A 56,585-nucleotide genomic window follows, 5' to 3' on the forward strand; every position below is an offset into this window, starting at 1 on the left:
AGCGGATTTTCCGCCGCAAACCGCGCATGAAAAAGGGTTACGCTGTCATTCATGGGCGTCTGGCCCTATCCAACCCAGACGAGTTTCTTAATGATCCGCTGAATATTTTGCGATTGTTTGAAGAGGGCCTGCGTACTGGCATGCTCATTCATCCCGATGCGATGCTCTTGGTGAAAGCCAATCTCGATCTGATCGACGATACAATGCGCAACACCCCAGAAGCGCGACGCATTTTCCTCGACTTGATGCTAAAGCATGGCAATCCCGAACGCGCGCTGCGCCGAATGAACGAACTTGGCGTTCTTGCAGCGTTCCTGCCCGAGTTTGAGCCGATCGTGGCGATGATGCAATTCAATATGTATCATCACTACACAGTGGACGAGCACACGATTCAATGCATCCGAAACCTTGGCGAGATTGAACGCGGCGATCTGGAAGACGAATTGCCGGTCTCTACTGAAATTCTGACGCATGGCATCAACCGCAAAGTGCTCTACGTTGCGATGTTGTTGCATGATATCGGCAAGGGTCGCCCCGAAGATCATTCGATCTTGGGTGCAAAGATTGCGCGAAAAGTTGCCCCACGCCTCGGTCTGAGCAAGGCCGAAAGCGAAACCGTAGAATGGCTCGTGCGCTATCATTTGCTTATGTCTGATATGGCACAAAAACGCGACATTGCTGATCCGCGTACTGTACGCGATTTTGCCAAAGCTGTTCAAAACGTCAAACGTTTGGACTTGCTCACAGTCCTGACCGTCTGTGACATCCGAGGCGTTGGTCCTAACACGTGGAACAATTGGAAAGCGGTCCTTATCCGCGCGCTTTACCGTCAAACCCGACATGCGCTGGAGAACGGACTAGAAGACTTGAACCGCGAACAGCGCGGCACAGATGCAAAGCGCGCCTTGCGTGAAGCGCTTCCGGAGTGGTCGAAAAAGGAACTCAAAGCCGAGACATCAAGACATTACGCGCCCTATTGGCAGGGTTTCCATGTGACCGCGCATGTGATTTTCGCCAATCTGTTGCGAGATATCGAAGAAGACAAGATTGGCTTGGATATTCATCCCGATGAAGATCGCGACGCCACCCGCGTTTGCTTTGCTTTGGCCGATCATCCAGGCATCTTTTCCCGTCTCGCAGGCGCATTAGCCCTCGTTGGCGCGAATGTTGTCGATGCACGAACGTTTACCTCGAACGATGGATACGCGACGGCGGCCTTTTGGATACAAGATGGCGATGACGGCCCTTATGAGGCCTCGCGCATTCCTCGTCTGAAACAGATGATTGAAAAAACCCTGAGCGGGGAAGTTGTCACTGCCGAAGCAATCAAAGGCCGCGACAAGCTTAAAAAGCGCGAAAGAGCGTTCAACGTTCCAACGCATATTACCTTCGATAACGAGGGTTCGGAAATCTATACGATTATCGAAGTGGACACCCGTGACAGACCGGGTTTGCTCAATGATCTAACCCGATGCCTTGCAAGCATGCATGTTTACATTTCCTCTGCAGTTATCGCCACCTATGGCGAGCAAGTAGTTGATACGTTTTATGTAAAAGACATGTTTGGGCTTAAATTCCATTCAGAAGCAAAACAGCGCACGCTTGAAAAGAAATTGCGCGAAGCAATTACGCTAGGCGCAGAACGGGCGAAAAACGCATGAGCGCTGGGCGAATGATTTCAGGCATCTTTACTGTAGGTGTCTGGACCCTACTAAGCCGCGTCCTTGGCTTTATCCGCGACGCCTTGATCCTGTCCTATTTGGGAACAGGGCCCGCGTACCAAGCCTTTGTGGTGGCCTTTCGCCTGCCCAACATGTTCCGACGTTTCTTTGCAGAAGGCGCGTTCAATCTCGCCTTTGTGCCGATGTTTTCGAAACGGTTAGAAGCTGACGATCAGCCTAATGCCTTTGCCAACGAAGCCTTTTCCGGGCTTGCCAGTGTTCTGATTGTTTTCACTTTGATCGCCCAAGCAGCAATGCCGTGGTTCATTTACGCGATCGCAAGCGGCTTTGTAGGCACCGAAACCTTTGATCTGTCTGTGCATTATTCCCGCATCGCGTTCCCTTACATTTTGTTTATTTCGCTCGCAGCACTTGCTTCGGGCGTTCTGAACGCGGCAGGTCGCTTTGCTGCCGCAGCTGCAGCCCCTGTTTTGCTTAACGCACTATTGATCAGCGCCATCCTTTATGCGGCGTATACTGGCCGTGACATCGCGCTTGCACTGGTTTGGATGATCCCGCTCGCAGGACTTGCCCAGTTGGTTTTGGTTTGGGTTGCCGCGCGAAGCGCTGGCATTACGCTGCGCTTGCAACGTCCTCGCTTTACCCCCGATATGAAGCATTTGGTGAAAGTTGCAGTGCCTGCTGCGCTGGCGGGCGGCGTCATGCAGATCAATTTGCTCGTCGGCCAGCAAGTCGCAAGCCATTTTGATCGTGCTGTCGGTTGGCTCTTTGCTGCCGATCGCTTGTACCAACTCCCTCTTGGCGTCGTTGGCATCGCAGTCGGGATCGTCTTGCTGCCCGATCTTTCGCGACGTTTGCAATCAGGCGATGACACAGGCGCACGCGCCGCGTTCTCCCGCGCGACAGAAATTTCTCTCGGCCTGACAATCCCAGCTTCAGTCGCACTTATGGTTATACCATTGCCACTGGTCACAGTTCTCTTCGAGCGCGGGGCGATGACAACCGACGACAGCGCGGCTATCGCTGTTGCTGTTGCGATCTATGGACTTGGCCTTCCTGCTTTCGTTTTGCAGAAAACCCTGCAACCGCTTTTTTATGCACGCGAAGACACAAAGTCCCCGTTTAGATATGCTGTGATTGCAATGATCGTTAACGCGCTCATTGCTTTCGGCCTCGCCCCAATCATAGGCTGGATCGCACCCGCTATTGCGACAACGCTCGCAGGTTGGATCATGGTGCTTTTGTTAGGGATCGGAACCCGCCCGATGGGGGATGTTGCCCGTTTTGACACCCAGCTCAGACGCCGAATTTGGCGTATCTGTGTTGCCTCCGCGGGCATGGGCGGCATCCTTTGGAGCGCAAGCGCTTCTATGTCGACGTTCCTTGGAATGGCAGGCTGGCGCTATTTGGCTCTCGCACTTCTCGTGACGCTTGGCATAGTTTCCTACTTTGCAATCGCACAAGTTATCGGTGCGATCCGCCTGTCTGAGCTAAAAAGCGCAATGCGTAGAAATCGCTAACAGCCTCTTAAGCGGAACCGTCGCCAATTTGCCGGTCTGCACGCCCACTAGTCCCGATGCATTTTCTCGCGAAGTCGCGAAAACCCTCCGGGGCTGACGATAAACGACATCAGGAACCCGGTTGCAAAGCCTGCCACATCCGCGACCCAATCGTTTTGCACGCCAAAAATCAGACCAAAGACGAGCTGAATTCCCATCAAAAACCCGATCAAGGTAAACGCCTGAACTTGCTGTGCACCCAGCTCGCCGAGCTTTAGCCAAAGCAGGTAGGTAAACGCGCCGATCAAGCCGTAGACACCGGGAAACCCGCCCACCAGCGGCGCTTGGTCATCCAGCAATACCGCATAGACAAGTGCGCCAACAGCGCCGGACACAACAAAAACGCTTAGCGTTGCCAATCCCGAAAAAACTTCGCCGACCATTTTGCCCAGCGCCAAGAGCATCACACAGACAAATAGCGCGTGGGTGAAGCTGCCATGCACAAAGAGGTAGCTGACAAAACGGATCAAATGCTCAACAGGCCACAACCCATTATCCCACATCCAATCAAACACCAGACCAGAAAACGCATAGCTTTGGATCGCTTCTAAGCGCCACCCGATGCCACCTGGTCCGCCAATAATACCCCGCCCCGCGAGCGAAAGCGTCGCTTCGACCCCGATTATCATTAGGAAAAGCGCCACGACAACGGGCGGCAGAGGATTAACAGGACTTATTGTTTCAGGGGATTGATACGGATCTTCGGACATAATGCGCGGCCTGCTTTGCTTGACGATGCTCCCCCCCATGGGTAGTGCAGCAAGACCTATAATTCCAGATGGAGATTTACCATGACAGAGGTGGTCCACACACCCCGTGTCTTTTCAGGCATTCAGCCTTCGGGCGGCCTGACCCTTGGCAACTATCTTGGCGCGATCAAGCGCTTTGTCGATATGCAAGAAAGCGGCATCGAAACGCTCTACTGCATGGTCGATCTACACGCCATCACCGTCTGGCAAGACCCGAGCGATCTGCGTCATAACACGCGCGAGCTTGCAGCGGGTTACATCGCCGCTGGTCTTGATCCCGCAAAGTCCATTCTGTTCAACCAGTCCCAAGTCAGCGCCCACGCTGAGCTTGGCTGGATTTTCAATTGCGTCGCCCGCATGGGCTGGATGAAACGCATGACGCAGTTCAAAGACAAGGCAGGCAAGAATGCAGAAAACGCCTCGCTCGGTCTGTTCGGCTATCCTGCGCTTATGGCGGCTGACATTTTGATCTATCACTCCACGCATGTTCCTGTGGGCGAAGACCAGAAACAGCACCTAGAGCTGACCCGCGATGTTGCGGCCAAGTTCAATCACGATTTCGGCGTGGATTTCTTCCCGATGACCGAACCGGTGATTGAGGGCGCTGCGACGCGCGTGATGAGCCTGCGTGATGGCTCCAAGAAGATGTCAAAGTCCGATCCATCTGATGCCTCCCGCATCAACATGACGGATGACGCCGAAGCGATTGCGAAGAAAATTCGCAAAGCGAAGACAGACCCGGATGCGCTTCCCTCCGAAGTGGATGGTCTTGAAGGCCGCCCAGAGGCGCGCAATCTAGTGAACATCTTCGCAGCGCTCAATGATCAAACCGTGGATGCGGTTCTTGCGGATGTGGGCGGCAAGCAATTTTCGGAGTTCAAGCCCATGCTTGTTGATCTGGCGGTTGAGAAACTCTCACCCATCAGCACCGAAATGGCGCGTTTGATGAATGATCCTGCCGAGATTGATCGCATTCTTGGAGACGGCTCTGCCCGCGCACGCAAGATCGCCAATCCGATCCTAGAGAAGACATACGACATCGTCGGTATGATCCGCTCATAAGCTACGCGTGACAGGGCGCGCCTTTTGCGTCCTGTCACAAAACATTTGCATCATTGTCACAAAAGAGAGTCCGCGCGACTATATTTGGGCCACATCGCAAGCTAACCGATGGAGAGCCAGATGGCGCACGACGAAATTTCCTTTGACGATTATGATGAGACAATCAACCCAGCCCCGGAAACAACCGAGTTCGACGCAGTTGTCGAAACCGCGCTAAGCCGCCGTGGCTTTCTTGGCGGCGTGATGAGCTTTGGGGTTGGCACGTTTGTTCTGGGCACGACCGCCCTCAGCACGCCAGCAAGCGCGAGCGCGGATCGTTTTGGCTTCGATCAGGTTGCGGCGAACACGCTTGATACAATCACTGTTCCCGAAGGGTTTGAATGGAAGCCCGTCGCGCTGTGGGGTGATCCACTTTGGTCCGACGTGCCTGCCTTTGACGAAGCGACACGCGGCACAGCCGCAAGTCAGGCGCGCGCCTTTGGTGACAACAACGACGGTATGTCCGTGTTCAATATGCACGGCAAAACGCTGATGGTTGTGAACAACGAATACACGAACCGCAAATTGCTCTGGGGCAACCGCGCGGATGCGAAACCTGAAACGAGCGACGACATCGAAAAAGGCATGATGGCGCATGGTGTGTCCGTGTTCCAAGTCACGCCTGTCGATGGCGACTGGCAAATCATGCAAGACAGCGACCTGAACCGCCGCATCACGCCGCGCACTGAAATGGACCTCACAGGCCCTGCTGCCGGTCATGATCTGCTGAAAACTGCGGCTGATCCAACGGGTACCAAAACGCTCGGCACTTGGAACAACTGCGGCAATGGCGAAACCCCTTGGGGCACGTATTTGGCGTGTGAAGAGAACTTCAACGGGTATTTCTCTGCCGAAGATGAATCGCATGAAGTCAGCGCCGAACTGAAACGCTATGGCGTATCCTCCAAGGATTGGGGCTATGGCTGGGCGCAGGTTGACGAACGTTTCGACGTCTCCAAAAACCCGAACGAGCCGAACCGCGCAGGCTATGTCGTCGAGATTGATCCGTTCGATCCGACTTCCACGCCCAAAAAGCGCACCGCGCTTGGTCGTTTCAAGCATGAGAACGCCGAAGTCGTGATCGCAGCGAATGGCAAAGTCGTTGTTTACATGGGCGATGATGAACGCGGCGAGTTCCTCTACCGCTTTGTGTCCAACGGCATCTACACGGCAACAGGCAGCACCGAGGGCCTGCTCGATGACGGTGTTTTGTCTGTGGCGAAGTTCAACGACGACATGACCGGCGAATGGCTCGAGTTGACACCTGAAACAACAGGTATGACAGAGGCCGAAATCTGCATCCACACGCGTATGGCTGCCTCTAAAGTTGGCGCGACGACAATGGATCGCCCTGAATGGGTCGCGGCGAACCCTGCGAAGGTCGAGGCCTATGTTGCCCTGACGAACAACAAGAACCGTGGCAAGAAACCAAACGCAGGCGGCGATGATACCTCTGCGAATGCGGTTAACCCGCGCGTTGGCAACAACTACGGTCAGATCGCGCGCTGGGTGCCTGATGCTGCGGATCACACGGCCAAGGGCTTCATCTGGGATCTCTATGCGCTTGCGGGCAATCCTGATGTGCACTCCGATGCCTATGCAGGCTCTGAAAACATCAACGCGGGCAATATGTTCAATTCACCCGACGGCCTGATGTTCGACGACAACGGACTGCTTTGGATCCAAACCGATGGCAAATACTCCAACGAGGGTGATTTTGCGGGCATGGGCAACAACCAGATGCTGGTTGGCGATACTGTGACGGGCGAAATTCGCCGCTTTATGGTGGGCCCAAAGGAATGCGAAGTCACAGGCATGTGCTGGTCCCCAGATCGGCGCACCATGTTTGTTGGCATTCAGCATCCGGGCGAGAAATCAGGCAGCCATTTCCCACATGGCGGCGAAACACTGCCACGCTCGGGTGTTTTCGCAATTTCGCGCACAGACGGCGCTGTTATCGGCTAGTCCTTAACGAAAAAGACATAAAACAGGGCTGGAGGTTTCTCTGGCCCTTTTTCTATTTGGATCAATACATACGCCCTGACCTGAAAGAGTTTCAAAATCCGTTGCGCCGCTGGCGAGCATGCGCCATGATCAGCCTTGGCTTGCAAGGAGCGAAGTGATGCGGAAATTTTTGGTTGTTCTGGATGATAGCCGCGAATGCTTGAACGCGATGCGATTTGCGGCAATGCGCGCGGCGCATACGGGGGGCGGCGTCGAGATTCTGTCCGTCATTCCGCCCGATGAATTCAATCACTGGATTGGCGTTGGCGACATTATGCGAGAAGAGGCGCGCGAACGTATCCACGCGCATTTCGAAGTTTTCGCCAAATGGATGCGAGACAAGCAAGGCGTTGATCCGGAACTGGTGATCCGCGAAGGCGACCCAGTCGAGCAAATCCTTGCGCAGTGTAAAGAAGACGGCGAAGTTGGTGTTTTGGTTCTCGGTGCAAGTTCCGACAAAAAGGGCCCCGGTCCTTTGGTGACCCAGCTTACCCGCAATTCTGGCACGCTAGATATTCCAATCACAATTGTACCCGGTGAGTTGAGCAAAGAACGACTTGAGGCGATCACCTAAACGATGAGCCAACATATTTCAGCCTTTGCACTTGTCGTGCCTGACTATGACGCAGCAATCGCGTTCTATGTTGAAAATCTCGGATTCGATCTGGTCGAGGATACAAAGCTCAGCGAGACCAAGCGCTGGGTTTTGGTCAGCCCAAAAGGGGCACAGACACGCATTTTGCTGGCCAAAGCAGATGGCCCAGAGCAAGAGAGCGCAATCGGCAATCAAACAGGTGGACGCGTTGGGTTCTTCCTGCATACGGATGATTTCGAAACAGACTATGCGCGCATGCAAAGCCACGGCGTCGAATTTGAAGAGAACCCGCGCTACGAACCTTATGGGACTGTCGCAGTTTTCCGCGATCCGTTTGGGAACCGCTGGGACTTGCTCCAGCTCAGCCACTAGTTTAGAATTCTTCTAAATATTGACAATGCCCCGCCTGCCCCACATATCAAGCGCACCCAGCCGGAGAAGCACAGATGTTCATTCAAACTGAATCCACCCCAAACCCAGCCACGTTGAAATTCCTGCCGGGTCAAACTGTGCTCGAAGTTGGAACAGCAGATTTCCCAAACGCAGTCGGCGCAGATGTCTCTCCACTCGCTGCGCGAATATTTGATGTCAAAGGCGTAACTGGCGTTTTCTTCGGAAACGACTTTGTCACTGTTACAAAAGAAGACCCAGTTGAGTGGGATCACATCAAGCCTGCTTTGCTTGGCGCGATCATGGAGCACTTTCAGTCGGGCGCCGCTGTCATGGCTGGCGATGGTACGCAGCCTAACTCTGGTCATGCAGAACACACAGGCGAAGACGGTGAAATTGTCGGTCAGATCAAAGAGCTGCTCGATAGCCGCGTGCGCCCCGCTGTTGCGCAAGACGGCGGCGACATCACGTTCCACGGCTTTGATCGCGGCGTTGTGTATCTGCATATGCAGGGCGCATGTGCAGGTTGCCCATCGTCTACATTGACGTTGAAAATGGGAATCGAAAATTTGCTACGCCACTACATTCCTGAAGTGACCGAAGTTCGCCCCGTCGCAGTCTAAATGGCAGAAGCTTTGTTCTCAGGACGCTGTTATTGCGGTCAAGCTACGTTCAAAAGCAATCGGTCACCCGAAACGGTGGCCTTTTGTCATTGTGGTGATTGCAAAAGATGGACAGGTAGCCCTGCCCCCGCTTTTGCGGCGTTTGAAGAAGGCGCTTTGACATTCACGCCTGCTCTGAGCGCAGCGATTTCGATCAATTCAGGCGTGGATCGCTGGAATTGTCCGAAATGCGGCTCCCCTCTCGCCGCAAGGTTCGATTACCTGCCAGATCAAATCTACATTCCGCTTGGCTTGCTTGATCAAGCAGACGCCTTGCCTGCTCGCTTGCATTGTCACGCAGAAAAATCACTCGCATGGCTGCATATTTCGGATGATCTACCCCGCTCAGTTGGAACCGCGCGGGCCGAACTTAATAGTAATTCATCATGATCGTTCTTGGCTTTGACACCAGCGCAACGCATTGCGCCGCAGCGCTGTACCGTGACGGCGAAATCGTTTCTTCGCAATTAGAAGAAATGAAACGCGGGCAAGCGGAACGATTAATGGGCCTATTGGAAGAAGTGCTGCTGGAGAGCGCGCTCACTTGGGCCGATTTGGATAGAGTTGGCGTCGGCGTTGGACCTGGCAATTTCACCGGCATTCGGATCGGCGTCAGTGCTGCGCGCGGATTAGCGCTAGGTCTAAAGATTCCAGCGATAGGTGTGAACCGATTTGAGAGTCTTCAAAACTCCACCGCTCAGACAGGCATCCCTTGTGTGCTGGCCCCCCAAGACAACGTCTATGTGCAACGCCCCAACATGCCGCCTGAATTGTTGAGCAGGGAAGCTGCCGAAGAATTGGAACAATCACTGATCTTTGAGACAACTGGTTTTAACTCCGCGATCGAAGTGGCGAGAATTGCTGCGCACCGTGATCTGGACAATTTGCAACGCCCCGCACCGCTTTACATCAAATCAGCCGACGCGGCTCCTGCTCGTGATGCGCCGCCGCGGATCATTCCATGACCGCCGAACAACTTGCCAAACTCCATGCCCGTGCGAGCGACAGACCGTGGAGTTTAGATAGTTTCCAAAGCCAACTCGCCCAATCCAACACCATTTTGGAATTTGACGCGCATGCATTTGCGATTGGCCTTTTTGCGCTGGACGACGTCGAATTACTACAGATTGCGACCGACCCAGCATTTCAACGGCGCGGTTTAGCCGCGCGCGTTCTGAAAGCCTTCGAAGTCCAAGCCAAAGCAAAGGGCTGCACGCGCGGTTTCCTTGAGGTCGCTGAGAGCAATCTGCCAGCGCAAGGCCTTTATGAAACCTCCGGTTGGCAAGAGGTCGGACGCCGTCCGAATTACTATAAATGCGCAGATGGTGACCGCGAAGATGCGATCTTGATGTCAAAAGATCTTTGACCCCAATCGCTTACTCGTTAGGCGCACTGACGTTAAGTCACTGCCTTAGCACAAGTTCTAACCTCTTGATTCTCGAAGAATCGGTTGACCCCGCACCGTCCCTGCGTCCTAATCCGTTCATGAACGCGCAGGCACACGCGCGGGGCTCGTTTTGCAAATTGCATGCAGCGCGCCGACAAACCGAACCAAATTGGGAGAGACACATGTCTGTAATGAAAAAAATTCTTGGTGGTGCAGCGGCATTGGCGTTGACGGCTAGCGCTGTCGCAGCTGACCCTGCCTTGATCTTTGATCTTGGCGGCAAGTTCGACAAGTCTTTCAACGAAGCGGCATTTACTGGCGCAAAACGTTGGGCAGACGAAACGGGCGGAAAGTTCCTCGAAATCGAATTGCAATCAGAAGCACAGCGCGAGCAAGCGCTACGTCGCTTCGCAGAAGCGGGCGCAAACCCGATCATCACAACAGGTTTTGCCTTTGCGACGCCAGTTGAAGCGGTTGCAGGCGACTACCCTGACACAAAATTCGTCAACATTGATGGTTGGATGCCAGAAATTCCAGCAAACGTGCAGCTTATCGGCTTTCAAGAGCACCAAGGGTCCTACCTTGTTGGTATGATGGCTGCGATGGCATCCAAGTCTGGCACAGTCGGCTTCATCGGCGGCATGGACATCCCGCTGATCCGCCACTTCGGCTGTGGCTTCGCGCAGGGTGTGAAAGCGGTGAACCCGGACGCAACGGTTATTGCCAACATGACAGGCACAACGCCAACAGCGTGGAATGACCCGGTCAAAGGTTCCGAGCTGACTAAAGCACAAATCAGCCAAGGCGCGGATGTTGTTTATGCAGCGGCAGGCGGCACAGGCGTTGGCGTTCTGCAAACAGCGGCGGATGAAGGCATCTTGTCCATCGGCGTAGACAGCAACCAGAACCACCTGCACCCAGGCAAAGTTCTGACATCCATGCTCAAGCGCGTTGATGTTGCGGTATACGATTCCATGAAAGCAGGCGCAGAAATGGAAACTGGCGGTGCAACCACACTCGGCCTTGCAGAAGAAGGTGTTGGTTATGCGCTAGATGACAACAACGCCCCACTTGTAACAGCTGAGATGCAAGCGGCAGTTGATGCAGCAAAAGCAAAGATCATCAGCGGTGAACTGGAAGTCGTTGCTTATTACGCAAACGACAGCTGCCCAGCGCTCGACTTTTAAGTCGATCTGAAATTCGAGACCAAAAACAAGGCCGCGCTACACTTCCGTGGCGCGGCCTTGTTGCCTAACACCATCAACGGGGACTGAATTCATGAGCAGCATCGAGACCTTTTTTAACGCATGGGGAATGAACAGCGACAACGAACGCGCCCAAGCGATTGCCTCGGTCTATGCCAAGAATGGCGGCTATGCCGATCCGCGATCGCAAACGCTGCTACAGGGCCCGGATGCAATCACAGAATACGTTAACATGTTCAGCGCGAATGCCCCCGGTTGGAGCGCGAAGGTCATAAAAACGGACGTGATAGAAGGAAGCGTGCGCGCAACCGTCGCTTTTGGTGGTATCGGCCCAGACGGAAACGAAATGGTCCAACATGGCCAATATTTCGTTGATATGGACGGTGAATTGATCACCCGCATGATCGGCTTTGTTGGGACTGGAGCACCGGAATGAACGCCGCTCCCGCGATTGAGCTGAAAGGCATTTCAAAAGCTTTTGGCCCCGTACAAGCCAACAAAGACATTTCCATTCGTGTTATGCCCGGTACGATCCATGGGATCATCGGGGAAAATGGCGCTGGAAAATCGACGCTGATGTCCATCCTTTATGGTTTTTATAAAGCCGACAAAGGTGAAATTTTCATCGGTGGCAAAAAGACTCTTATACCCGACAGCCAAGCGGCGATTGCTGCGGGTATCGGAATGGTATTTCAGCATTTCAAGCTGGTTGAGAATTTCAGCGTTCTGGAGAATATCATCCTCGGCGCAGAAGATGGTGCGATGCTGCGCCCTTCACTTGCCAAAGCGCGGCGCTCACTGACAGAGCTTGCCGCCGAATACGGATTGGACGTAGATCCAGACGCAATCGTCGAAAATTTGAGCGTTGGGCATCAGCAGCGCGTCGAAATCCTAAAGGCGCTCTATCGCCAAGCGGATATTTTGATCCTTGATGAGCCGACTGGTGTGCTAACCCCAGCCGAAGCGGACCAATTGTTTCGCATTCTCAATCGTTTACGCGAAGAGGGTAAGACGATCATCCTGATCACGCACAAACTGCGCGAAATAATGGATACCACTGATACGGTCAGCGTTATGCGTCGCGGGGAAATGACCGCAACCGTCAAAACATCAGAAACCTCGCCAGCAGGCTTGGCCGAGTTGATGGTGGGTCGCAAAGTCCTGCTTCAAGTCGACAAGGTGCCGGCAAAACCAGGTGAAACTGTTCTCGACATCGAAAATCTACGCGTGATTGACAGCAAAGGCGTTGAGCGTGTGAAGGGCATTTCACTGGATGTAAAAGCTGGTGAAATCTTGGGCATTGCAGGCGTTGCAGGGAACGGGCAATCCGAACTTTTAGAAGTCTTAGGAGGCATCACCTCTGGCAGCGGCGTTATTCGCATGAACGGTCAGGAAATTGATGTGTCCGGTAAGTTCTCTGACGGGCAATCCCGCCGGGCGCGTGGCATCGCGCATGTGCCAGAAGATCGTCAGCGCGAAGGTCTGATCATGGACTACATGGCGTGGGAGAACACGGCCTTTGGCTATCATCGTGATCCCGCCTATAAGTCCGGTTTTTTGATGAACAACGCGGCCATTCGCGAAGACACGGCAGGCAAAATGATGCGCTTTGATGTGCGCCCTCCTAATCCCAATCTCAGCGCCAAGAATTTTTCTGGCGGCAACCAGCAAAAGGTTGTTCTGGCCCGAGAAATTGAACGCAATCCGGATTTGTTGCTCATCGGTCAACCGACCCGTGGCGTGGACATCGGTGCGATTGAATTCATCCATCAACAAATCGTCGCGCTGCGCGATCAAGGTAAAGCGATCTTGCTCGTTTCAGTCGAGCTTGATGAGATTTTTGCGCTTTCAGATCGGATAGCAGTGATGTTTGACGGTCAGATCATGGGCTTTCGCGATCCTGCGAAGACAGATGAAAAGGAACTTGGTCTGATGATGGCCGGGATAGTCGAAGAGGACGCCGCATAATGGAAAAGATGCCAGCATGGGCCGATGCAATCCTCGTCCCACTCATTTCTTTACTACTTGCAGCAATACTGTCTGCTTTGGTGATTGTCGGGATAGGTGAAGACCCTATCGCTGCGGTCAAGCTCATGGTTACGGGCGCTTTGGGCAGCACCTATGGCTGGGGCTATACGCTCTATTACGCGACGAACTTTATGTTCACAGGGCTCGCTGTCGCCGTCGCGTTTCATGCGCGTATGTTCAACATTGGCGGCGAGGGTCAGGCGATGCTTGGCGGGCTTGGCGTAGCTGTCGTTTGCCTTTACATGCCTTGGCCCCATTGGACGATTGCGCTGTTCGCGGCAACGATTTCATCGGCGGCATTTGGTGCTGCATGGGCGTTCTTGCCTGCGTATTTGCAAGCAAAACGCGGCAGCCACATCGTCATCACGACGATCATGTTCAATTTCATCGCCTCAGCCTTGCTGAACTACTTGCTGGTCAATGTCATGCGGCCGAAAGGCGCGATGGACCCCGCATCAGCCAAGTTCCCAGAGACGACGCATTTGCCAACACTGCACGATATTCTTGCGCCATTTGGCATTTCGTTTTCGAAAGCGGCGCCTGCAAATATTTCTTTGATCGTCGCAATGATCGCCTGTGTGGCTGTCTACGTCCTGATTTGGCGCACACGTTTGGGATATGAAATTCGCGCATTTGGTCATTCAGAGTCTGGTGCGAAATACGCAGGGATCAGCCCCATAAAGATCACCATCGTTGCGATGCTTATTTCTGGCGGGCTTGCAGGCATGATGGCGATCAACAACGTCATGGGCGAAAGCGAGCGATTGATTATGAACCCTACAGAGGGTGCTGGTTTTATCGGGATTGCCGTTGCGCTGATGGGGCGTTCGCATCCATTGGGGGTTTTCCTTGCGGCGATCTTGTTCGGCTTTCTTTATCAAGGCGGCGCAGAGCTGGCACTCTGGACCAAAATCCCACGTGAATTGATTGTGGTCATTCAGGCGCTAGTCATCCTGTTCACTGGCGCGCTCGATAACATGGTTCGTATGCCACTTGAAAAGCTCTTCCTCGCATTCCGTAAGGGAGACGCATAATGGACTTTCTCTCAATCATCCAAGTTTTAGACAGCACTGTGCGTCTGGCGACGCCTCTCCTGCTCGCATGCCTCGCCGGGCTCTACTCTGAACGCGCAGGCATTTTCGATATTGGTCTTGAAGGCAAGATGCTTGCCGCAGCCTTCTTTTCTGCTGCGATTGCTGCACTTACAGGGTCGGTTTGGCTTGGTTTGCTTGCTGGCATCGCCGCATCGCTGGTCTTGTCAGGGATTCATGGCCTTGCGTCGATAACGTTTCGCGGAAACCAGCTTATCTCGGGTGTTGCGATCAACTTTCTCGCGGCGGGAATGACTGTACTCATTGCCCAGAGCTGGTTTGCACAAGGTGGACGCACGCCCTCCTTGACTGGAGACGCTCGGTTTAATCCTATTGAACTTCCTTTTGCAGAGGCTCTGAGCGGCGTACCTGTGTTAGGCCCAATCTACTCAGAACTAATCTCTGGGCATTCGTTCCTTGTGTATTTAGCAATGGCCACGGTTCCCGCGACATGGTGGCTTCTCTATCGGACCCGTTTTGGCTTGCGACTCCGCGCCGTGGGCGAAAACCCTGCTGCGGTTGATACAGCAGGTGTTTCTGTTGTCGGTTTGCGGTTTGCCGCTGTCGCGATCTGCGGTGTGCTGTGCGGTATCGCAGGTGCATACCTCGCGACAGGATTGCAGGCGGGTTTCGTAAAAGAAATGACGGCGGGGCGTGGCTTTATTGCGCTTGCGGCACTCATTTTTGCGAAGTGGCGTCCTTGGCATGCGCTCTATGCGTGCTTGTTGTTCGGCCTGCTCCAAGCCATTGCGCTACGTTATCAAAATATTGATCTCGGTGCCTTCGTTGTTCCTGTTCAGGTCATGGATGCCCTTCCATACATTTTGACCGTCGTAATCCTCGCAGGGTTTGTTGGAAAAGCTATTCCTCCGCGCGCAGGCGGCGAGCCCTATGTCAAAGAAAGATAGAGCCAATATAGCCAGTTTGAGCAGATTTCCAAAACCAGTTCAGCAATCTTAGGCGCAACGCCTTGCGCTTTCAGGCAATTGAGGTCTAGGAAAGGCGATGCAAATCTATCTGCCAATCGCCGAAGTATCGGTCAACGCGTTCCTTTTGTTAGGATTAGGCGGGATTGTGGGCATCTTGTCAGGCATGTTTGGCGTCGGCGGTGGTTTCTTGATGACGCCGCTGTTGTTCTTCATCGGCATTCCGCCCGCTGTCGCCGTTGCGACGGAAGCAAACCAGATCGTTGCGTCGTCCTTTTCTGGCGTATTAGCCCATGTCAAACGCAAATCCGTCGATTTCAAGATGGGAACCGTCCTGCTCATAGGCGGTTTGGTCGGCGCAGCGTTGGGGGTATTGGTGTTCAACTACCTCAAAAGCGCGGGCCAAGTCGATTTACTGGTCAAGCTTTGCTACGTTGTTTTCTTAGGCGTCATCGGTGCGTTGATGTTTATGGAAAGCCTGAACGCTATTCGTAAATCCAAGCGGTCAGGCGGAGTTCCAGTTCGCAAACAGCGCGGTTGGATTCACGCCCTGCCGTTCAAGATGCGGTTTCGCACATCTGGTCTTTATATCTCGGTAATCCCACCTCTCGTGGTGGGCGTTGCGGTTGGTATTCTCGCTGCAATCATGGGTGTTGGCGGCGGGTTTATTATGGTTCCCGCGATGATCTATCTGCTCGGCATGCCAACAAAAGTGGTTGTTGGAACGTCTCTATTTCAGATCATTTTTGTCACCGCATTCACGACGCTATTACACGCCACGACGAACTTTACGGTTGATATCGTTCTTGCAGTTTTGCTGTTGGTTGGAGGCGTAATCGGTGCGCAGATCGGCACGCGGATCGGAACCAAGCTTAAAGCTGAACAACTGCGCATTCTGCTTGCGATTATGGTTCTCGTCGTCTGCGGCAAACTTGCGCTGGACTTGCTCTTGATGCCGTCAGAGGTCTTCTCTCTCGGCGCAGCAGGAGGGCATTGAGTGCTACGCATTTTCGCCCTTTTGATTGCCATGACAAACATGGCGTTTGCGGAAGAAGTTGTTCTCGGGCTGTCGCACAACAAAGTTTCCATCACGACCAATTTTGATGGTTCAGAGATTTTGATCTTTGGTGCCGTAAAGCGCGAAACATCAATTCCAACGGGTGATCCGTTGCAGGTTATTGTCGCAATCCAAGGACCAAGCGAGCCGATCACTGTGCGCCGCAAAGAAAAGCGGTACGGCATCTGGATCAACACCGAGGCGGTTGAGGTCGATGCCGCGCCGAGCTTTTACGCGGTTGCTACAAGCGCGCCGATGGAGGACGTGCTGACGGCAACGGAAGATTTGCGCTACAAGATCACTATTCCCAGAGCAATCCGTTCTGTTGGCGCACCGATGACGGTCACAGATTCGCAAAGCTTTACCGACGCTGTCATTCGTATCCGCCAGGCCAGCGATCTGTTTCAACTGCGCGAAAACAGCGTCGAATTGACGGAAGATACGCTTTTTAAAACATCCATTGCGATGCCTGCCAATTTGACCGAAGGCGATTACGCTGCTCGCATATTCCTCACGCGCGGTGGGAAAGTTGTCTCGCAATATGAAACAACGATCGACGTTCGAAAAGTCGGGCTAGAACGTTGGCTCTATTCGCTCGCACACGAACGCCCGCTTTGGTACGGGCTCATGTCTTTGGCCATCGCAATCTTTGCGGGCTGGGGTGCCTCTGCGGTCTTTTCCGCACTGAGACGCAACTAGAGAATTTCTTCGCTCTGCAAAGTTAATGTCGGCGCTGGCGCTGCACGTAGATCATCGACCCGCAACTCTCCGCTAGGCCGTGACAAGCGATTGCGCGTCACCCAAATGAGCCGCTCTTGCGCTCGGGTTATTGCGACATAAGCCAAACGCTTCCATAGAGGTTGCCCCGCCTCGACACGCCCCATACGCGCGGCCACGTAGAGATCAGGTGCAAAGACTTGCACCGTGTCCCATTGGCTTCCCTGTGCTTTGTGGATCGTCACGGCCGCTCCATGAAGAAATGTTGCGCCCATGCGCGCCGCAAAAGGAATGAAGGGTTCTTCTTCATCTGGCTTTTCAATCTTGACGATCGAAGCTGCTGACACTTGTGGATCTTCCGCCCCCATCACGTGGAGTCGCGAAAATCCCGGTTTTCGGCCATGTCCGAGGTAGATTACCTGTGCGCCTTTGATGAGGCCGCGCGCTTCGAGGTCCAGACGCTTTTTGCGGTGTTTTAACGGCAGCTCAATACCATCGCAGATCAATGGCTCGCCTTCTAAAAGCGCGTCCTCAGGTGCGCCATGCACATTTCGAAACGCGTTGATTAACCGAATGCGCGTTGCATTGCGCCAGACCAAAACGGGCGAGCGCGCCATCAAGTCAACTTCTACTCGTTGCCCCCAAACCACGCGGTCATCCTTGCGTGCAACGTCCTCGATCATTTTCTCGAAGGACTGAAAATCAAGCTGTGGATCGGCCAAAGCATGCGCCAAATCAAGGATCGGATTGTCCGCATCTTGGCGGTGAATGCGGCTTAGTTCTAGCTTTCGCGGACCAGTGAGTTTGTCGAAAACCATCGCGCCAGATTGATTGACCGGCGCAAGTTGCGCAGGATCGCCAAACAAAACAAGCGTTGGAAAAATCTCTTTTAGATCATTGAATTGCTTATCGTCCAGCATCGAGCTTTCATCAACAAATCCAATATCAAGCGGATCTTCGCGGCGCTTCCACCCCGTTATGAAATCAGAGCCGCGCAGGCCAGCCGTTGCCAAGGCACCGGGTATGGATTTGTTGAGTTGAAAGAACTCATAGGCCCGATCAAGCGCCTCATCAGTTAAGCCTTCGATCGTGGGCCTCTCGCCATTTCCGGCAAGCCACTCAGCGACTTTCTCATATTCAGGGTCGTAAACAGGTGTGTATAGAATGCGATGGATCGTTGTCGCTGGCACGCCGCGCATACGCAAAACGAAGGCCGCTTTGTTCGTAGGGGCAAGGATCGCCAGCGTGCGTTTGTCTTTGTTTTTCTTGCTTTCATAGTCACCCGAAACGATGCCAACGCCAGCAGCTTCTAGAGCTTTATAAAGCTCGGCCAAAAGAAGCGTTTTGCCCGAACCGGCTTTTCCGATGAGCGCCATTACGCTCTCCTCGCTACTGCGTGGAGGCATAAGCAATGCATCGTCCAAATCGATACCCGCTTGACGTAGCATTTCAGTCACCGCATCAAATGCAGCGGCTTGATCGTCGGAAAGGGTAACGGAAGGAAGTGACATGAGGCGCAGAGTATCCGCGCCTCGAAAGGAGTGCCAGCGCTGCTTTAGGCTTTCACGCTGATTGGGCCAGTTTTTGAGGCTCGCTTCCAAAAGCACGTTCAAACCAGAGCCGCGAAAGAGTTGGCGTAATCCCCGCTTTGCGTGATACTTTCTCTCGCGAACTTTCAGTGAAAGACCATAAACCAACGCTGATTTCGTCTTTGCCGCTACCCGAACGGCCAAGGACTTCAGGGCTGGCGCCAATCATTCGATATATCCGCACCATGCGCGCGTCAAAAACGCCAACGAAATGTTTAACACCGAAATTCTCCATGACCTCGCCCCCAGCCAACATTAATGCAGCAGCGGTGCGAGGTTCAGCGTCACGAGACAAACAAAAGCGTGTGCATTCCCAAATCGCCGGACTTCTTACTTCGCCGCCACCGAGAATATCTAGGAAATAATCATTGACCATTGTTCGCCCCGTTGTCGGAAGCAAACGCATAGACCCACCGTGAGAGCCATCGGGTTTTTGGTAGATAACATAAAGCGGATTTTGCCCGTCGTATTGATCTCGTTCATATCCGAATTTGTCTACACTCACATCCCAGCCAAGCCGTGTTTTGAACTGATCCGCCCGGTCCAAGAACATAGAATGTTGAAGCTGCGGCTCGCTGCGAAGTTCATCTGCGTAAAGATACCGGATCATCGTTTTCTCCCCTGTTGGTGATCAAGGAAGTTGAACGGTGATGTTAAACTATAGGTAAATTCAGCGTTCGCTGATGTGTGAAAAGGTTAAACAACAATTAAGCCGCGGCTCATCGCCCGCGCGACTGCATGCGTGGTATTGATTGCACCGAGCTTGAAACGCGCAGATTCGATGTAAACACGCAAAGTATGCTCTGAAATATCCATCGTATTGGCGGTTTGCGCTCGGTTAAAGCCCATGGCCAAATAGGTCATCGCATCTGTTTCGCGCGGCGATAGCGCTCTTGAAGCTTCGGGCAGCTTGTCTGGCTCAAACTCCAAAGCTTTTTGATTGAAATAGTGACCGAGAAGAATGAGTTGTCTGCGATGTTCATTAACGAATTCTTTCCATTCCTCGTCTGAACAATTGTGTGATGCGGTGAATAGCGCGTACTGCCCATTTGGCCCGCGAATTGGTATCGAAAAGCCTTGATTGCCTACGCCGAACTCAATTGCTTCGCGCTGAAAGCTTCGGGCAGCTTTGGAAGACCAATCCAAACGTTTCCAATCAACGGGATGAAACCGCTGATAACACCCAAGAACAACAGGATCGACGCGCAGGTAGTCTTGCTCAATATAGCGATCGACCCACGCAGGAGCATAAGTTCCGCATCCATATTGTTCACCCTGGCTGTTCACCCAGTGATAGACCATGTGGTCTATCCGAAACGCGTCTCTTAGACCAACGATCGCAACCTGAAGCTCATCAAGTTCTGTAGCGCGCTCCAGAGCGGCCAGCGTGCGGTCCACGTCCGCGAGGTGCAATATTCGAGCCAATGAGTGGCCTTTCGATCAATTGCTCGATCTCTACGGTCGCCATGCGATGAGTATCATCAAGATGCGCAGCGAGGTCAGGTAAACCGTTGATTGCCGCGAAATTTTTCAGATCCGTTAGAACGTCGAGTATCCAGTTGTGCTTCATACTAACTCTCCCCGTCAGTAGTTAATGAAAGGTTAATACAACTATAACACGAGCTGGTTAATTTCAGGTATTCACGAAAAACAACTCCCCAGAAATAGCGAGGAGGGTTTTCACAAGCTATTGGAACCTAAGAACTTAGGGGCTCCAACGTAAAACGCCCGCGATCACTATTGTGATTCGCGAGCGCTTTGTTTCTAGATTGGAAACAGTTAAGGCTTAACCAGCTGAAAGGGCGTCCTCAAATGTTCGCAGACCCGTTTTCGGAGCCTGAACAAGAACCGACATATTGCCTGGCTTATGCTCGTTGCGCAGCATCTTCATGTGCGCAGCAGGAAGATCATTCCAGTCGAACACTTCAGACATGCACGGATCAAGACGGCGCTGAACCATCAGCTTGTTCGCCGCTGCCGCCTGCTTTAGGTGCGCAAAGTGGCTACCTTGCAAACGCTTCTGGTGCATCCACATGTAACGCACGTCGAAGGTCAGGTTGAAGCCGGATGTACCCGCGCAGATCACAACCATACCGCCCTTTTTCACAACGAATGTAGACACAGGGAAAGTTGCCTCGCCCGGGTGTTCAAACACCATGTCGACGTTGTTGCCTTTGCCGGTGATATCCCAGATCGCTTTACCGAACTTACGCGCTTCTTTGAACCAAGCTGCATATTCTGGTGTGTTAACCGTAGGCAGCTGACCCCAGCAGTTGAAGTCTTTGCGGTTCAGAACGCCTTTGGCACCAAGGCCCATGACGAAATCACGCTTGTCCTCGTCTGAGATCACGCCAATCGCGTTTGCGCCAGCGGTGTTGATCAACTGGATCGCATAAGAACCAAGGCCACCAGATGCACCCCAAACCAGAACGTTTTGACCCGGCTTCAAATCGTGTGGCTCATGGCCAAACAACATGCGGTATGCAGTTGCGAGAGTAAGCGTGTAGCACGCGCTCTCTTCCCACGTCAGGTGCTTCGGGCGTGGCATAAGCTGCTGCGCCTGAACGTTTGTGAACTGAGCGAAAGAGCCATCTGGTGTCTCGTAGCCCCAGATACGCTGGCTGTCAGAATACATCGGATCGCCGCCGTTGCACTCTTCATCGTCACCGTCATCTTGGTTGCAGTGGATCACAACTTCGTCGCCAACTTTCCAGCGCTTAACCTTGTCACCAACGGCCCAAACGATGCCAGAGGCATCGGAACCTGCGATGTGGAATGGCTGGCCGTGTCCGTCGAATGGGGAAATCGGCTTGCCGAGAGATGCCCAAACACCGTTGTAGTTCACGCCTGCCGCCATAACGAGGACCAGCACTTCGTGGCTGTCCAGCACTGGCACGTCGAGAACTTCTACTTCCATCGCCGTATCAGGCTCACCATGACGCTCGCGGCGGATCGCCCAAGCATACATTTTCTTAGGTACATAGCCCATTGGAGGCATTTCGCCTATTTCGTAGAGGTCTTTTTCAGGCGCGTCATACGCCACAATTCCGGTTTCTGTATCCAGAGCCATGATGGCCTCCTGCAATTAATGTCGCCGCAACGCAGAATCGTTGCTGTGGCACAGGAAGTAGACAGCCTCGCGCAACAATGCAACATCGGAAAGTCAAATTTGGTAATTTTATAACCCAGCAGACGCAGCAATTATGCTGCACGCGCATCATTAGCGCGAAAGATGTCGAATGGAATTAGCATAATACTCAAGAGCAGCGCGTTGATCATCATCGACAATCACCAGACCGTCCTCGACTCGCAAAATCTTGCGCTCCGTAAGGTGTTTCAACGCAATTTCCGCGGCATACTCGATACTATCGCGCGGCATATGCACATGAGCACTGCGCATAGTCTCTAAGCGCGCATTCATCAAATTGGGCAATTCCGCCTTAAGAGCGGAAGATTGATCCACTAAGGCAGAGGCGAGCAGCGGAACAGGCACAATGGGAACAACATCAGCGATACGTGCCATTAGTTCTTGGGCGAGTTGCTCAGCATCCGCCCCGCCGTGCTGTTTTGAATGCGCGCGCAGGGAAACCGCAGGGCCGAAACTCACTGCAGCATATCCAAATCGATGAAAGCGGCCGCGCAGCCGCAACCATAGCTGTTTCACGAAAAAGCCAGCAACCACGCTGATGCGCGCGCGGAAACGGCGCGTGCCTGCGGCGTCGGCAGCCATTAGAATGCGATCTTCAAGAACCCGATCATAATTCAATGCAACGGGTACAAAGAGAACGTCGCGCCCATCTTCCTCGTACCCATCCGCAATGTACTTCAGAAGGCCCAATTTTGCAGGTGCCAGCTTTCCATCCAAAGACAATCCACCTTCAGGAAACATCGCTTGGGTCACACCCGCTTGCGTCGCTAGATAAACATAACGGGCCAGCACGCGGCGATAGAGATCACCGCGTGATTTTCGACGAATGAAATAGGCGCCCATCGCTTTGATCAAACGGCTTAGCGGCCATACGCGTGCCCATTCGCCAACTGCGTAGGCTAGAGCAGATCGCTCGGATGCAAGGTATGTCACCAAGACATAGTCCATGTTCGAGCGATGGTTCATCACAAAGACAACAGTTGCATCTTTATCCAGAGAACTGAGGCCCTCTTCGTCGTGATACCCCAAACGCACACGGTAGAGCGCGTTGCTCAAGCCTCGCGCGATACGAATGGCAATTCCGAAATAAGCCGTCGCACTAAAGGACGGAACGATTTCGCGCGCGTATTTGCGCGCTTGTTCAAACGCGACGTTCTCTGGCACACTATTGCGCCGCGCGTGATCGGCAATCGCTTGGCTCACCTCGGGATCATAGATAAGGCGTTGGATCATGTCGTAACGTCGCGCCAACTTGAAAGGTTCAATTGGGCGCTCAAGTCTTTCGTTCACTCGCTTGACCACACGCTCCATCCTTCTGCGAAAGAACCAGCGCACAGAAGGAAAAAGAAAGTGCGACGCAAAGGTGATCACTGCGAAAAGCAGGATCAATATAAAGAGCCAAATTGGAAGTTCTACAGTTTGCGTCATCGCGCGACCCTTGCAGTAAGGCAAGCGAGGGTAAATATAATTCTTAGGCTTGCCGTTAGGAATATATCAAAATGTCGACCATCCGCATCACCAAAGGGTTTCATGATGACGAACGAAATCAGGTTGCCGCCCTTTATTGGGAAGCATTTGGTGAAAAGCTGTCCATAGGGCTGGGCCCAGATAACAAGGCTCTGAATTTTCTTGCACGTGTCGCAGATCCCGATTTCGCCCTTTGCGCACGCGACGAAAGCGGGACGCTGCTAGGGGTCGCAGGCTTCAAAACAAACGAGGGTGCCCTGATAAACGGCGGGTTGGGGGACCTCCGTGCAACCTATGGATTTCTAAGTGCGCTTTGGCGCGCAGCTTTGTTAACTATAGTTGAGCGCAAGCTTGAACAGAACTCACTCCTTATGGACGGGATTTTTGTCACGAAAAGCGCGCGTGGCTTAGGGCTCGGCACAGCGCTGCTCAATGCGATCAAACAAGAAGCCGAAACGCGCAATTGCAGCGACGTTCGCCTCGATGTGATCGACACCAATCCTCGCGCGCGATCGCTATACGAACGCGAGGGCTTTGTTGCAGGGGGTATTCAATCGCTTGGGCCACTAAAGCACATCTTTGGCTTTTCCAGCGCAACCGAAATGCGATTTACGCTGCGCCCGCATTCGCGATAATGCCGCAACGCGGCGAATTGACAGTTGCGCAAAATTCCACATATACAGTGTGAAACGTAATTAAATTACCCAGACTGATTCAAGAGGCGCGCTATGTCCGACACCCAAACTGCCGTGAAAAAAGATCGTCCTTGGCTCATTCGGACCTACGCAGGTCACTCTACAGCCAAGGCCTCAAACGCTTTGTATCGTGGCAACTTGGCCAAGGGTCAGACTGGCCTTTCCGTGGCTTTCGATCTTCCTACCCAGACAGGCTATGATAGCGACCACGTTCTCGCGCGCGGCGAAGTGGGCAAGGTTGGCGTGCCTGTGTGTCACCTTGGCGATATGCGCACCCTGTTCGATCAGATTCCGCTTGAGGAAATGAACACGTCCATGACGATCAACGCGACGGCCCCTTGGCTCCTCGCGCTTTATGTCGCCGCCGCTGAAGAGCAAGGCGCGGATGTGTCCAAACTGCAAGGCACGGTTCAGAACGATCTGATCAAAGAGTATCTCTCGCGCGGGACATATATTTGCCCCCCTGCCCCGAGCCTCAAGATGATCGCGGATGTGGCGGAGTATTGCTACACGAACATCCCCAAATGGAACCCGATGAATGTGTGTTCCTACCACCTGCAAGAGGCGGGCGCGACGCCGGAGCAGGAACTCGCCTTCGCTTTGGCAACAGCAACGGCCGTTCTCGATGAACTGCGCCCACGCGTTCCTGCCGAGGATTTCCCGACGCTCGTTGGTCGTATCTCCTTCTTCGTGAACGCGGGCATTCGTTTCGTCACCGAGATGTGCAAAATGCGCGCCTTTGTCGANNTGTGCAAAATGCGCGCCTTTGTGGACCTTTGGGATGAGATTTGTCTCGAGCGTTACGGCGTCGAAGACCCCAAAATGCGTCGTTTCCGCTATGGTGTTCAGGTCAACTCACTTGGCCTGACCGAGCAGCAGCCGGAGAATAACGTCTACCGTATCTTGATCGAAATGCTGGCTGTGACCCTGTCCAAAAATGCCCGCGCGCGTGCTGTTCAGCTGCCCGCATGGAACGAAGCCCTTGGCCTGCCGCGCCCGTGGGATCAGCAATGGTCCATGCGTATGCAGCAAATTCTGGCTTATGAGACCGACCTTCTGGAATTTGACGATCTCTTCGATCAAAACCCTGCGGTAGATCGCAAGGTTGAAGAGCTGAAAACAGGTGCACGCGCGGAGCTTGCGAACCTGGATTCAATGGGCGGCGCGATTGACGCGATTGATTACATGAAGTCCCGTTTGGTCGATAGCAACGCGGATCGCCTCAACAAGATCGAGCGCAACGAGACCATCGTTGTAGGCGTGAACAAATGGCAACAGGGCGAACAATCGCCGCTACAGACCGAAGATGGCGGCATCATGGTTGTTGATCCAGCGGTTGAGGGCGAGCAGATCGAGCGTTTGAACGCGTGGAAAGCGGAACGCGACGACGCTGCGGTCCAAGCCGCGCTCGCGGCGCTGCGAGAAGCATCCTCCAAGGGCGAAAACGTTATGCCTGCGTCCATTGCCGCCGCAAAGGCTGGCGTCACGACCGGCGAATGGGCCGCGCAAATGCGCACGATCCATGGTGAATATCGCGGCCCAACAGGTGTTTCCGCGTCTGTGTCGAACAAGACCGAAGGTCTGGACGATCTGCGCGAGGCCGTGAACGTGGTCAGCGACAAGCTGGGCCGTCGTCTCAAGTTCCTTGTGGGCAAACCAGGTCTTGATGGTCACTCCAACGGCTCCGAGCAGATTGCCTTCCGCGCGCGCGATTGCGGCATGGACATAGAATACGACGGCATCCGCATGACACCCGAAGAACTGGTTGCCTCTGCGCTGGACACACAGGCGCATGTTGTTGGCCTTTCGATCCTCTCAGGCTCGCACATCCCGCTTGTCGAAGACTTGATGAAACGCATGCGCGAAGCTGGTTTGGGCGATACACCTGTCATCGTTGGTGGCATCATCCCTGACGACGATGCGGAGCGCTTGCTCGCGATGGGGGTTGCGCGTGTCTACACGCCAAAGGATTTCGAGCTGAATGCCATCATGAAAGACATCGTTACACTCGCCGACCCAACGGCACTTGCAGCTGAGTGATTGACCTAAAAGCGGGGCGGTCCTACCGTCTCGCTTATGAGCAATACCCTTTCAATCCGCCCGCTTGAGCGCAGCGATGAAGCCGAATGGCGCCGTCTTTGGACCGCCTATTTGGACTACTATGAAACCTCTGTTGCAGAAGAGGTCTATGCCACCACGTTTGCGCGCTTGATCGATCCCTCGCATAGGCAGCAGTGCGCGGCATTGGCCGTTAAAGACGGAACGCCTGTTGGATTGGTCCATTGGATATCCCACCCGCATAATTGGAAAATTGAAGACGTTATCTATCTGCAAGACCTCTACGCTGATCCCTCTGTGCGCGGATCAGGTATCGGTCGCGCATTGATCGAGCATGTTTATGAGATTGCAGACCAAGGGAACACGCCAACGGTCTATTGGATGACGCAAGAATTCAACGCCACAGCGCGCCTTCTTTATGATCGAATTGCAACTCTTTCACCCTTCATCAAATACGGACGATAGCTTCAAAAGAAGATGCATCCGAAATGCATTTTTCTTTTTTATTTCAAATAGTTGCTACGTCTCGTCGCAGGTCTCGACTGGCATCTTGTTTACCCTCAATTCGCCCATACCTCAATTGTGTGAGAAGGCAAAATGGAGGGTAAACAATGGCTACGATTACTTATGGAAATGGAAACCAAGGGATCTGGTTGCTCGAAGATTTGTATTCGTTTGCGTTGGTATCGCAATCAGAGACTGAACTCGTTCTTCAGTACAATGAAACTGAACTAGGCCCGCATGATCCAACGGTTCACCCGTGGCAGTACAAGCTGACCTTGGTTGACGCTGTCGCGCTACCACCGCAGGATCCTGAGGCACCGTTCGGCGAGCTTGATTTCGTGGCAGGAACGCTGTCGAGCATTACGGCATTTGATCAATCTGGAGCGCAAATCGCGCAAATCGGCGATTTGGATTTAAGGTTGGATTTGCTGAGCGTGTATTCCAACATTCAAGAAGGCATCGCCGCTCAGAAATACGTCTACTCTGGCGATCATACGATCACAGGTGCGTCCGATAGCAGTAACCCAATGGTCGGATGGGACGATGACAATATACGCACTGGCACCGGCGACGACTCTGTCAGCGCGGGCAGAGGTATGGATACAATCACCGACGCTGGGGGCTCTGATTACTACCAAGGCGGTAAGGGCGTAGATATCCTTTCCTACCAGAACTGGATTTATGAACCCCAATTGGCAACGCAAGGAATTGTTGCCGACATAAATGACGGCACGGTTGTCGGCCCCGATGGCTTCACCGATACGATTGTCGGCATCGAAGGGTTTGTTGGCTCTTTCCTGGACGATATTCTTCGCGGGAGTATCGAAGACAATGCGTTCATCGGCTTGCAAGGTGACGACACGATCAATGGGCGTGGAGGCTTTGACATCGTGGATTACAGCCATGACATCGAACAAGGTGGCCGCTTTGGTATTCAAGCCAACTTGAAAAAAGGAACCGTTCAGGATGGATTTCACAACGACGATACCCTGAAGAATGTCGAAGGAATTATCGGTACGCGGTCGGATGATGTGTTGCGCGACAACAAGCAAGATAACTACCTAGCAGGTGGCGAAGGCTGGGACGTGCTTAAGTCTGCAATGGGCAACGACACACTATCTGGTGGTGCGCACGACGACATGTTTGTCTTTATCGGCAATTCATTTGGCCATGATGTCATTACCGATTGGGATCAATTCGATTTCATTCTGGTCGAGAACATTTCCTCCTTCGAAGATCTGACGATCTCTCAAAATGGCTCGTCTGCCATGATCGACTGGAATGGCAATACAATTGAATTGTTGAATACGGACTCAACAACGCTCGATGAGTTTAACGACTTCGTATATGCTTAACTTCTAGTATCAAGCCGCCATTCTGGCGGCTTGATCTATCTTCGAAGCCCGACTCCATCCGTACAACCTCAGAATGAATCCATACGACTTCGGCTTGCTTGAATGTGACTCCTCCATATACCCTTGATCATCACAATTTGATTTGGAGGGAATTTCTTATGGCTAATATTACCTATTATAATGGCAACGAGGGCGTTTACTTTTTACGCGATGTGTTTTCTTACGAGATCACCAGCGTCTCATCGACCGAAATTGTCATGCAATACAACGCGTCAGAATTGGGCACATTCGACTCTGGGCGCCATGCTTGGGAATACAGGCTAACGGTCGTTAATCCAGAAACTGACACGCCAGATGATCCAAATGCACCGCCTATGGCCGTCGACTTTACGGGCGGAACTCTAACCCAAATTCAAGCGTTCAACATGGCCGGAGATTTGGTTTGGGACATGAGTGGACTAAACTCCTCTTTGTCCCTCCTCAGCAACTTTGCCAATGACAACCAAGGATTCAACGCCAGCAGCTACATATACGCTGGTACGCATACAATTACCGGAGCCTCCGATAGCGCCGCTCCCTACGATTGGAATGGCGATGCGATCCGCACAGGTTGGGGCGATGATCTCGTGGAAGCAGGGCGCGGCGATGACTTCATCGAAGATCGCGGCGGCAGTGACACCTATAAAGGCGGTAAGGGCTCGGATACGGTTTCATATTCATCCGCGTACTATGACCCAGCCTTCGCGTTTCAAGGTGTTGTTGCGGACTTAGCGGCAGGAACCGCGACAGGCGCTGACGGTGAAGTCGATACCTTAATTTCAATCGAACGGTTACGTGGTTCTTTTCTTGCGGATACCTTACTGGGCGATGAAGATAATAACACTTTCAATGGCATGCAGGGCGATGACACGATAAATGGCCGCGATGGTTTTGACGTTCTTGATTATCGCAGAGACGCGGATCAAGGTGGGCGCTTTGGGGTACGTGCTGACTTGAGCGAAGATCGTGTGCGCGACGGATTTCACGATGATGACACCGTTACCAATGTCGAAGGCATTCGCGGCACGGAATTCCGCGACAAGATGCGCGACAACAAGCAAGACAACTATTTCGAAGGACGCGGAGGCAACGACCTTTTGCGTGTAGCCAAGGGCAACGACACGCTTGATGGCGGTGCTGGAGAGGATCGCTTTGTCTTCCTTGGGAACAAATTTGCCCATGACATCGTCCTCGACTTTGAAGATGGTATTGACGAGATTAAAATCGACAACGCCGCAAGCTTCGCTGAATTAACAATCGTTGACGACGGCCCAAACACCTTGATCCAGTGGAACGGCAACTCGGTGAACCTTCTCAACACCGAGCATACTGACATCACAGCGGATGATTTCGTTTTCTGATCCTGTTGATGTTTGACATACTGCGCTGGCGGGGATTCCTCGCCAGCGTTTTTATTTTGAAGGAACCTCCCTATGACAATCCACATCGGTGCTGAAAAAGGACAGATTGCAGAAACTGTGCTGATGCCGGGCGATCCGTATCGGGCGAAGTGGGCCGCCGAGACCTTTCTGGACGATGCGACTCTTGTAAATGAAGTGCGCGGCATGTTGGGGTTTACCGGCACGTGGAAGGGTAATCGGGTCACGATCCAAGGCAGCGGCATGGGCATGCCATCCTTATCGATTTATGCCAACGAGTTGCTCAAAGATTATGGGGCCAAGACGCTTATTCGAATTGGGTCCTGCGGAGGCATGCAACCTCATGTCGCAATTCGCGATGTTATTATCGCGATGACAGCAACGACGCTTTCAACGCCATCACGTGGCTTCTTTAAAGAAGTGAATTTCGCACCCTGCGCTGACTACCAGCTTTTACAAGCTGCCGCGCGCGCCGCAGAGGCAAAGGGTACAAAAACGCATGTTGGCGGCATCTATTCATCTGACGTATTTTATGACGAACGCCCTGACCTGAACGAGCAAATGGTGCGTCACGGAATTCTCGGCGTCGAAATGGAAGCCGCGGAACTATACACCTTAGCAGCGCGCTATGGTGCCCGTGCGTTGGCAGTTCTTACGGTGTCTGATCACCTACAAACTGGCGAAGCCTTGCCCGCGTCCGATCGCGAAAGCAGCTTTGGAGAGATGGTCGAAATCGCTTTGGAATCAGCCTTTTCCTAGCGACCATGCGAGCCGTCATAAGCATTAGGCTCTGGCGGCTCCCAACCTTTCAGCGTTCCCTCTTCAGGTTCAAACACTTCGATCAAAAGCGGAAAACACTGCGCCGCATCACTAGAATGGCTCGTTGAGCAATCTCCTCCGGGACAAGCGCTCAGAGCGCCAAGTATGTCAATTTCCGCAAAAAATTCAAAGTAGTCACTTTCCCGAACGGGGCTGGATTTCATGAAATACTGCCCCGTATCCCGCGTGAACCCTGTGCACATAAAGACATTCAGAACATCATGCACATGCGGCTCTGCCTCTTGTGTTGAACAGCCAAGATGGTTCGCTAACGCACGCGTAAGATTAGAGTGACAACAATGATGGTAGTGCGAGCCAGATAGTAAATGCCCAGTATAGGGATCACAGCGCGTTCCGATCACATCATGAACCGAGCCACCAAATTCGTCTATTCCATACCAATCAAGCGTATCTGCCGTTATAGTCACCATGGGACGCAAATTTGGGAAGGTAGACCAAAGGCTTTCGCCAGTGGTCACGTGCGTGCCGTGAAGTGCGCGGGTTTTGCCAGAATAAAAACGCTCGGTTAAGTCATTCGCATTCCACAGGTTCAAATCGCCCACTTGCGGGCCAGACGGTGCTGAAATGCGAACAAATTGGCCTGCTCTAGCAGTGAAACTTGCCGCATCACGCGGCGGCGCAATCACCTCGCCAACCTTCTTAGCTGTTGCACGCGCCCTTTGATAGAGAGCCAAATCCCGTTTTGGCAGGGTCTCAACAGGATAACAAACAACAGGTGGAATAGCGCGCCTTGCGTCTGCATCAGTTGGAATATTACTCATACTTCGCTCCAAATGCGATCAAGTTGCCCGACCTGCGGCGCGGCCTGAGAAAATGCAGCCTCCGAGAAACGTACCTTCTAGCGCATTATATCCGTGATAGCCGCCACCTCCAAAGCCCGCGACTTCGCCTGCAGCGAATAATCCGTCAAAGACAGTTCCGTCGGGACGCAGGACTTGGCTAGACAAATTGGTATGCAATCCGCCAAGCGATTTACGCGTCAGGATGTTAAGGCGAACCGCGATAAGTGGCCCGTTTTCCTGCTCAAGAATGCGATGCGGCTTAGCTGTGCGAATAAGGCGATCACCCTTATACGCACGGGCACCGCGAATGGCGGTGATTTGCGCGTCTTTGGAGAATTCATTTTCGATTTGCATATCACGCGCTTCTATCTGCTCGCGAATTCGAACAGGATCGAGCGGTGTATCCGGCGTCAGTTTATTCATCCCGACAATGAGCTGATCTAATGTATCGGCCACCACAAAATCTTCGCCATGTTTCTTAAACGCTTCGACGGGCGCTGGCGCGCCTTTACCCATCAAACGTGCCTTTAGAACGCTGGACCACTTGCCCGAAGTCAGGTCAGGGTTTTGCTCAGATCCTGAAAGCGCGAACTCTTTCTCGATGATTTTCTGCGTCAGGATAAACCAGCTATGTTCATGCCCCGTTGAAAGAATGCGTTTGAGCGTGCCGAGCGTATCAAATCCGGGCAGAAATGGCGCTTCCATGCGTTGGCCCAAGGCGTCGAACCACATAGAAGACGGACCCGGCAAAATACGGATACCGTGATTGGGCCAAATCGAATTCCAGTTGGCGAGCCCTTCCGTGTAATGCCACATGCGATCCCCGTTGATCGCGTCGGCCCCAGCCTCAATCGCAACGCGCTGCATTTGGCCATCCACGTAATCAGGCACACCCGCCACCATGCGTTTGGGCGCTGGGCCAAGCCGATCAGTGGGCCAATGCGCACGCACCATGTCATGATCGCCGCCAATGCCGCCCGTCGTCACGATCACAGACTGGGCCGAATACTCAAAACTATCGCTCACATCGCGATTAGAGCTGCGCCCGCGCTCGGCGGGATCAGTGCTCAAGACGTCACCGCTTACACCGCATGCAGCACCATTAGTGACGATCAGATTTGTAACGCGATGACGGAAGGCAAAGGTAATTTGCCCCGCCTCATGCGCTGCGCGCACCAGACGCTCAAACGGGGCGACTGTGCCTGGACCTGTACCCCATGTGATATGAAAGCGCGGCACGGAGTTGCCATGCCCGTTAGCAAGCGCTCCGCCACGTTCAGCCCATCCAACAACGGGAAACCAGCGATAGCCAATAGAGTGCAACCAAGGACGCATTTCACCCGCGGAGAAATCCAAAAACGCCTCTGCAGTCTTGCGCGGGTTTTCGTCTTCTGGGCGATCAAATTGCGCCGAACCCATCCAATCACTGAGGGCGAGCGCATGGCTGTCGCGAATACCCATACGCCTTTGCTCGGGCGTGTCGATCATGAACAAGCCACCCAGCGACCAATGCGCCTGCCCGCCCAGAGATTGCTCGCCCTCTTGGTCAAGCAACAGGACTTTGCGGCCCCGCGACGCGGCCTCGCTCGCTGCGACCAATCCAGCCAAGCCTGCGCCAACGACTATTACATCTGCCGATTGTTTGAGCGTCATCTCATCCCCTCCCAAGGTTTGAGGCCACTTTAACAGCGCAAGCACATCGCGCTAGACGTGTTTCGCGAAACGCCACGTCGCCCGATTTCGGGCGTTCAAACAAAAAGCCCCGCCAGCTTGCACTGGCAGGGCTTTGAGAATTTGAACTTTGAGCGCCTTATACTGAGCGTTCAACCATCATCTTTTTGATTTCTGCGATTGCCTTGGCTGGGTTCAGACCCTTCGGGCAAGTCTTCGCGCAGTTCATAATCGTATGGCAACGATAGAGTTTGAATGGATCTTCAAGTTCATCCAAACGCTCGCCTGTTGCTTCATCGCGGCTGTCGATCAACCAACGATACGCATGAAGCAGGGCTGCTGGCCCAAGGTAGCGATCGCCATTCCACCAATAGGATGGGCAAGACGTAGAGCATGACGCGCACATAACGCACTCATAAAGACCATCAAGCTTTTTGCGATCTTCTATGGACTGCTTCCATTCTTTCGCAGGGCGGTTTGTCTTTGTTTCAAGCCACGGCATGATAGAGGCGTGCTGGGCATAGAAGTGCGTCAGATCAGGGATCAAGTCCTTGACCACAGGCATGTGTGGAAGCGGGTAGATTTTCACGTCGCCTTTGATTTCGTCTATGCCGTAGATGCAGGCCAGCGTGTTGATCCCGTCGATGTTCATCGCGCAAGAGCCACAGATGCCTTCACGGCAAGACCGGCGGAACGTGAGCGTCGGATCAATCTCGTTCTTGATCTTGATCAGCGCGTCCAAAATCATCGGGCCGCAGTTGTCCATATCCACCCAATAGGTGTCCAAAGACGGGTTCTTACCATCGTCAGGGTTCCAGCGATAAATCTGGAATTTACGAAGGTTATTCGCACCCGATGGTTTCGGCCATGTTTTGCCGGACGTCATGCGGGAATTCTTGGGGAGGGTCAGTTCTACCATCGTCTCACTCCTTTAGAGAAACAGGCCTAGGCCGTTTTTTGAAATGCATTGAACCGTATCGGGACGCGAAGCGATGCCCGTCACAGTTTCAACCGTTGCAGGCGTTACGCCCGTTGCCCCAGCTTTCGCGATGTCGAAGATCTCAAAACGTGTCGCATTATCGATCACACAATCGGTAATCGGTGCAGCATTCACGCCCGGAAACTTCTGTGCCACGACGCCATTCACGACGCCCTTGGCAGTTTCGCGTGCCACCGTATCAGCAGTATCGTTGGCGACCTGACAGGCCCCCAATGCAAATGCTGCACATATGGACAAAGCCAAGCGCATTAGAATGTGCGCTCTTTCGGTGCGATTTTCTTGAGGCTGATACCGCCATCCGCTTCTGTAGTGAGCGGATCAACAACAACAGGGCGCTGCGTCAGCGTCACTTTGGTATCATCCACACGGGAAATCGTGTGAACACGCCAATTTTCATCGTCACGCGTTGCGTAATCCTCATGCGCATGTGCGCCGCGGGATTCTTTACGCGCCTCAGCGCCAACGATTGTCGCCAATGCGTTTGGCATCAGGTTCGTCAGCTCCAACGTTTCCATCAGATCAGAGTTCCACACGAGGCTGCGATCGGTGACTTTCAGATCACCCATCTTGCCAGCAACTGCAGTCATCTTGTCGACGCCTTCTTTCAGCGTTTTGTCGGTGCGGAAGACAGCCGCGTCAGCCTGCATGGTTTTCTGCATCTCAAGACGCAGCTCTGCCGTAGGCGTGCCGCCGCTTGCATTGCGCAGACCATCGAAACGATCAAAGGCCCAATCCACGGAAGCTTGGTTCAGCACTGGGTTAGGCGCTTCTGCATCGACAACTTTGCCAGCGCGGATCGCAGCGGCGCGGCCGAACACTACGAGGTCGATCAAGGAGTTTGAACCAAGACGGTTCGCGCCGTGAACAGAGGCACAGCCCGCTTCACCAACAGCCATAAGGCCCGGCACAACAGCGTTTGGATCTTTTGCAGTCGGGTTCAGCACTTCACCAAAGTAGTTCGTTGGAATGCCGCCCATATTGTAGTGAACTGTTGGCAGAACTGGGATCGGCTCTTTGTTCACGTCAACACCTGCGAAGATTTTCGCGCTTTCGGAAATACCCGGAAGACGCTCTGCAAGTGCTTCAGGTGGCAGGTGCGAGAGGTTCAGGTGGATGTGATCCCCGCCTGCGCCAACACCGCGGCCTTCGCGAATTTCCATCGTCATGCAGCGAGACACGTAGTCACGCGGCGCGAGGTCTTTGTAATTCGGCGCGTAACGCTCCATGAAACGCTCGCCCTCGGAGTTGGTGAGATAACCACCTTCGCCGCGTGCACCTTCAGTGATCAAGCAGCCAGAGCCGTNNTCGGAGTTGGTCAGATACCCGCCCTCGCCGCGCGCGCCCTCGGTAATCAGGCAGCCGGCGCCGTAGATGCCGGTCGGGTGGAACTGGACGAACTCCATATCCTGCAGCGGCAGGTTCTGGCGTGCGACCATGCCGCCGCCGTCGCCTGTGCAGGTGTGCGCGGACGTCGCAGAGAAATAGGCACGGCCATAACCACCTGTCGCCAAAACGACCATCTTTGCGTTAAAGACATGCATCGTACCGTCGTCGAGCTTCCAGCAAACCACGCCTTGGCACTGGCCGTCTTCGGACATGATGAGATCAATCGCGAAGTATTCAACGTAGAACTCCGCATTGTTCTTCAAGGACTGACCGTAAAGCGTATGCAGGATCGCGTGACCCGTGCGGTCCGCCGCGGCGCATGTGCGCTGCACGGGAGGGCCTTCGCCAAATTCCGTTGTGTGACCGCCAAAGGGACGCTGATAAATCTTGCCCTCTTCGGTGCGCGAGAATGGCACACCGTAGTGTTCCAGCTCGTAAACCGCTTTGGGCGCTTCACGGGCGAGGTATTCCATCGCGTCTGTATCGCCGAGCCAGTCAGAACCCTTGACCGTGTCATACATATGCCACTGCCAGTTGTCTGGACCCATGTTGGATAGGGACGCCGCGATGCCGCCCTGCGCCGCAACTGTGTGCGAGCGTGTTGGGAAAACTTTGGTTACGCAAGCCGTGCGCAGGCCTTGTTCGGCCATGCCAAGCGTCGCGCGCAGACCCGCGCCACCAGCGCCGACCACCACAACATCATAGTCGTGGGTTTCATATTCATAAGCTGCCATTTTGGTTGCTCCGAAACTTAAAGGGCGATTTTTGCGAGGGCGATCAGGCCGACTGCAATAATTGTATATGTGAAGCCTTGGGTCGCAATGATCAGCAGCTTTTCAGCGGGTCCATGCACATAGTCTTCAATGGCTTCATGCACTTCGCGCATCAAATGCACCATACCAACGATCAAAGTTAACACCGTAATGATCAACGGGAGAGGCTTTGCAAAGTAGACCAGCACGTCTTCGTAAGAGCCACCAAGCCCCAGAGCGAAGGTGATAACAAAAAGTGGGATCAGGGCTTGCAGCAGAATTGAGCTGACTAGGTGTTGCCAGTGATGCGCTGTGCCATCTCGTGCAGAGCCAGTTCCGATTGCTCGCTTGCGATCAGTAAGAAATCTCATGTCTCGCTCCTTAAAAGACGATTGCGACGATGACGGCAAAGGCCGTTGCCGCAATGAACATTACGATGCCCATATTCTCGGACGTGCGCACATCAAGGAAGTAGCCGAAATCCCAGATCACGTGACGAAGGCGCCCAAACATGTGGTAGAACATTGCCCAAGTCGCGCCGAACAGAACCAAATCACCGAGCCAGCTGCGCATCAATCCATCGATAAACGCAAAAGAGTCCTGCGACGTTGCTGCCGCCATCAGCCACCAAACCGGAAACACCGCGAGCACAAACAGTGCAATCGCTGTGATCCGCACCATAATAGATGACATAGAGGTCATTTGCGGGCGGTAAATCGTTAGATGGGGCGAGAGCGGGCGATTGCCCCTATTCACGTCAGCCATGTGCGTTTCCTTTCGGTTCTCTTGACCTCTGTTTTAAAGAAAAAAATTCTACTGTCACCTAACCTAGCGCTATCTGGGCGCGGTTTTTTGGCGCAATTTGCACTTTTTGTGTAATTTCGTGATCACAGCGCTTGGGCGTGTGATCACAAGCTTCCAGATTCCAAAATTTTAAGAGAATCCCTTGCTTCACTTCAAGCATCCTCCGAAATTGGAGAGGTCTAAAAGAAGAACCAAGCTCGGCTGAGCATCAAAATCACTCAAAGCCTTGTGATCACAAATTTAGTTAGCGCTCAATTTACTATCCAAACCAGTGAGCCAATCGGCCAATTCGCTGCACATTGTGATGCTTTGATCTTCCAAATCGTAAAACGCATTCGCTTCCCCGCAAGATTTAATATGCACGGTCATCTTCTGAGGCCAGTTGAATTCTTGGTTCAATGCTTCAATTTCGCTTTGGATGATCGGGAGCGGCGCTTTCGCACTTAACGAAAGCTCTTGGCTATACGCAGAGTTTTCCATCATCTCATCTAACACGCCGTTCCAGCTGTCAGATGCTAGGAGAAATTCGTCTTCGCAGCTTTCCGCGCGCTCGTCAGGCAGACCTAACTCCTGTGCAAAATCCTCACGCGCGTCTGGGTCTGCGCCGTAAAACAAGCAAACCGTGTTATAAAACCGTTGCTCATCTGGGCCGTGAACGTCCCAAAATGCAGGCTCTTGCTCGGCTTCCACCCAAAACAGCGCGGCTGCATCATAGGCGATCGCCTCTGCGCTTTCGCTGTCATAGAGCGCGTCAATCAAAAGAATAGACAACGCGTCAGCCGCGTCTTCCTCTTGACCAAAAATCGGTACTTGCATCTGGTCAATCACTGCATGGCCAAGTTCATGATAGAATATGGCCAGCAGATTGTTTTCTACAAAGTCAGCAAAAACAGGTGTCGGCAAAAGGGCCAATGCTGTTAGTGCCGCCCGTCTCATTTCGGCATAACTGCCCAATAATCGAGGTCGAGCAGAACCTGCGGCATGTATTTGCCGTTCTCGCCCTTCAATTCAAACGCCGCGTCGCCCTTGTACGCCACGAGGCGCAAACGGATCGCGCCAACGCCGGGTGCATCAGTATCTGCTTTGTCCAGAACTTCTGACCACGCGCGCACCGTATCACCACTAAAACAAGGGTTGGCATGTGCGCCGCCATTGAGGCCAACAATCATCTGTGCATTCGCAAGACCGTTAAAGGAAAGTGCACGCGCCATGGAAATCACGTGACCGCCATAGATCAAACGCTGCCCGTCATCACGGTTGGTCGCATCGAAATGCACCTTCGCGGTGTTTTGCCAAAGGCGTGTTGCGATCATATGCTCGGCTTCTTCAATCGTCACACCGTCAACGTGATCAATCGTTTCGCCAACAGCATAGTCACCCCAGCGATGCGGCTCGCCTGCAAGTGTCGTATCGTAGTTACTGAAATCGAGACCCGCAGGAATGCTCAAATCACTCGCTTCGAGCGTCTTTTTCAGCTCAGGAACAACCGTTTCGGGCGCAGGCGCATCAACATCGCGCTTGCGCACCATGACCCAGCGCACGAATTCCATTACGACCTCATCGCGCTGGTTGCGACCAGAGGTACGCACATACACCACGCCCGTTTTACCGTTTGAGTTCTGCTTAAGGCCGATCACCTCTGAGCTAGAGCGCAGTGTGTCGCCCTCGTACACTGGCAGCAACCAACGTCCCTCGGCATAGCCGAGGTTCGCAACCGCGTTCAGCGAAATATCAGGAACCGATTTACCAAAAACAACGTGGAAAGCAGCCAAATCGTCGATCGGAGAACCGTTCAAACCGCTGGAACGCGCGAATTCATCTGAGGAATACAAAGCGTGACGCGCTGGATAAAGCGCATGATAGAGCGCGCGCTCGCCGCCCGAAATGGTGCGCGGCACCGCATGGTCGATCACATCGCCAATAGAATAGTCTTCGAAAAAGCGGCCGGCATTGGTTTTGAGCATTACTGCGCTCCTAATTTCATGTCTGGTGTGTAATCCGCGTCGACATCCTTGGTGACGGCTTGGCCGCACCGCATAATGCCTTTGACTGGATCAAATGTTTGCGTGGGAGAGCCATAAAGCTCCCAGCCTTTTGCCAAAGCGTCAGAGACTTTGTGGCAAAAGGCGGAGGTGTCGTCTTCACTGAGGAATCGGTAGATTTTGCTCATTGAGTTAGCCTCCGAAGGGCGAAACGCCCAACCACAGGTGAATCAGTGCGGTGATCGTGAAAGTCACAAGCGTGATGATAATCAACAGCTTGTCTTTCTTGGCATCACCCGGCTCAGGACGATCCCAAGGACCAGCGCGGTTGATCAAAATGACTGAACCGACTGCCCAAGCCATCATGCCACCGAAGAGGATGATCGAGGCAAGATCCCCGTTCACCATCAAGTGCGCGAGCGCCCAAACCTTGACGCTTACCAGCATGGGGTGGCGCATTTTACCGCGCAAACGCCCTGTTGTTGCGCTCATCCCGAAGAGGAAGAATGCAAAGAGCATCAACAGGTTGTTGATATGAGTAAAGAAGCTCGGCGGCGTCCAGACGGGAATGAATTCCGCCCAGCGATAGCCAAAGATCATCAGCAAAAGACTAACGCCAATCGCCACTGCGACCAATCCCTTGCCCTTTTCACCCATTGCTGCGCGTTGCTCAGGCATCAAGCGTTTAAAATAATGGGCGAGTGTCCAAAGGATCACTCCGAGGATTAGAAGGGTCATGGCTGGCTTACTCCGCTGCTAGCGCTTCAATTGCCTTTGCTTTTGCCAGAGTTTCTTGTGCGGTTGCAACGTGAAGGTTTTCAACGATACGCCCATCAACAACAGCAACGCCCTGCCCGCTTGCTTCGACTTCTTCAAACGCCGCGATTTGACGTTTGGCCAACTCGATCTCAGCTTCGCTTGGTGCGAATGCCGCGTTGGTCACTTCGACCTGTGCAGGATGGATGAGCGTCTTGCCATCAAAACCCATGTCGCGGCCCTGATCGCATTCTACTTTCAGCCCTTCATCATCTTTGAACGCGTTATATACACCATCGACAATGATCAGCCCCTCAGCTTTCGCCGCAAGCAGGCACAATTGCAGCGACGTCAGCATTGGCAAACGGTCTGCGCGGAAACGGCTTTGTAGCTCTTTCGCAAGATCGTTGGTGCCCATCACCATGCCGTCCAATTTCGGATGCGCCGCAATTTCAACCGCATTGAGCATACCACGAGGGCTTTCCATCATCGCCCAAATTGGCAGATCGCCCGTGATCTCAGCAAGTGCGTCCAAGTCCGCAGGGCTTGCGACCTTTGGCAGCAAAACAGCATCAGCGTCCATTTCTGTTACCGCTTTTGCGTCGTCACGCCCCCACTTGGTGTCAAAGCCGTTGATGCGCACAATCTTAAATCGTGCGCCATATCCACCCTCAGCAAGCGCGGCTTTCAGAGTATCACGAGCGCTCTCCTTTTCTTCCAAGGACACTGCGTCCTCAAGATCAAAGATAATCGCATCCACAGGCAGGTTACGGGCCTTGTCCAAGGCTCGCGGCTTAGAACCGGGGATATATAGAACCGAACGGTAGGGGCGTTGACGCATGTCCATGGGAATCTTCCTCGCAATAAAGTTGCGCATTACTGGCCCATTTTTTGCATTTCATTCAAGCGTTAAATGCCGCGATGCAGCAAAAACCCATAAAATGCGAGACAACGCACGCACCTTTAACCTTATTTATACGGCTCGCCCTGCATGTTTGCTCTCATCGGACACCAAGGGAGGGCTGACCAGCAGGCCGCTGGAACATCTCAGCGAAGCACCGTCCGTAAAAAATGAACCTGTGCGCATCCTTTCGGCAAGGCCGAAGCGGCCAGAAATGCGCCTCCTATTTGAAGGAATGACGCTATGAAACAGCGGATGATGATCGGTGCACTTGGGTTTGGCATTTTGGCCCTCGCTGCGACCTCGGGTTTTGCCCAGAATGCCCGCAATTGCGCTCCGCGCGACGTGGTGGTTGAGCGATTGGCCAATAAATACAGTGAAGCACGCCAATCAGTTGGCCTAGGTGCCAATAATTCTATGGTCGAGGTTTTCGCAGCCGATGACACTGGCACATGGACAATCACTGTGACAATGGCGAACGGTCTAACTTGCCTTGTCGCGTCGGGCCAAAACTTTGAAACCTTGGCCGAGGCCCTGCCAGCAAAAGGGAATGACGCTTAGGTTAGAGCGTCAAAAATAAGTTTGGTGCCCGTTATCGTGAGCAACACGTAAGTTAGTGCAAAAAATAGCCGTTCGGGCACCAGAAAATGCGCCTTAACCCCTATCCACGCCCCGATCAGTGCGAAAGGCGCTAGCGCCAGATCAACCAACAATAGATCAAGGGTAAAAATACCGAGGAAGCCATAGGCGACGGCTTTTAACGCATTGATTACCCAAAAAACGATCACCGAATTGGCTTGGTACTCAGTCTTGGTCAAATCCAGCGAAAGCATATAGATCGCAGAGGGCGGGCCTCCGGCATGAGATACAAAGCTGGTAAACCCAGCCACCGCGCCCGCAGTATAACCAACGCTATCTGGCTGGTCTTTCTTTTCAATTGAAATCCAGCCACGCGCACGCGCAATCTGCCAAAACACGAACAGCAATGACATCGCCCCGATTAGAAAGCGGATCACATCATCATTCGTGATGCGATAAAGCGCTGTTCCCAAAAGAACCCCAGGGATCGAACCGATGATCAGCAATCGCGCAGAGGGCCAATTCCATTTTCCCCAATAGGGTTTAAGCGCCGCAATATCCATCAACATCAAAAGCGGCAGCATCAATCCAAGCGCTTGGCCTGGGGTCAAAACCAACGCAAGAATCGAAGCAGACGCAAAAGATGCGCCAGAGCCGAAACCTGCTTTGGAGATGCCTGCAAACAGCACAGCTGGCACCGCGAGTGCAAAAAATGAAATGTCCCAAAGCACGGCGCGGTCTCTCTATTTGCTTGATCTCATATGATTTTAACTGGCTCGCCCTAGGATTGCCAGCCTACCGCGCCTCTGCGCCGCAGCGCAGCACCCTTGCACAGGGGCGCAAAGCGCACTAGCCATGCGGCGAATTTAACGGACCGGAGAGAGATCCATGGCCAGACCTAAGATAGCACTTATTGGTGCAGGACAGATTGGTGGCACGCTTGCACACCTCGCAGCATTGAAAGAATTGGGCGATGTTGTCCTATTCGATATTTCCGAAGGCACGCCTGAAGGCAAAGCCCTCGACATCGCGGAATCTGGTCCGTCTGAAGGATTTGATGCGGCAATGTCCGGCACGCAATCCTATGAGGATATCGCTGGCGCAGACGTTTGCATCGTAACTGCTGGTGTTCCACGTAAGCCCGGCATGAGCCGCGACGACCTGCTCGGCATCAACCTCAAGGTGATGAAATCTGTTGGCGAAGGCATTCGCGATCACGCGCCAGATGCGTTTGTTATCTGCATCACCAACCCGCTTGATGCGATGGTTTGGGCGCTGCGCGAATTCTCTGGCCTGCCACACAACAAAGTATGTGGCATGGCGGGTGTTCTTGACTCTGCACGCTTCCGTCACTTCCTTTCAGTAGAATTCAATGTCTCCATGCGCGACGTGACAGCCTTCGTTCTGGGCGGCCACGGCGACACAATGGTTCCGCTTGAGCGTTACTCAACAGTTGCAGGCATTCCATTGCCTGATCTGGTCGAAATGGGTTGGACAACACAGGACAAACTGGACGCAATCGTTCAGCGTACCCGTGATGGCGGCGCAGAAATCGTTGGCCTGTTGAAAACTGGCTCCGCTTTCTATGCACCTGCGACATCCGCGATCGAGATGGCCGAAGCCTTCCTCAAAGACCAAAAACGCGTTCTGCCATGTGCGGCATACGTTGACGGCGCATACGGCCTTGATGGTTTCTACGTTGGCGTTCCGACAGTGATCGGTGCTGGCGGCGTTGAGCGTGTGGTCAACATCAACATGAACAAAGACGAGCAAGCGATGTTCGACAAATCAGTTGATGCGGTTAAAGGCCTCGTCTCTGCTTGCAAAGAAATCGATCCTTCCCTCGCTTGATCACAAGCTTAGACTGTGATTCCAATGAACGCGCAGGCATCAACGCCTGCGCGTTTTTTTTGGATAAACATATGTTACTTAGATTGACCACCGCACTGGCCTTCGCCGCAAGCTTCGCCACAGCGCAAACCAATTTACCAAGCCTAGAACATCAAGGGATCGCACCGCGTATTGAGGCGTTGGACGCAGCCGCCCCTGATACGCAAATGGAATTGGCGTTTCTCAAATCACTGCGCGCACTTGAAAAAGCAGCCCAGACCCAAACACGGCAAGGCCTGGGTAACGGTTTATCAAACATACCATTCTTGAATTTTGCACCTCGCAACCCGTATGCGCCCTTTTCGCCTCGGCCAACGCCCGACGCTATTCGCAGCATATCCCAAACGCTTATCGCTGACCTAGACAGTGCTCGCAGCGCATTAGATGCAATTTCCGATCCCTCTGCTGCCGAGTTCGTTCTCAACGCAGAGCATCTTTGGTTCGATTTCGATCAAAATGGCGGACGCGGCAAAGATGAAACAGTGACAACAGCGATGCGCCCAATACTTGGCCGCAGAGCGATGCAAATCGCGAAAGAGCAAGCCAAAGCCAACGGCGCGCCGATCATTATCCGGTTTGACGAAGCCGATATTTATTGGCTGACGGCCTATACGCACATCCTATCGGCAATGGCGCACATGGTTTTAGCGTTTGACCCGACGCCAATCATTGAAGACCTAGAGAAAAGCCGTGCAACACTAGCCGATGCGCCAACGATTTTACCATTCGAAGATCTCACATCTGTTCGTCGAGACATTGCCAAACTAAAAGAAGCGCAAACAAAGCTGAAGGCAAAGGCCAAAGAGCTTAGCGCTGAAGTGAAACCTCTGCAAAGCGTAAGTCAGCAGATTTACAAAGACATCAGGGCAAGCCAAGATCCCGCGCGAATTGCGACGCTCAAGGCTGAACAAGCAGAAATCAAATCGAAGATCGAGACCCTAACAAGCGCTCAACGTAAACAGCGGGCGGAACAACGCTGGAACCGCGCGGAAATTAGCAGCCTAGAGGCCAAACTTCCTGCCGATCCCAAAAAACGAAATCGCAATTCGATGCGATCTTACGAGCCAATCATAGACTCGATCTACATTCTCTTTGAGGTGCTGCGCCAAGATCCTGATAAATTCCACCTTGACCGCGCGCGCGTGCATTGGGCTGAAATGATCCAATCGAACCAGAAATTTTGGCAGGTGGTAGCGCTTGAGACGGACAATAATCGCGAATGGGTGCCGAATGCTCAACAAACGTCTGCACTCGGCATAACACTCCCCACAGAAACGATGCAAACATGGCAGAACATCCTCAAAGAAGCCGATGCAGTTGTCCAAGGTAAACTGCTCATCCCGCATCCACTGCTACCTGACGGTATGGGTATAAGTTTGAAAGATTACTTCGAAACCCCTGCGCCGCTGGATATTTTGGGGTGGTTTCAAGGCCGATCTGCCTACCCCTATGCGCGTCATGGTCAACGGATGAGTTCCACCAGTTGGCAGCGCTTGCAACGCCTTTCGAATGGCAGCGCATCGCTTTTTGCAATTTTCCTCAACTAGAAGACGATTCGTAATTTCGTCGCGAAACCTCATGGCATCATTATTTGTGATCACATGATTTTTACGTGTGATCACAAATGTACGAATTATCGACCCTGCGGCATTTTGGCGTTTAATTCGCTCTTAAGACCCCCACTATAGAGGCTAGCAATCGAAGCAAGACGGGACCGTTTCTAATGAACATCCACGAATACCAAGCCAAAGCGCTGCTCAAGAGCTACGGCGCACCGGTTTCAGACGGCCGTGCCGTTCTGAAGGCGGAAGATGCCAAAACAGCTGCTGGCGAAATGGACGGCCCGCTTTGGGTTGTTAAGGCGCAGATCCACGCAGGTGGTCGCGGCAAAGGCACATTCAAAGAAGCCGACGCAGGCGAAAAGGGCGGCGTTCGCCTTGCCTTCTCTGCCTCCGAGGCGGCTGAAGAAGCCAAGAAAATGCTTGGCCGCACATTGGTGACGCACCAGACTGGCCCAGCGGGCAAGCAAGTCAACCGCATCTACATCGAAGACGGTTCTGACATCGAAGAGGAACTCTACCTCGCGCTGCTCGTTGATCGTCAAACATCACGCATCTCTTTCGTCTGCTCCACAGAGGGCGGCATGGACATCGAAGAGGTTGCAGCAGCGACCCCTGAGAAAATCGTAAGCTTCTCTGTTGATCCAGCGACTGGCTACCAGCCATTCCACGGCCGCCGCGTTGCATTCTCGCTCGGCCTTAAAGGCGCGCAGGTCAAGCAGTGCGTTACGCTGATGGGCAACCTCTACCGTGCTTTCGTTGAAAAGGACATGGAGCAGCTGGAAATCAACCCGCTGATCGTTCTTGAAGGCTCAGGTGATCTCAAAGTTCTCGACGCAAAAGTTGGCTTTGACGGCAACGCGGTCTACCGCCACGCCGACGTTGCTGCACTGCGCGACGAAACAGAAGAAGACCCAAAAGAGCTTGAGGCGTCCAAGTACGACCTCAACTACATCGCGCTCGACGGCGAAATTGGCTGCATGGTCAACGGTGCTGGCCTCGCGATGGCGACAATGGACATCATCAAACTCTACGGTGCTGAGCCTGCTAACTTCCTCGACGTAGGTGGCGGCGCGACCAAAGAGAAGGTGACAGAAGCGTTCAAAATCATCACCTCCGACCCGCAGGTCAAAGGCATCCTCGTGAACATCTTCGGCGGCATCATGCGCTGTGATGTGATCGCGGAAGGCGTTGTCGCTGCGGTGAAGGAAGTCGGCCTGAAAGTTCCACTCGTTGTGCGCCTTGAAGGCACAAACGTGGAAGAAGGCAAAGCAATCATCAACAACTCCGACGTTGACGTGATCGCAGCGGACGACCTGAAAGACGGTGCACAGAAAATCGTCAAAGCGGTGAAAGGATAATCCCATGGCTGTTCTCGTAGACGAAAACACAAAAGTAATTTGCCAAGGCCTCACAGGCTCGCAAGGTACATTCCACTCCGAGCAAGCGATTGCATACGGCACGAAAATGGTTGGCGGTGTAACACCCGGCAAAGGTGGCACTACTCACCTTGACCTGCCTGTCTTCAACTCCGTGCATGAAGCGCGCCACGTCACAGAAGCGAACGCTTCCGTGATCTACGTGCCTCCTCCCTTCGCGGCGGATTCCATTCTTGAGGCGATCGACGCCGAGATGGAACTGATCGTTTGCATCACCGAGGGCATTCCAGTTCTTGACATGATGCGCGTTCAGCGCGCGCTTGAAGGCAGCAAAAGCCGCCTTGTTGGCCCGAACTGCCCAGGTGTGATCACGCCTGACGCGTGCAAAATCGGCATTATGCCCGGTCACATCCACAAGCGCGGTTCCTGCGGCGTTGTTTCCCGCTCCGGTACACTGACGTATGAAGCTGTAAAGCAGACTACAGACCTTGGCCTTGGCCAGTCTTCTGCGGTTGGCATCGGCGGCGATCCCATCAAAGGCACCGAGCATATCGACGTGCTAGAGATGTTCCTCGCGGACCCAGAGACGCAAAGCATCATCATGATCGGCGAAATCGGTGGCTCTGCTGAAGAAGAAGCAGCGCAGTTCCTCGCGGATGAGAAGAAAAAAGGCCGTTGGAAGCCAACAGCCGGTTTCATCGCTGGTCGCACGGCTCCTCCCGGACGCCGCATGGGCCACGCTGGCGCGATTGTTGCGGGCGGCAAAGGCGATGCGGAAAGCAAGATCGAAGCGATGCGCGAAGCGGGTATTGTTGTGGCAGATAGCCCAGCAACACTTGGCGAAGCTGTGATCGAAGCGATCGGCTAAACCCAAAGAACCAAACGCTTGGGCCTTCTTGGCCCAAGCCATCCAACGTTTGGCCCTGACAAGGGCCGCATTCAGGAAACGGCCCCTTGCAGGGAGAGCAAGAATGACAGACCAAAGCCCCAACGACGTGTTCCACGCCTCTTCTTTTATGCAAGGCCATAACGCCGAGTATTTAGAGCAGCTTTATGCGCAATATGCGAGCGATCCCAATGCGGTTGACGCGGCATGGCAGGATTTCTTTTCCCAGCTTGGCGATGCTGATCTGGACGTAAAGGCCGAGGCCGCGGGCCCCTCTTGGGCGCGCAATGATTGGCCGCCTGTTCCGAATGATGATCTGACCGCTGCGCTTGATGGCCAGTGGCCAGCGCAGCCTGAAACAAAGGCCGCGGGCGACAAGATCAAAGCCAAAGCCGCCTCCAAAGGCGTTGAAGTCAGCGACGAGGCGATCAAACGCGCCGTGCTGGATTCCATCCGCGCGCTGATGATCATCCGGGCATACCGTATTCGTGGCCACCTTGCAGCGGACCTTGATCCGCTCGGTATGCGCGAAGCGTCCAATCACCCAGAGCTTGACCCAAAGTCCTACGGTTTCACAGACGCCGACATGGATCGCCCGATCTTTATCGACAACGTTTTGGGTCTGCAGATCGCATCCATGCGCCAGATCATCGAGATCGTGAAGCGCACCTATTGCGGTACATTCGCACTACAATACATGCATATTTCCAATCCCGAAGAAGCGAGCTGGCTCAAAGAGCGCATCGAGGGTTTAGGCAAAGAAATCCAATTTTCTCGTGAAGGGCGCAAAGCGATCCTGAACAAGATGGTTGAAGCCGAGGGTTTTGAGAAATTCCTGCATGTGAAATACATGGGCACCAAACGTTTTGGCCTAGATGGCGGCGAAAGCCTGATCCCAGCGATGGAACAGATCATCAAACGCGGCGGCGCGCTTGGCGTTCAGGACATCGTGATTGGTATGCCTCACCGTGGGCGCCTATCGGTTCTTGCCAACGTGATGAGCAAACCCTACCGCGCGATTTTCAACGAATTTCAGGGCGGTAGCTTCAAGCCAGAAGACGTTGATGGCTCTGGCGATGTGAAATACCACCTCGGTGCCAGCTCCGACCGTGCTTTTGACGGCAACTCTGTTCACCTCTCTTTGACGGCGAACCCGTCTCACCTTGAGGCTGTGAACCCTGTCGTTATCGGCAAGGTCCGCGCCAAGCAGGATCAACTGAACGACGTCGACCGCACCAAGGTCATGCCGATCCTGTTGCACGGTGACGCGGCCTTTGCCGGTCAAGGTGTCGTGGCGGAGTGTTTCGCGCTGTCTGGCCTGCGTGGTCACAAAACCGGCGGCACAATGCATATCGTTGTGAACAACCAGATCGGTTTCACCACTGCGCCGCATTTCTCGCGCTCGTCCCCTTATCCAACAGACAATGCGCTCGTTGTTGAATCGCCTATCTTCCATGTGAACGGCGACGATCCTGAAGCTGTTGTTCACGCGGCTAAAGTTGCGACAGAATTCCGCCAGAAGTTCCACAAAGATGTTGTGATCGATCTGATCTGCTATCGCCGCTTTGGTCACAATGAGGGCGACGAGCCCATGTTCACCAACCCGGTGATGTACAAAAAGATCAAAACACATAAAACCACGCTCAGCCTTTATACCGAGCGCCTTGTGAAAGACGGCCTCATCCCCGAGGGCGAGATCGAAGACATGAAAGCCGCCTTCCAAGCACATCTCAATGATGAGTTTGAGGCAGGCAAAGACTACAAACCCAACAAGGCCGATTGGCTGGACGGAAAATGGTCTCATCTTGATCGCAACAAGGACGATTATCAGCGTGGCGAAACAGCGATTGCGCCCGAAACCATGGCCGAGGTCGGCACCGCCTTGACGCGTGTACCTGACGGTTTCCCACTTCATAAAACCGTTGGTCGTCTTCTTGATGCGAAAAAGAAGATGTTTGAGACGGGCGAAAACTTTGATTGGGCAACTGGTGAAGCACTCGCATTTGGCTCGCTTCTGACCGAAAACATGGCCGTGCGCCTTTCGGGTCAGGACTCGACACGCGGGACTTTCTCTCAACGTCATTCAGGCTTGGTTAACCAAGAAACCGAAGAGCGTTACTACCCACTCAACAATATCCGCGAAGGTCAGGCGCGTTACGAGGTTATCGACTCGATGCTCTCGGAATACGCGGTGCTTGGGTTCGAGTATGGCTACTCCATGGCGGAACCAAATGCGCTGACCCTGTGGGAAGCCCAGTTCGGCGATTTCTCAAACGGCGCGCAGATCATGTTCGATCAGTTCATCAGCTCTGGTGAAAGCAAATGGCTCCGGATGTCTGGTCTCGTGGTTCTTCTGCCGCACGGTTTTGAGGGCCAAGGCCCAGAACACTCCTCTGCCCGCCTCGAGCGGTTCTTGCAGATGTGTGGTCAGGACAACTGGATCGTTGCGAACTGTACGACGCCCGCGAACTACTTCCACCTGCTGCGTCGCCAGCTGCACCGTAGCTTCCGTAAGCCGCTCATCTTGATGACGCCGAAATCTTTGCTGCGTCACAAACTGGCAGTCAGTAAAGCGGATGAATTCACGACAGGTTCCAGCTTCCACCGTGTTCTCTGGGACGATGCACAATACGGCAATTCGGACACCACACTGGTGGCAGATGACAAAATAAAACGTGTCGTAATGTGTTCAGGCAAGGTCTATTATGACCTGCTTGAAGAGCGCGACGCGCGCGGCATCGACGACATCTACATCCTACGCTTTGAACAGTTTTACCCTTTCCCTGCGAACTCCGCGGTGAAAGAGCTAGAGCGCTTCAAAAATGCGGAAATGGTTTGGTGTCAGGAAGAGCCTAAGAACCAAGGTGGTTGGACCTTTATGGAGCCAAACATCGAATGGGCTCTCGGAAAGGCCGAAACGAAACATCAGCGTCCTGTTTATGCAGGTCGCACGGCGTCAGCGTCACCTGCCACAGGTCTCGCCAGCCAGCACAAAGCACAACAAACAGCGTTGATCGACGACGCGCTGACATTGAAAGGGAAATAACCCATGAGCACTGAAATTCGCGTCCCAACATTGGGCGAGTCGGTCACAGAGGCCACCGTTGCAACATGGTTCAAAAAGCCCGGCGATGCCGTCGCGGTTGATGAAATGCTCTGCGAGCTGGAAACGGACAAGGTTACTGTCGAAGTGCCTGCAACAGCCGCTGGCACCATGGGCGAAATCATCGCTGCAGAAGGTGACACAGTAGGTGTTGACGCACTTCTTGCAACTATCGTTGAAGGTGAAGGTGCTGCAAGTGCACCTGCTGCAGCGCCAGCCGCCGCAGCCCCTGCAAGCGCTGAAAGCGTTGACGTTATGGTCCCGACATTGGGCGAGTCTGTGACAGAAGCCACAGTCAGCACATGGTTCAAAAAGGTTGGCGACACAGTCGCTCAGGACGAAATGCTCTGCGAACTTGAGACAGACAAAGTCTCCGTAGAAGTGCCTGCACCTGCCGCTGGCGTTCTTTCAGAGATCACAGCGCCTGAAGGCGCAACAGTTGATGCATCTGCCAAATTGGCGGTCATCGGTGGTGCGTCCGCAACCGCTAGTGCAGCCCCAGCTGCTGCGGCTCCAGCCGCCGCGCCTGCGGGCGGCAAAGACATCGAAAACGCGCCGTCAGCTAAAAAGGCAATGGCGGAAGCTGGCATCAGCGCCGACGCTGTGACCGGCTCTGGCCGCGATGGCCGCGTGATGAAAGACGACGTCGCAAAAGCATTGGCAGCAGCACCTGCTCCTGCCGCTGTGGCACCTGCACCGCGTGCACCTGTACCTGCGGATGATGCCTCACGCGAAGAACGTGTTAAGATGACCCGCCTTCGTCAAACCATTGCGAAGCGCCTGAAGGAAAGCCAGAACACAGCGGCCATGCTCACCACTTACAACGAAGTGGACATGACCGAAACAATGGCGCTGCGTAAAGAGTACAAAGAACTCTTCGAGAAGAAGCACGGCGCGCGACTTGGCTTTATGTCTTTCTTCACCAAAGCATGCTGCCATGCGTTGAAAGAAGTGCCTGAAGTAAACGCCGAAATCGACGGAACGGACGTTGTTTACAAAAACTTCGTTCACATGGGCATTGCCGCAGGCACGCCAACAGGTCTTGTTGTTCCGGTCATTCGCGACGCTGACAAAATGTCCTTTGCAGACATCGAAAAAGCGATTGCTGAAAAAGGTAAACGCGCGCGCGATGGTAAATTGTCTATGGCAGAAATGCAGGGCGGTACGTTCACCATCTCTAACGGCGGTGTTTATGGCTCGCTCATGTCATCTCCGATCCTGAACCCACCACAGTCAGGCATCCTAGGCATGCATAAAATCCAAGATCGTCCAATGGCGATCAACGGCCAAGTTGTGATCCGCCCGATGATGTATCTGGCACTGTCCTACGATCACCGTATCGTTGACGGCAAAGGCGCTGTGACCTTCCTTGTCCGCGTTAAAGAAGCGCTCGAAGATCCACGTCGCCTTCTTATGGATTTGTGATCTACCGCGATGGCCTATTTGAAACCTCAAACGCTGACCTGCCCAGATTGCGGCCTCAGCGCAGAGGTCAAATGGGTGATCGGTGTTGGTCCAACTAGCAAACCCGGTCAGACGCCTTCCCGGCGTCTGCACCACATCAAACCGTTCATTCGTGATGCTGATCACGCGAACACTTTGATCTGCCCAGATTGTGGAGCGATCGTAACATGACCCTTCGCGAAACTTCAGCCGTCGTAGCCTGCATGCGCAATGAAGGTCCGTTCATTCTGGAGTGGGTCGCGTATCATCGAGTGATAGGTTTTGATAAGATCGTGATCTGCTCGAATGATTGCACCGACGGGTCGGCGCAATTGCTTGATGCTCTGCAAGAGGCAGACGCGATCGTCCACCTCCCGCACACAGTTCCAGCAAATTCAACGCCCCAAGATAGCGGCATTCAAACGGCCTTTGCTTACTTGAGCGAAACCGATACTGAATGGCTCGCGCATATCGATGCTGATGAATTCATCAACATCGGCCTTGGCGACGGAACCGTTTCTGCCCTGCTCGCAAGCGCGGGCGAAGGCGACGTCATTGCCCTGCCCTGGTGGGCTTTTGGGGATAGCGGGCACATCCAATACCCTGGCAACATTCTTGAGGCATTCACCTTAGCAGAAGACAAGCCAACGCCAGAGCGTTCCAAGTTCAAATCTATGTTCCGCTTTCGTAAATTTGCTCATGCAAATGACCATATGCCGAAAGATCCGAAAGTCGCAGATCCTGACGTGCGCGCCGCCAACGGTGCGCGCCTCAAAGACGAGGGGCTATACGACAAAAAGCGCGCTAAATACCACCCGCTTGAGCTGGCGCTGCGCCCAGAGGCGGCTTGTATCAACCATTATGCAGTGCCCTCTCGTGATGCATTTTTGCTGAAAAATGATCGCGGTGATGGGCAAGGCAAAGCAACTGACAAATATTACCTCGGTTCGCGCTGGCACGATATTGCAAACCAAAACCAAAAGCCGAATCTGACAATCCAGCGGCACCTTGCGGCGACCAAAACTGAACGCGCGCGCTTGCGTGGTATTCCCGGGATCGCGGCTAAGGAAGCGCATTGTATCGATTGGTTTAACGCGCGTTGCCAAGACTTGCTTACCCAAGATCAAATCGACACGTGGAGCAAACCTCATGCAAGGAGCAAACGCGCATGACCCCTGAACTCACAGCCCTTACGCTCGCTGCTCTGCTGCAAGTGTTACAATTTAGCGCGTATTCACTAAGCTCGATTATGCAGGTCGGCGTGCGCAAAGCCGCTGGACCACGCGACACACAGATCGAGCTGACAGGCACCGCAGGTCGCCTTCAACGCGCGATGAACAATCACTTTGAGGGGCTCATTCTATTTACCATTGCGGTGGTTGTCGTAACATACACAGATCAGTCCAATGCGATAACAATGCTCTGCTCTTTCGCCTACCTCGCAGCGCGCATTCTCTACATTCCCGCCTATGTGTTTGGCCTCGCGCCATGGCGGTCTCTCATCTGGTTCATCGGACTAATTGCGATTGTTGTCATGCTGCTCTCCGCACTCTTTTAACCCTTCATCTTGCCCAATAAACTCAGGGGAAGGCTCGGCCTAGCCAAGACGCGGCAACGTTCCTTCCCCGCCCTCTAAACTAAGGAAACATCATGTCTGACTATGACGTTATCATCATCGGTTCTGGTCCTGGCGGCTATGTCTGCGCTATTCGCTGCGCACAGCTTGGCCTCAAAACAGCCTGCGTCGAAGGTCGCGATACGCTCGGCGGCACGTGCTTGAATGTCGGTTGTATCCCCTCCAAAGCCTTGCTGCACGCCTCCCACCAGCTCCATGAAGCAGAGCACAACTTCGCTAAAATGGGTCTCAAAGGCAAAAGCCCTTCTGTCGATTGGAAGCAAATGCTGGCCTACAAAGACGAAGTGATCGAAGGCAACACCAAAGGCATCGAGTTTTTGTTCAAAAAGAACAAAATTGATTGGCTCAAGGGTTGGGGCTCGATCCCAGCTGCGGGTCAGGTCAAAGTCGGTGACGAGGTACACACGGCCAAAAACATTATCGTCGCGACAGGATCAGAAGCATCAGCGCTACCCGGTATCGAGGTTGACGAAAAGACCGTCGTGACATCGACAGGCGCGCTTGAGCTTGGCAAGATTCCGAAGAAAATGGTCGTGATTGGCGCAGGTGTGATCGGCCTAGAGCTCGGATCTGTTTATGCTCGCCTTGGCGCGGAAGTGACCGTTGTTGAATTTCTCGATGCGATTACTCCGGGCATGGACGCCGAAATCCAGAAAACCTTCCAACGTACATTGACCAAGCAAGGTTTGAACTTTGTCATGGGCGCAGCGGTTCAAGGCGTTGAAACGAGCAAGACCAAAGCAAAAGTCACCTACAAACTGCGCAAAGACGACAGCGAGCACGTGATCGACGCGGATACCGTTCTCGTCGCAACAGGGCGTCGCCCTTACACCGACGGGCTCGGCTTGGAAGAATTGGGCGTTGAGATGTCCGAGCGCGGGCAGATCAAGACCGGTAGCGATTGGCAAACAAACGTTAAAGGCATCTACGCGATTGGCGATGCTATCGCAGGTCCGATGCTGGCACATAAAGCCGAAGACGAAGGTATGGCAGCAGCTGAGCAAGTCGCCGGCAAGCATGGCCATGTTAATTACGGTGTCATTCCGGGAGTGATTTATACAAGCCCTGAGGTGTCTAGCGTTGGCGCAACCGAGCAAGATCTGAAAGACGCGGGACGCAACTACAAAGTCGGCAAGTTCTCTTTCATGGGCAATGGCCGTGCAAAGGCGAACTTCGCCGGCGAAGGCTTTGTGAAAATCCTGGCGGATAAGGACACGGACCGCATTTTGGGTGCGCATATCATTGGCCCTGCTGCCGGCGAATTGATCCACGAGATTTGCGTTGCGATGGAATTCGGCGCATCGGCAGAGGATCTGGCCATGACGTGCCATGCACACCCCACCTATTCAGAAGCCGTACGCGAGGCGGCACTGGCATGTGGAGACGGCCCCATCCACTCTTAATAAAAAGGTCCAGATCCTTCTGCGAAGGATCTGGACGCACTTCAATTTTGACGACATTGATAAAAGATCCTTCGCAGAAGGATCTCAAATAGAAAGTCTTCGCAGAAGACTTTCCTAGCTCTCAAACCCAGCTTCACGCATCAACTCGTTCGAGCGCGCTTCAACCCGCTCTTCTAGAATCTGCATGAAATCGTTTCTCTCAAGCCCCGCCTCTATCGGCTCCAGAAACTCAACCACAGCGACACCGGGTTTCCGATAGATGCCAGTGCGAGGCCAAAACACACCAACGTTGGTGGCCACCGGATAACAAGTCTGCCCGAGCTGCTCATAAAGAACGCCAGTTCCCACTTTGTAGGGTTTCTTTGCCCCCGGCGCGACGCGTGTTCCTTGACTATATATGATCAACTGACCCGGCTCTATCTGACCTGCTTTTACATCGCTCACCATTTTCTCAATCGCCGCTCCGCGTTTACCGCGATCTACCGCAATACAGTTAAGCAATTTGGCGTATTGCCCTATAACCGGCGTCCACAGAATTTGCTTTTTCATAATGAATTTGCCAGCTGGAATAGCCGTAAAGATCATCATGATATCTAGAAAACTCTGATGCTTCGCTGCGATCAGACCTTCATCAGTTGGAGGTGTTCCCCGCACTTCGACCTTCAATCCGACCATCCATCGCGCAGTCCAAAACACCCAGCGGCTATAGGTCTTGCAACAGGTTCGTGCACCGCGCCGCGAAAACATCGCCCAAGGCGCAAACGCCAGCCCAATAACTGGCATCATAAAATAGATTTGCCCGACAAAAAGCAGCGATCGCAGCCATTGAATAGGGTTTTTCTTATCGTTCATGTGAGACTCCGTAGCGTCGTTCGAGCGGCCATACGCGTTGCGAAAAAGGCGACAACCCCTGCCAGCAAAGGCACGAAAAGCAAAAGTAGCCATTGAACGCCCTGCAATCCAAGCCCTGTCAAGAATCCACCTTCACTCGATGCCGAGGGCAGCAGCATAAGCGCAAGCGCTCCAATGAATGTACCTGTTGCAGACCCGATCAAGGCCCTCAAGGTAAATCGGCGCACAAATGCGCGCGCGATGTAACTGTCGCGCGCACCTACCAATCGCATTACCGCAATGACTTGCGCATTCGCAGCAAGAGCCGCATTGGCAGCAAGTGTGATCATCGCTCCCGTTGCGAGCGCGATAAGCAAGATTGACAACCAACCGAGCAAACGCAATGACCCTGCCGCGGATACCAATGGCGCGCGCCAACGCGCGTGGTTATCCAAAACAGCTCCTGGCACCTCGCCTGCCAGACGCAGACGCAATCCGTTGCTGTCAAAGCCATCTGAGGTTTCAACAATTTCAATGATCTGTGGCAAAGGAAGTGTCTCAAGGGGAAGCTCTGGGCCAAACCAAGGAGCAAGCAACTCGCGTTGTTGTTCAAGCGTCAACGCCCGTGCACTTTGCACGCCTTCGGTTGTCCGAAGCACATTCAATGCAGCTTCGGTCTGGGCGACCATTTGTTCCAAAGGGGCCGAAATGCGCACCGTCGCGCTGCGCGCAAGCTCATCGCTCCAACGACTGGCCAATCGACCTGACGCGAGCGAAAGCGCCAGCGCAAAGACGACCAAGAAGGCCATAGCGCCTGATGTGAAAACGGTTAAACGAACCGTAAACCCCGTTGGCGGCACAGCGCGATCCGCTTGGGCGTCACCAATTGCAAAGTCCAGGATTGATTTAAAAGCGCTCACAGATCCGCCCCCGCAAGCTGTAGTCTTCGCCCTGAAATTCGCAAAACACGCGCCTGAACTTGGTTTTTTGCCGCTCGGATCAATCCTAGGTCATGGGTCGCTATCATGATCGTCTTCCCCATGCGATTCAGCTCAATCAACAAGGTCAGCAAACGCTGAGACATTTCCCAATCCACATTGCCTGTTGGCTCGTCAGCCAAAATAACATCAGGCGACATGATGATCGCACGGGCAAGAGCGGCGCGCTGGCGTTCTCCTCCAGATAGCTCAGGCGGAAGGGCATCAGCGCGCGACGTTAAACCGACCCAACCCATCAATTCCTTTAGGTTCGCATCATCATCCAGCGCTTCTTGTCCGCTTACAACTAAGGGCAGCCCCAAATTCTCACGCAGACTCAGATGATCCAAAAACTGACAATCCTGATGAACGACGCCAACGCGCCGTCGCGCCAGCGCGATGTCATCGCGGCTCATGCCCCGAACGTCTTCTCCAAAAATGCGCACAGTCCCAGAAGTGGGCACCAAGGCTCCGTAGCACAATTTCATGAATGTTGTTTTGCCAGAACCCGATGGCCCCGTGAGGAAATGAAAAGAACCCGGCGCAAGACGCAAGGAAACTTCATTGAATAGCTCGCCACCACTGTAGCTATGGGCAACTGAATCAAACTCGATCAAACGACATCACTCCTCGCACTG

The 56,585-nt window shown here is 53.5% G+C and carries 58 protein-coding genes and 2 pseudogenes; 36 read left to right on the plus strand and 24 right to left on the minus strand.

The window, feature by feature from the left end:
• The coding region (gene glnD / locus ACRBCU_RS08485) for a [protein-PII] uridylyltransferase (protein WP_431364948.1) at positions 1-1,661 on the plus strand (1,661 nt) is incomplete at its 5' end.
• Positions 1,658-3,202 (plus strand): murein biosynthesis integral membrane protein MurJ, encoded by a 1,545-nt coding sequence (murJ, locus tag ACRBCU_RS08490; protein ID WP_431364949.1) that lies wholly within the window; start codon positions 1,658-1,660, stop codon positions 3,200-3,202. The genes glnD and murJ, both read left to right, overlap by 4 nt.
• Before the next feature lie 47 nt (positions 3,203-3,249).
• Here the strand turns inward: murJ and ACRBCU_RS08495 are convergent, their stop codons facing one another.
• Positions 3,250-3,951 (minus strand): rhomboid family intramembrane serine protease, encoded by a 702-nt coding sequence (locus ACRBCU_RS08495; RefSeq protein ID WP_431364950.1) that lies wholly within the window; start codon positions 3,949-3,951, stop codon positions 3,250-3,252.
• A gap of 81 nt (positions 3,952-4,032) precedes the next feature.
• Between ACRBCU_RS08495 and trpS the strand changes: the two genes are divergently transcribed.
• The 15 genes from trpS (at position 4,033) to ACRBCU_RS08570 (ending at position 17,135) form a co-directional block, all read left to right on the plus strand.
• Entirely contained in the window at positions 4,033-5,052 is a 1,020-nt protein-coding gene (gene trpS, locus ACRBCU_RS08500; protein WP_431364951.1) for a tryptophan--tRNA ligase, read from the plus strand.
• 120 nt (positions 5,053-5,172) lie between these two features.
• Positions 5,173-7,056 carry a PhoX family protein gene (locus ACRBCU_RS08505; protein WP_431364952.1) on the plus strand — a complete coding sequence of 628 codons (1,884 nt, stop codon included), beginning with the start codon at positions 5,173-5,175 and terminating at the stop codon, positions 7,054-7,056.
• A 157-nt stretch (positions 7,057-7,213) separates the two neighbouring features.
• Complete coding sequence (locus ACRBCU_RS08510) at positions 7,214-7,669, plus strand: universal stress protein (RefSeq protein ID WP_431364953.1); 456 nt, start codon at positions 7,214-7,216, stop codon at positions 7,667-7,669.
• Positions 7,670-7,672: 3 nt separating this feature from the next.
• Positions 7,673-8,062, plus strand: coding sequence for a VOC family protein (locus ACRBCU_RS08515; protein ID WP_431364954.1), 390 nt, complete (start codon positions 7,673-7,675; stop codon positions 8,060-8,062).
• 74 nt (positions 8,063-8,136) lie between these two features.
• The gene (locus tag ACRBCU_RS08520) at positions 8,137-8,703 is read left to right on the plus strand and encodes a NifU family protein (protein ID WP_431364955.1); all 567 of its coding nucleotides are present in this window, start codon (positions 8,137-8,139) and stop codon (positions 8,701-8,703) included.
• Positions 8,704-9,132 (plus strand): GFA family protein, encoded by a 429-nt coding sequence (locus ACRBCU_RS08525; protein WP_431364956.1) that lies wholly within the window; start codon positions 8,704-8,706, stop codon positions 9,130-9,132.
• Positions 9,129-9,707 carry a tRNA (adenosine(37)-N6)-threonylcarbamoyltransferase complex dimerization subunit type 1 TsaB gene (tsaB, locus tag ACRBCU_RS08530; RefSeq protein WP_431364957.1) on the plus strand — a complete coding sequence of 193 codons (579 nt, stop codon included), beginning with the start codon at positions 9,129-9,131 and terminating at the stop codon, positions 9,705-9,707. The genes ACRBCU_RS08525 and tsaB overlap by 4 nt, the downstream gene beginning before the upstream one ends.
• Positions 9,704-10,108 (plus strand): GNAT family N-acetyltransferase, encoded by a 405-nt coding sequence (locus ACRBCU_RS08535; protein ID WP_431364958.1) that lies wholly within the window; start codon positions 9,704-9,706, stop codon positions 10,106-10,108. Before tsaB ends, ACRBCU_RS08535 begins: the two co-directional genes overlap by 4 nt.
• Positions 10,109-10,311: 203 nt before the next feature.
• Positions 10,312-11,316: a BMP family lipoprotein gene (locus tag ACRBCU_RS08540; protein WP_431364959.1), complete on the plus strand. Its 1,005-nt coding sequence runs from the start codon at positions 10,312-10,314 to the stop codon at positions 11,314-11,316.
• A 91-nt stretch (positions 11,317-11,407) separates the two neighbouring features.
• Entirely contained in the window at positions 11,408-11,770 is a 363-nt protein-coding gene (locus tag ACRBCU_RS08545) for a nuclear transport factor 2 family protein (RefSeq protein WP_431364960.1), read from the plus strand.
• On the plus strand, positions 11,767-13,302 hold the full coding sequence (locus ACRBCU_RS08550; protein ID WP_431364961.1) for an ABC transporter ATP-binding protein: 1,536 nt from the start codon (positions 11,767-11,769) through the stop codon (positions 13,300-13,302). The genes ACRBCU_RS08545 and ACRBCU_RS08550 overlap by 4 nt, the downstream gene beginning before the upstream one ends.
• Positions 13,302-14,396, plus strand: coding sequence for an ABC transporter permease (locus tag ACRBCU_RS08555; protein WP_431364962.1), 1,095 nt, complete (start codon positions 13,302-13,304; stop codon positions 14,394-14,396). The genes ACRBCU_RS08550 and ACRBCU_RS08555 overlap by 1 nt, the downstream gene beginning before the upstream one ends.
• Entirely contained in the window at positions 14,396-15,361 is a 966-nt protein-coding gene (locus tag ACRBCU_RS08560; protein WP_431364963.1) for an ABC transporter permease, read from the plus strand. The genes ACRBCU_RS08555 and ACRBCU_RS08560 overlap by 1 nt, the downstream gene beginning before the upstream one ends.
• 97 nt (positions 15,362-15,458) lie before the next feature.
• Complete coding sequence (locus tag ACRBCU_RS08565; protein WP_431364964.1) at positions 15,459-16,376, plus strand: sulfite exporter TauE/SafE family protein; 918 nt, start codon at positions 15,459-15,461, stop codon at positions 16,374-16,376.
• On the plus strand, positions 16,377-17,135 hold the full coding sequence (locus tag ACRBCU_RS08570; RefSeq protein WP_431364965.1) for a TIGR02186 family protein: 759 nt from the start codon (positions 16,377-16,379) through the stop codon (positions 17,133-17,135).
• On the opposite strand, the gene ACRBCU_RS08575 is transcribed toward ACRBCU_RS08570, so the two are convergent.
• The 6 genes from ACRBCU_RS08575 to ACRBCU_RS08600 form a co-directional block, all read right to left on the minus strand.
• A complete protein-coding gene (locus ACRBCU_RS08575; protein ID WP_431364966.1) occupies positions 17,132-18,664 on the minus strand; it encodes an ATP-dependent DNA helicase in 1,533 nt (510 codons plus the stop codon). The genes ACRBCU_RS08570 and ACRBCU_RS08575 overlap by 4 nt on opposite strands.
• 52 nt (positions 18,665-18,716) lie before the next feature.
• The gene (locus ACRBCU_RS08580; RefSeq protein ID WP_431364967.1) at positions 18,717-19,352 is read right to left on the minus strand and encodes an acyl-homoserine-lactone synthase; all 636 of its coding nucleotides are present in this window, start codon (positions 19,350-19,352) and stop codon (positions 18,717-18,719) included.
• Positions 19,353-19,438: 86 nt separating this feature from the next.
• The gene (locus ACRBCU_RS08585) at positions 19,439-20,140 is read right to left on the minus strand and encodes a helix-turn-helix transcriptional regulator (RefSeq protein ID WP_431364968.1); all 702 of its coding nucleotides are present in this window, start codon (positions 20,138-20,140) and stop codon (positions 19,439-19,441) included.
• Complete coding sequence (locus tag ACRBCU_RS08590) at positions 20,097-20,312, minus strand: hypothetical protein (RefSeq protein ID WP_431364969.1); 216 nt, start codon at positions 20,310-20,312, stop codon at positions 20,097-20,099. Before ACRBCU_RS08590 ends, ACRBCU_RS08585 begins: the two co-directional genes overlap by 44 nt.
• Positions 20,313-20,528: 216 nt before the next feature.
• Positions 20,529-21,812, minus strand: coding sequence for a crotonyl-CoA carboxylase/reductase (gene ccrA / locus ACRBCU_RS08595; protein ID WP_431364970.1), 1,284 nt, complete (start codon positions 21,810-21,812; stop codon positions 20,529-20,531).
• 150 nt (positions 21,813-21,962) lie between these two features.
• On the minus strand, positions 21,963-23,318 hold the full coding sequence (locus ACRBCU_RS08600) for a 1-acyl-sn-glycerol-3-phosphate acyltransferase (RefSeq protein WP_431364971.1): 1,356 nt from the start codon (positions 23,316-23,318) through the stop codon (positions 21,963-21,965).
• Positions 23,319-23,389: 71 nt separating this feature from the next.
• On the opposite strand from ACRBCU_RS08600, the gene ACRBCU_RS08605 reads away from it, so the two are divergent.
• From ACRBCU_RS08605 to deoD, 7 genes and pseudogenes are all read left to right on the plus strand, one after another.
• The gene (locus tag ACRBCU_RS08605; protein ID WP_431364972.1) at positions 23,390-23,992 is read left to right on the plus strand and encodes a GNAT family N-acetyltransferase; all 603 of its coding nucleotides are present in this window, start codon (positions 23,390-23,392) and stop codon (positions 23,990-23,992) included.
• 93 nt (positions 23,993-24,085) lie between these two features.
• Positions 24,086-24,798 (plus strand): methylmalonyl-CoA mutase family protein (locus tag ACRBCU_RS08610; protein ID WP_431364973.1); only part of this gene is annotated, 713 nt, incomplete at its 3' end.
• A 2-nt stretch (positions 24,799-24,800) separates the two neighbouring features.
• Positions 24,801-26,092 (plus strand): annotated as a pseudogene (locus ACRBCU_RS08615) (methylmalonyl-CoA mutase family protein); the annotation flags it as partial.
• A 36-nt stretch (positions 26,093-26,128) separates the two neighbouring features.
• Positions 26,129-26,575 carry an N-acetyltransferase family protein gene (locus tag ACRBCU_RS08620; RefSeq protein ID WP_431364974.1) on the plus strand — a complete coding sequence of 149 codons (447 nt, stop codon included), beginning with the start codon at positions 26,129-26,131 and terminating at the stop codon, positions 26,573-26,575.
• Positions 26,576-26,721: 146 nt separating this feature from the next.
• On the plus strand, positions 26,722-27,969 hold the full coding sequence (locus tag ACRBCU_RS08625; RefSeq protein WP_431364975.1) for a calcium-binding protein: 1,248 nt from the start codon (positions 26,722-26,724) through the stop codon (positions 27,967-27,969).
• A gap of 158 nt (positions 27,970-28,127) precedes the next feature.
• Positions 28,128-29,369 carry a hypothetical protein gene (locus ACRBCU_RS08630; RefSeq protein WP_431364976.1) on the plus strand — a complete coding sequence of 414 codons (1,242 nt, stop codon included), beginning with the start codon at positions 28,128-28,130 and terminating at the stop codon, positions 29,367-29,369.
• A 72-nt stretch (positions 29,370-29,441) separates the two neighbouring features.
• Positions 29,442-30,146 (plus strand): purine-nucleoside phosphorylase, encoded by a 705-nt coding sequence (deoD, locus tag ACRBCU_RS08635; protein WP_431364977.1) that lies wholly within the window; start codon positions 29,442-29,444, stop codon positions 30,144-30,146.
• Here deoD and ACRBCU_RS08640 read toward each other — a convergent pair.
• The 13 genes and pseudogenes from ACRBCU_RS08640 to ACRBCU_RS08700 all read right to left on the minus strand — a co-directional run bounded on the left by ACRBCU_RS08640 (position 30,143) and on the right by ACRBCU_RS08700 (position 40,207).
• On the minus strand, positions 30,143-30,988 hold the full coding sequence (locus ACRBCU_RS08640) for an urea carboxylase-associated family protein (RefSeq protein WP_431364978.1): 846 nt from the start codon (positions 30,986-30,988) through the stop codon (positions 30,143-30,145). The two genes, deoD and ACRBCU_RS08640, sit on opposite strands and share 4 nt — an antisense overlap.
• Positions 30,989-31,006: 18 nt before the next feature.
• A complete protein-coding gene (locus ACRBCU_RS08645; RefSeq protein WP_431364979.1) occupies positions 31,007-32,662 on the minus strand; it encodes an FAD-binding dehydrogenase in 1,656 nt (551 codons plus the stop codon).
• Between the two features lie 157 nt (positions 32,663-32,819).
• Positions 32,820-33,599 (minus strand): succinate dehydrogenase iron-sulfur subunit, encoded by a 780-nt coding sequence (locus tag ACRBCU_RS08650; RefSeq protein WP_431364980.1) that lies wholly within the window; start codon positions 33,597-33,599, stop codon positions 32,820-32,822.
• A gap of 12 nt (positions 33,600-33,611) precedes the next feature.
• The gene (locus ACRBCU_RS08655) at positions 33,612-33,929 is read right to left on the minus strand and encodes a succinate dehydrogenase (protein WP_431364981.1); all 318 of its coding nucleotides are present in this window, start codon (positions 33,927-33,929) and stop codon (positions 33,612-33,614) included.
• A partial coding sequence (locus ACRBCU_RS08660; RefSeq protein WP_431364982.1) for an FAD-binding protein occupies positions 33,929-34,983 on the minus strand: 1,055 nt, incomplete at its 5' end. The genes ACRBCU_RS08655 and ACRBCU_RS08660, both read right to left, overlap by 1 nt.
• Before the next feature lie 2 nt (positions 34,984-34,985).
• Positions 34,986-35,800, minus strand: a pseudogene (locus ACRBCU_RS08665) (FAD-binding protein); the annotation flags it as partial.
• Between the two features lie 17 nt (positions 35,801-35,817).
• Positions 35,818-36,189 carry a succinate dehydrogenase, hydrophobic membrane anchor protein gene (gene sdhD, locus ACRBCU_RS08670; RefSeq protein WP_431364983.1) on the minus strand — a complete coding sequence of 124 codons (372 nt, stop codon included), beginning with the start codon at positions 36,187-36,189 and terminating at the stop codon, positions 35,818-35,820.
• A gap of 10 nt (positions 36,190-36,199) precedes the next feature.
• Complete coding sequence (gene sdhC / locus ACRBCU_RS08675; protein ID WP_431364984.1) at positions 36,200-36,583, minus strand: succinate dehydrogenase, cytochrome b556 subunit; 384 nt, start codon at positions 36,581-36,583, stop codon at positions 36,200-36,202.
• Positions 36,584-36,862: 279 nt separating this feature from the next.
• Positions 36,863-37,558: a DUF4344 domain-containing metallopeptidase gene (locus ACRBCU_RS08680; protein ID WP_431364985.1), complete on the minus strand. Its 696-nt coding sequence runs from the start codon at positions 37,556-37,558 to the stop codon at positions 36,863-36,865.
• On the minus strand, positions 37,555-38,586 hold the full coding sequence (locus ACRBCU_RS08685; RefSeq protein WP_431364986.1) for a MaoC family dehydratase: 1,032 nt from the start codon (positions 38,584-38,586) through the stop codon (positions 37,555-37,557). The genes ACRBCU_RS08680 and ACRBCU_RS08685 overlap by 4 nt, the downstream gene beginning before the upstream one ends.
• Positions 38,586-38,792: a DUF1737 domain-containing protein gene (locus ACRBCU_RS08690; protein ID WP_431364987.1), complete on the minus strand. Its 207-nt coding sequence runs from the start codon at positions 38,790-38,792 to the stop codon at positions 38,586-38,588. The genes ACRBCU_RS08685 and ACRBCU_RS08690 overlap by 1 nt, the downstream gene beginning before the upstream one ends.
• 4 nt (positions 38,793-38,796) lie before the next feature.
• Complete coding sequence (locus ACRBCU_RS08695) at positions 38,797-39,342, minus strand: NnrU family protein (RefSeq protein WP_431364988.1); 546 nt, start codon at positions 39,340-39,342, stop codon at positions 38,797-38,799.
• A gap of 7 nt (positions 39,343-39,349) precedes the next feature.
• Positions 39,350-40,207, minus strand: coding sequence for an HpcH/HpaI aldolase/citrate lyase family protein (locus tag ACRBCU_RS08700; protein WP_431364989.1), 858 nt, complete (start codon positions 40,205-40,207; stop codon positions 39,350-39,352).
• On the opposite strand from ACRBCU_RS08700, the gene ACRBCU_RS08705 reads away from it, so the two are divergent.
• A complete protein-coding gene (locus ACRBCU_RS08705; protein WP_431364990.1) occupies positions 40,200-40,508 on the plus strand; it encodes a hypothetical protein in 309 nt (102 codons plus the stop codon). The two genes, ACRBCU_RS08700 and ACRBCU_RS08705, sit on opposite strands and share 8 nt — an antisense overlap.
• Complete coding sequence (locus ACRBCU_RS08710; protein WP_431364991.1) at positions 40,505-40,822, plus strand: hypothetical protein; 318 nt, start codon at positions 40,505-40,507, stop codon at positions 40,820-40,822. The genes ACRBCU_RS08705 and ACRBCU_RS08710 overlap by 4 nt, the downstream gene beginning before the upstream one ends.
• Here ACRBCU_RS08710 and ACRBCU_RS08715 read toward each other — a convergent pair.
• Entirely contained in the window at positions 40,819-41,571 is a 753-nt protein-coding gene (locus tag ACRBCU_RS08715; RefSeq protein ID WP_431364992.1) for a sulfite exporter TauE/SafE family protein, read from the minus strand. The two genes, ACRBCU_RS08710 and ACRBCU_RS08715, sit on opposite strands and share 4 nt — an antisense overlap.
• 157 nt (positions 41,572-41,728) lie before the next feature.
• On the opposite strand from ACRBCU_RS08715, the gene mdh reads away from it, so the two are divergent.
• From mdh to lpdA, 10 genes are all read left to right on the plus strand, one after another.
• Positions 41,729-42,691, plus strand: coding sequence for a malate dehydrogenase (gene mdh / locus ACRBCU_RS08720; RefSeq protein WP_431364993.1), 963 nt, complete (start codon positions 41,729-41,731; stop codon positions 42,689-42,691).
• 71 nt (positions 42,692-42,762) lie between these two features.
• Positions 42,763-44,277, plus strand: coding sequence for a hypothetical protein (locus tag ACRBCU_RS08725; protein ID WP_431364994.1), 1,515 nt, complete (start codon positions 42,763-42,765; stop codon positions 44,275-44,277).
• A gap of 176 nt (positions 44,278-44,453) precedes the next feature.
• Positions 44,454-45,650: an ADP-forming succinate--CoA ligase subunit beta gene (sucC, locus tag ACRBCU_RS08730; RefSeq protein ID WP_431364995.1), complete on the plus strand. Its 1,197-nt coding sequence runs from the start codon at positions 44,454-44,456 to the stop codon at positions 45,648-45,650.
• Positions 45,651-45,654: 4 nt separating this feature from the next.
• Positions 45,655-46,536 carry a succinate--CoA ligase subunit alpha gene (gene sucD, locus ACRBCU_RS08735; RefSeq protein WP_431364996.1) on the plus strand — a complete coding sequence of 294 codons (882 nt, stop codon included), beginning with the start codon at positions 45,655-45,657 and terminating at the stop codon, positions 46,534-46,536.
• A 103-nt stretch (positions 46,537-46,639) separates the two neighbouring features.
• Complete coding sequence (locus ACRBCU_RS08740; protein ID WP_431364997.1) at positions 46,640-49,600, plus strand: 2-oxoglutarate dehydrogenase E1 component; 2,961 nt, start codon at positions 46,640-46,642, stop codon at positions 49,598-49,600.
• A gap of 3 nt (positions 49,601-49,603) precedes the next feature.
• Positions 49,604-51,082 carry a 2-oxoglutarate dehydrogenase complex dihydrolipoyllysine-residue succinyltransferase gene (gene odhB / locus ACRBCU_RS08745; protein ID WP_431364998.1) on the plus strand — a complete coding sequence of 493 codons (1,479 nt, stop codon included), beginning with the start codon at positions 49,604-49,606 and terminating at the stop codon, positions 51,080-51,082.
• 9 nt (positions 51,083-51,091) lie between these two features.
• Positions 51,092-51,292: a hypothetical protein gene (locus tag ACRBCU_RS08750; protein WP_431364999.1), complete on the plus strand. Its 201-nt coding sequence runs from the start codon at positions 51,092-51,094 to the stop codon at positions 51,290-51,292.
• Positions 51,289-52,272 (plus strand): glycosyltransferase family 2 protein, encoded by a 984-nt coding sequence (locus ACRBCU_RS08755; RefSeq protein ID WP_431365000.1) that lies wholly within the window; start codon positions 51,289-51,291, stop codon positions 52,270-52,272. Before ACRBCU_RS08750 ends, ACRBCU_RS08755 begins: the two co-directional genes overlap by 4 nt.
• The gene (locus tag ACRBCU_RS08760; protein WP_431365001.1) at positions 52,269-52,658 is read left to right on the plus strand and encodes an MAPEG family protein; all 390 of its coding nucleotides are present in this window, start codon (positions 52,269-52,271) and stop codon (positions 52,656-52,658) included. Before ACRBCU_RS08755 ends, ACRBCU_RS08760 begins: the two co-directional genes overlap by 4 nt.
• Before the next feature lie 92 nt (positions 52,659-52,750).
• Entirely contained in the window at positions 52,751-54,139 is a 1,389-nt protein-coding gene (gene lpdA / locus ACRBCU_RS08765; protein WP_431365002.1) for a dihydrolipoyl dehydrogenase, read from the plus strand.
• Positions 54,140-54,253: 114 nt separating this feature from the next.
• Here the strand turns inward: lpdA and ACRBCU_RS08770 are convergent, their stop codons facing one another.
• Genes ACRBCU_RS08770 through ACRBCU_RS08780 form a run of 3 tightly spaced genes read right to left on the minus strand, consistent with a single transcriptional unit; the run spans position 54,254 to position 56,564 of the window.
• On the minus strand, positions 54,254-54,991 hold the full coding sequence (locus tag ACRBCU_RS08770; RefSeq protein WP_431365003.1) for a lysophospholipid acyltransferase family protein: 738 nt from the start codon (positions 54,989-54,991) through the stop codon (positions 54,254-54,256).
• Positions 54,988-55,890 carry a cell division protein FtsX gene (locus ACRBCU_RS08775; protein WP_431365004.1) on the minus strand — a complete coding sequence of 301 codons (903 nt, stop codon included), beginning with the start codon at positions 55,888-55,890 and terminating at the stop codon, positions 54,988-54,990. The genes ACRBCU_RS08770 and ACRBCU_RS08775 overlap by 4 nt, the downstream gene beginning before the upstream one ends.
• Positions 55,887-56,564 (minus strand): cell division ATP-binding protein FtsE, encoded by a 678-nt coding sequence (locus tag ACRBCU_RS08780; RefSeq protein WP_431365005.1) that lies wholly within the window; start codon positions 56,562-56,564, stop codon positions 55,887-55,889. The genes ACRBCU_RS08775 and ACRBCU_RS08780 overlap by 4 nt, the downstream gene beginning before the upstream one ends.
• Between the last annotated feature and the right edge of the window lie 21 nt (positions 56,565-56,585).

This window comes from Planktotalea sp. (assembly GCF_050633725.1).
Classification (GTDB): Bacteria; Pseudomonadota; Alphaproteobacteria; order Rhodobacterales; family Rhodobacteraceae; genus Planktotalea.

Bases quoted from the DNA above. Each gene is read 5' to 3' on its own strand.
- murJ (WP_431364949.1), top strand. From the start codon at position 1,658: ATGAGCGCTGGGCGAATGATTTCAGGCATCTTTACTGTAGGTGTCTGG.
- ACRBCU_RS08495 (WP_431364950.1), bottom strand. From the start codon at position 3,951: ATGTCCGAAGATCCGTATCAATCCCCTGAAACAATAAGTCCTGTTAAT.
- trpS (WP_431364951.1), top strand. From the start codon at position 4,033: ATGACAGAGGTGGTCCACACACCCCGTGTCTTTTCAGGCATTCAGCCT.
- ACRBCU_RS08505 (WP_431364952.1), top strand. From the start codon at position 5,173: ATGGCGCACGACGAAATTTCCTTTGACGATTATGATGAGACAATCAAC.
- ACRBCU_RS08510 (WP_431364953.1), top strand. From the start codon at position 7,214: ATGCGGAAATTTTTGGTTGTTCTGGATGATAGCCGCGAATGCTTGAAC.
- ACRBCU_RS08515 (WP_431364954.1), top strand. From the start codon at position 7,673: ATGAGCCAACATATTTCAGCCTTTGCACTTGTCGTGCCTGACTATGAC.
- ACRBCU_RS08520 (WP_431364955.1), top strand. From the start codon at position 8,137: ATGTTCATTCAAACTGAATCCACCCCAAACCCAGCCACGTTGAAATTC.
- ACRBCU_RS08525 (WP_431364956.1), top strand. From the start codon at position 8,704: ATGGCAGAAGCTTTGTTCTCAGGACGCTGTTATTGCGGTCAAGCTACG.
- tsaB (WP_431364957.1), top strand. From the start codon at position 9,129: ATGATCGTTCTTGGCTTTGACACCAGCGCAACGCATTGCGCCGCAGCG.
- ACRBCU_RS08535 (WP_431364958.1), top strand. From the start codon at position 9,704: ATGACCGCCGAACAACTTGCCAAACTCCATGCCCGTGCGAGCGACAGA.
- ACRBCU_RS08540 (WP_431364959.1), top strand. From the start codon at position 10,312: ATGTCTGTAATGAAAAAAATTCTTGGTGGTGCAGCGGCATTGGCGTTG.
- ACRBCU_RS08545 (WP_431364960.1), top strand. From the start codon at position 11,408: ATGAGCAGCATCGAGACCTTTTTTAACGCATGGGGAATGAACAGCGAC.
- ACRBCU_RS08550 (WP_431364961.1), top strand. From the start codon at position 11,767: ATGAACGCCGCTCCCGCGATTGAGCTGAAAGGCATTTCAAAAGCTTTT.
- ACRBCU_RS08555 (WP_431364962.1), top strand. From the start codon at position 13,302: ATGGAAAAGATGCCAGCATGGGCCGATGCAATCCTCGTCCCACTCATT.
- ACRBCU_RS08560 (WP_431364963.1), top strand. From the start codon at position 14,396: ATGGACTTTCTCTCAATCATCCAAGTTTTAGACAGCACTGTGCGTCTG.
- ACRBCU_RS08565 (WP_431364964.1), top strand. From the start codon at position 15,459: ATGCAAATCTATCTGCCAATCGCCGAAGTATCGGTCAACGCGTTCCTT.
- ACRBCU_RS08575 (WP_431364966.1), bottom strand. From the start codon at position 18,664: ATGTCACTTCCTTCCGTTACCCTTTCCGACGATCAAGCCGCTGCATTT.
- ACRBCU_RS08580 (WP_431364967.1), bottom strand. From the start codon at position 19,352: ATGATCCGGTATCTTTACGCAGATGAACTTCGCAGCGAGCCGCAGCTT.
- ACRBCU_RS08590 (WP_431364969.1), bottom strand. From the start codon at position 20,312: ATGAAGCACAACTGGATACTCGACGTTCTAACGGATCTGAAAAATTTC.
- ccrA (WP_431364970.1), bottom strand. From the start codon at position 21,812: ATGGCTCTGGATACAGAAACCGGAATTGTGGCGTATGACGCGCCTGAA.
- ACRBCU_RS08600 (WP_431364971.1), bottom strand. From the start codon at position 23,318: ATGACGCAAACTGTAGAACTTCCAATTTGGCTCTTTATATTGATCCTG.
- ACRBCU_RS08605 (WP_431364972.1), top strand. From the start codon at position 23,390: ATGTCGACCATCCGCATCACCAAAGGGTTTCATGATGACGAACGAAAT.
- ACRBCU_RS08620 (WP_431364974.1), top strand. From the start codon at position 26,129: ATGAGCAATACCCTTTCAATCCGCCCGCTTGAGCGCAGCGATGAAGCC.
- ACRBCU_RS08625 (WP_431364975.1), top strand. From the start codon at position 26,722: ATGGCTACGATTACTTATGGAAATGGAAACCAAGGGATCTGGTTGCTC.
- ACRBCU_RS08630 (WP_431364976.1), top strand. From the start codon at position 28,128: ATGGCTAATATTACCTATTATAATGGCAACGAGGGCGTTTACTTTTTA.
- deoD (WP_431364977.1), top strand. From the start codon at position 29,442: ATGACAATCCACATCGGTGCTGAAAAAGGACAGATTGCAGAAACTGTG.
- ACRBCU_RS08640 (WP_431364978.1), bottom strand. From the start codon at position 30,988: ATGAGTAATATTCCAACTGATGCAGACGCAAGGCGCGCTATTCCACCT.
- ACRBCU_RS08645 (WP_431364979.1), bottom strand. From the start codon at position 32,662: ATGACGCTCAAACAATCGGCAGATGTAATAGTCGTTGGCGCAGGCTTG.
- ACRBCU_RS08650 (WP_431364980.1), bottom strand. From the start codon at position 33,599: ATGGTAGAACTGACCCTCCCCAAGAATTCCCGCATGACGTCCGGCAAA.
- ACRBCU_RS08655 (WP_431364981.1), bottom strand. From the start codon at position 33,929: ATGCGCTTGGCTTTGTCCATATGTGCAGCATTTGCATTGGGGGCCTGT.
- sdhD (WP_431364983.1), bottom strand. From the start codon at position 36,189: ATGAGATTTCTTACTGATCGCAAGCGAGCAATCGGAACTGGCTCTGCA.
- sdhC (WP_431364984.1), bottom strand. From the start codon at position 36,583: ATGGCTGACGTGAATAGGGGCAATCGCCCGCTCTCGCCCCATCTAACG.
- ACRBCU_RS08680 (WP_431364985.1), bottom strand. From the start codon at position 37,558: ATGAGACGGGCGGCACTAACAGCATTGGCCCTTTTGCCGACACCTGTT.
- ACRBCU_RS08685 (WP_431364986.1), bottom strand. From the start codon at position 38,586: ATGCTCAAAACCAATGCCGGCCGCTTTTTCGAAGACTATTCTATTGGC.
- ACRBCU_RS08690 (WP_431364987.1), bottom strand. From the start codon at position 38,792: ATGAGCAAAATCTACCGATTCCTCAGTGAAGACGACACCTCCGCCTTT.
- ACRBCU_RS08695 (WP_431364988.1), bottom strand. From the start codon at position 39,342: ATGACCCTTCTAATCCTCGGAGTGATCCTTTGGACACTCGCCCATTAT.
- ACRBCU_RS08705 (WP_431364990.1), top strand. From the start codon at position 40,200: ATGTCCATGGGAATCTTCCTCGCAATAAAGTTGCGCATTACTGGCCCA.
- ACRBCU_RS08700 (WP_431364989.1), bottom strand. From the start codon at position 40,207: ATGGACATGCGTCAACGCCCCTACCGTTCGGTTCTATATATCCCCGGT.
- ACRBCU_RS08710 (WP_431364991.1), top strand. From the start codon at position 40,505: ATGAAACAGCGGATGATGATCGGTGCACTTGGGTTTGGCATTTTGGCC.
- mdh (WP_431364993.1), top strand. From the start codon at position 41,729: ATGGCCAGACCTAAGATAGCACTTATTGGTGCAGGACAGATTGGTGGC.
- ACRBCU_RS08725 (WP_431364994.1), top strand. From the start codon at position 42,763: ATGTTACTTAGATTGACCACCGCACTGGCCTTCGCCGCAAGCTTCGCC.
- sucC (WP_431364995.1), top strand. From the start codon at position 44,454: ATGAACATCCACGAATACCAAGCCAAAGCGCTGCTCAAGAGCTACGGC.
- sucD (WP_431364996.1), top strand. From the start codon at position 45,655: ATGGCTGTTCTCGTAGACGAAAACACAAAAGTAATTTGCCAAGGCCTC.
- ACRBCU_RS08740 (WP_431364997.1), top strand. From the start codon at position 46,640: ATGACAGACCAAAGCCCCAACGACGTGTTCCACGCCTCTTCTTTTATG.
- odhB (WP_431364998.1), top strand. From the start codon at position 49,604: ATGAGCACTGAAATTCGCGTCCCAACATTGGGCGAGTCGGTCACAGAG.
- ACRBCU_RS08750 (WP_431364999.1), top strand. From the start codon at position 51,092: ATGGCCTATTTGAAACCTCAAACGCTGACCTGCCCAGATTGCGGCCTC.
- ACRBCU_RS08755 (WP_431365000.1), top strand. From the start codon at position 51,289: ATGACCCTTCGCGAAACTTCAGCCGTCGTAGCCTGCATGCGCAATGAA.
- ACRBCU_RS08760 (WP_431365001.1), top strand. From the start codon at position 52,269: ATGACCCCTGAACTCACAGCCCTTACGCTCGCTGCTCTGCTGCAAGTG.
- lpdA (WP_431365002.1), top strand. From the start codon at position 52,751: ATGTCTGACTATGACGTTATCATCATCGGTTCTGGTCCTGGCGGCTAT.
- ACRBCU_RS08770 (WP_431365003.1), bottom strand. From the start codon at position 54,991: ATGAACGATAAGAAAAACCCTATTCAATGGCTGCGATCGCTGCTTTTT.